This is a genomic window from Acidimangrovimonas pyrenivorans (genome assembly GCF_042643245.1).
In the GTDB taxonomy this organism is placed as follows: domain Bacteria; phylum Pseudomonadota; class Alphaproteobacteria; order Rhodobacterales; family Rhodobacteraceae; genus Acidimangrovimonas; species Acidimangrovimonas pyrenivorans.
Genome location: NZ_JBHRSK010000008.1, coordinates 1 through 53,629, shown reverse-complemented (window position 1 = coordinate 53,629; position 53,629 = coordinate 1). Strand labels below are relative to the sequence as shown.

Below are 53,629 nucleotides of genomic sequence, written 5' to 3'. Positions count from 1 at the left end.
CGTCCAGCGTGTCGGCCCCGCCGCCGCCGCTCAGCCGGTCATTGCCGAGGCGGCCCAGCAGCCGGTCGGCCCCGGTCATGCCGTTGAAATCGTCGTCACCGCCGCCGCCGTTGACGGTGTCGTCGCCATCCCCGGCCCAGACCGTGTCGCGCCCCAGCACGCCGGCCTGGCTGTTGTCGCGGAACAGGTCGTCGCCGTCGCCGAGATAGGCCAGGTCGCGCCCGTCGCCGCCCAGCACCGTGTCCCGGCCGTCTCCGGCGACGATGGTGTCGAAGCCACCCGCGCCGAGCAGCGAGTCGTCTCCCTCCCCGCCGATCAGCCGGTCGGCCCCGGCGCGGCCCAACAGCTGGTCGTCGCCGCGCGCACCGTCGAGCCGGTTGGCCGTGTCATTGCCGAACAGGATGTCGTCGGATTCGCCGCCGATCGCGTTCTCGATCACCGTGCCCGCCGCCAGCGCCAGCGGCCGGGCGCCGATCATGCTGTCCAGCGTGCCCGAAAGGTCGAGCAGCACCGGCAGCGACAGCGCCGCGGCATTGATCTCGTCGGTGCCGACAGCGTCGGACAGGGTGAAGCGGCCCGGCGCCTCCTGCGGCCCGAAATCGGAGAAGGCGTCGGTATAGACATAGGTATCGTTGTCGACCGCGCCGCGCCCGGTCAGGGTCAGGGTCCAGTCGGCGTCATAGGCGGTGCCGTAGAAACCGGTTTCGTAATTGCGCAGCACCAGCGTCCAGTCGCCCGCCGCCCGTTCGCCGCGGAAGCCGGTGGCGGTGAAGACCCAGTCGTCGGGGATGAATCTGGCCTCGGTCAGGCTGGCCCGGCTGGTCAGCGGCACCAGCGTGCCGGCCGGCGAGCGCAGGAAGAATTCCTGCGTGTAGGTGCTGGTCAGCCCGTCGGGATGGATCGAGTGGTCGAACCAGCGTTCGGTGACGCCGTGCAGCGTCACCTCGGCATGATCGACCACGATGTCGCCGCCATCGGGATGGGTGGCCGGATCGAAGGTCCGGCTGTCCTCGGCCGTGCTGTCCGGCTCGGCGAAGACCATCGCCCCGTCATCGGCCAGCACCCGGGTCTGCAGGTTCGCCGCCGTCTGCTGCCTGTGCCAGGTCTCGGCCAGCCGCACCGCCGCCATCGCGTCGATCCGGCCGAATCCGTATTGCTCGTTCCAATGCAGCCCGCCGCCGTTCCAGTCATCGGCGCCGTTGACCTGCCAGCCGGGATCGAGAGCGTCGGTCATCCGCGCGCTGTAGGCGAGGATCTGCTGGACGTCGCGATAACCGAGATTCGGATTGGCCTCGAGCATCAGCGCCACCACGCCCGATACCACCGGCGTCGCCAGCGACGACCCGGTCAGGATCGCGTGGTCGGCATCGGTCGCGCCGCTGCCGTCGGAATAGCCGGCCGGGCCGGGCAGGTCGGCGGTGGGCATGTCGGCGCCCGAGGCCGAGATCAGCAGCGACGCCCCCGGCGCGCCATAGGCCGTCTGGCCGTACTGGTCGAGCGGGTTGACCGCGATCCCCTGCCGGGCCGAACCGACATATTGGTACTCCATCCGGTCGGTCGAGCCGGGCGCGTTGTTGTAGGTGGCGAAGACGCTGATGCCGCCCAGGCCGCCGCGCGCGTCCTCGGCGTATGTCTCCAGCCCGGCCCGCATCGGCCGGTAATCCTCGAACAGCCCGCCCTTCGAGAAGGCCGGCGTGGTCCAACTGTTGTTGACGATATCGGCATCGCCCGCCGGATCGGTCTGCCACAGCGCGAAGAACTCGTGGTCGAAGCTGATATTGTCGCTGAAGAACCACTTCGAGAACTCGGCCCCGGGCGCGACGCCGACAACGCCGCCGTCATCATGCCCGGCCAGCAGCACCGAGGCGACGGCGACGCCATGCGCCTCGGTCCCCGCCGCGGCGATGTTGTTCAGGTAGGCGCCGGCGATCTCGGGATTGGTGGCATCGAAATTCCCTACCTCGTTGAGCGCGACATGGACACCCGAGCCGGTGTAATCGGGCCAGACGCCGCGGATCTGGTCGCGCATCACGTGCCAGGAGCTGTCGAAGAAATCGTCCGTCAGCGGTTGGCGGAAGGTGACATAGGCGGTCCCGGCGCTGACCCGGTCGCTGGCATCGGCGGTGCGGTAGTGCAGCGCGATCGTCTGGTCGCCCGGCCCGGCCGGGAGCAGCGTCCAGCTCAGATCGGCATTGCGCACCAGCTGTCCGGCCGAGGCGGTGATGCCCTTCATGAACAGCGGCCCGCCCTCGGGATCGGAATCGTTCGCCAGCAGGCTGCCGGACGAGAAGGTGAAGGAGTTCTTGGTGGTCAGGAAGGTGTCGTCGGTGGTCACCGGCGCCAGCCCGTTCGGCCCGTCGCCCTCGACATAGGTCGTCGGCAGGCCGGTGGCATCGTAGTTCAGGCTGTAGACCTTGTCGCGGAAGCGCAGCACCTCGACGCCGCGCAGCAGGTCGAAGCCCTCGTCGCCGAATTCCCAGTCGTCGCGCCAGTCGGTATCGGCCACCTGCCAGCCGGTCGGCGTGGCGGTGATGGTGAAGCCCGACGCGCTCTGGCGGTAGATCGCGACATCGCGCCCGGCGCCGCCGACGATGGTGTCCGAGCCGGGCCCGCCGGTCAGCACGTCAGCGCCGGGGCCGCCGCGCAACACGTCCTCGCCCGCCTCGCCGTCCAGCGCCACCGGATCGGTGCCGCTGGTGGTCAGCAGGTCGTTGCCCGAGCCGGAGGTGACGAATTCCACCCCCGCCGCACCGGCATCGAAGACCACCCGGTCGGCGGTGGCGAAGCGCGCGCTGTCCAGCCCGGCGCCGCCCTGGATCACGGTATCGGCGAAGGCGGTGACGAAAGTGTCGGCCCGGCCCCAGCCGCGCAGGGTGACGCCGGCATGCAGCGCCAGCAGCAGGTCGTTGCCGCCGCCGCCAACGATTGTCTGGCCGGCGGCACTGCTGGACTGCATCCTGTCATAGCCCTCGGACAGGTGGGTCTGGTTCACCTCGCCCACCGTGGCGTCGATCCCCTCGACGCCCATCACCCGGTCGGTGCTGGGCTTCATGATGCCGATATCGGTGGCGATCGGCAGGCCGAGATCACCCAGCACGAAGGCGGTGATGCCGCTGGCCGAGACCGGCGCCATGGTCAGCGCCCCGGCCTCGTCATAGCCGCCGACCAGCATCAGCTTGCCGAAATCCGCGTCCGCCGCGTCGACCCGGCCGTCGCCGTTGCTGTCGAAACCGGCCAGCGCGTCGAAGGCGTTCCAGTATTCCAGCCCGCCGAAATGGCGCGACAGGAACTCGCTGCCCGGGTCGATGGCGCCGTCGCCGTCCAGATCGGCGGCCAGGACATATTCGTTGGCGCTCAGCCCCGAGGTGATGTCGATCCGGCCGTCGCCATCGGCATCCCAGCTTTTCGCCCCGTCCATCTGCAGCGGGTCGCTCGTGGTGCTGATCACCGCCGCCAGGGCCCCGCTGCCGCCGCCGGTATCGACGACGATCCCCTCCTGCTTGTGCGACGAGATCGCGCCACCGCCGCCGGCGAGGCTGCGGTCGATGCTGTCATTGACCTGCTTCAGCGCGTTGCCGACCGAATCGTAATACTTGACCGCGTCGAAGCCGGCGAGGCCGGACAGATCCGAGGTCAGCCGCACCCAGAAGGCCATCTTGGGCCCCATGATCCAGGGCACGGCCGACAACGCGTCGCCGCTCAGCTTGCGCATCGTCTCGGTCATCTTCGTCGACTGCTCGACGATGTCACGGATCACCTTTTCGACCTTGGGATCGCGATAGCCGCCGATCCGCTGATCGTCGTCCTCGCCGTCGTGTACCCGGTCCTCGGTGTAGTCGTTGACGTGATCGACCGGTTCGCCCGTTCCCTCGACCGCCGGCGCGGCCCAGGATTCGCTCAGAACCCAACGCAGGTCATCCATGGCCCTTCCCCCCAATGCCTTGTCCCCGCGGCCCCGGGGGGCGACGGGGGAAATAATGGACAGCTGACCACAGAAGCCCCGGCGGCGCCTTGATGGGGGTCAAGCGGGGCCGGAGCACATGGTCGCGGGGCTGCGGCGGCGTGGAACGGATCATGCCGGGCCGTCGGGGCAGGGCCGCAAGAGCGCGCCGCGCACCGCGCCCCGTTCGGCGTCGTTGAGGATGACGATCGGGGCGGGCAGCTCCAGCGCCTCGGCGACGACGGAACCGGATGCCGGCTCCTGCCTCGGCATTGCCGCCACGCGGCCGGAGAGGCGCGATCCGTCCTCTATCTTGTCCCCGACCAAAGCGGCTATACGGCGGGGGTGATGCTCATGGTCGGCGGCGGCATGAACACCTGACGAGCGAGGACCCGATGGCAAAGAATGATGCAAAAGGCAGGACGGGGCGCGAGATCGATCTCGGGCCGCTCGACGGCTTCATCGGCTTCAACCTGCGCAACGCCCAGGAATCCGCGTTCCGGGCCTTCGCCCGCCATGTCGGCGCCGAGGGGCTAAAGCCCGGCCGCTTCGCCGCGCTGATGGTGATCCAGCACAATCCCGGCCTGACCCAGATGGACCTGGCCCGCGCCATCGCCCGCGACAAGTCGACGGTGACGCCGCTGATCCAGGACCTGCAGCGCCGCGGCCTGATCGAGCGCAAGCCCTCGACCGTCGACCGCCGCAGCATGACCCTGCGGCTGACCGCGGCGGGCGAGGCGACGCTGGCCCAGATGCTGGGCCACGCGCAGGAACATGACCGCAAGCTGGACGAGATCGTCGGCGACCACAAGGCGCTGTTCCTCGACCTGCTCAAGCGGGTGGCGACCGAGATCTCCTGACCTCGATCGCCCAGGCTCCGCGCTCCGGGCAGGCCCGAGGCCATCCGTTGTCGCCGCGCGACGCCGGCCGGGGATTTTGACGGGCCCTCTTGCGTGCTTCGCTTCCAAAGAGTAGCCCCACCACATATGGTCATGGCGCGCCGGGATCGGCGCGTCTTTGGTATCGGGCAGGGGCAGGACCGTGGCGCATATCATCGTTGTCGGCAATGAAAAGGGCGGTTCGGGCAAATCGACCACCTGCATGCACGTGGCCTCGGCGCTGGTCCGGATGGGGCATCGCGTCGGCGGGCTCGATCTCGACCTGCGCCAGCGCAGCTTCGGCCGCTATGTCGAGAACCGCCGCGCCTATTGCGAAAACAACGGCATCGCGCTGCCGATCCCTGACTACCGCGAGCTGCCCGAGATCGACCGCAACCAGATCGGCCCGGACGAGAATATCTACGACCACCGGCTGTCGGCCGCGGTCGCCGCGCTGGAGCCGGAATCCGATTTCATCATCATCGATTGCCCCGGGTCGCATACCCGCCTGAGCCAAGTGGCGCATTCTCTGGCCGACACGCTGATCACGCCGCTGAACGACAGTTTCGTCGATTTCGACCTGCTGGCGCGGATCGACCCGCAGACCAACAAGGTGATGGGCCCGTCGATCTATGCCGAGATGGTGTGGAACGCGCGCCAGTTGCGGGCGCAGGCGGGGCTGAAGCCGATCGACTGGATCGTGCTGCGCAACCGTCTGGGCGCGCAGCAGATGCACAACAAGAAGAAGGTCGGCAAGGCGCTCGAAGACCTGTCGCGGCGGATCGGCTTCCGCGTCGCGCCGGGTTTTTCCGAGCGCGTCATCTTCCGCGAGCTGTTCCCGCGCGGGCTGACCCTGCTCGACCTGCGCGACGTCGGGGTCGAGAACCTCAACCTGTCCAACATCGCCGCCCGTCAGGAAGTCCGCGACCTGCTCAACGAGCTGCGCCTGCCCGGCGTGACCGTCGATTTCTGAACAGCGCGAAGGTCCGGCAGACCCGGCACGAGCCAGCCTCTGTCAGTTGCTGCAACCGCTGCTCGAACGGGTCGTCCTTGGGCGCCTGTCCCAGCCCGAAGCGGCTCAGCAGATAGCGTCCGATATTCATGTATCCTGCCCTTTCCCGGCGTGTTTCCTGCCTTGGGAACAACCTGCGTGTGCAAGCGGGCCGAAATGCGGCGCAACGATGTGGCTATTCCGGCAATGCCGGGTCGCCCGTCAACAATCCGTTTCCGATTTGACGCCAATCTGCCAGCGGCTCACCCGGCGGTCCGCTCGCGCTCGAGCGCGCTGCGCAAGGCCTCGGGCCAGGGCCGCGGCCGGCCATCGGCCAGCGCGACGAAGACCAGGGTCGAGCGCATCTCGAGCCGCCGCTCGGCGCCGCAGTCGGCGGTGAAGCACAGCCCGACGCTGCTCCGCCCCAGGCGCTCGGGCCACAGCGTGAAGAGCAGGTCATCGCCCAGCCGGCTAGGCGCGGAGAAGGTGATCTCCAGCCCCGCCGTCGGCACCCCCGCCGCCACCTCGCCATGCAGCCGGGCGAAGGAATGCCCCAGGCGCTGCTCGAACCAGGCCTCGACGGTGGCGTTCAGCATCTCGAAATAGCGCGGGTAGAAGACGATCCCGGCCGGGTCGCAATGCTGGAACAGCACCTTCTGCGGATAGGCGAAGCCCGTCACAGCCCGGTCCGGACGTGCCACAGCTCGGGGAACAGCTCGGTTTCCAGCATCCGCTTGAGATAGCTGACGCCGATCGTCCCGCCGGTGCCGCGCTTGAAGCCGATGACGCGCTCGACCGTGGTGACGTGGTTGAAACGCCAGCGGCGGAAATAGTCCTCGAAATCGACCAGCTTCTCGGCCAGGTCGTAGAGCGCCCAATGCGCCTGCGGATCACGATAGACCTGCGCCCAGGCGGCCTCGACCGCCGCGTTGTTCTGCCAGGGCTGCGCCGGATCGCGCTCCAGCACCTCCTGCGGCACCGCCAGCCCGGCCCGCGCCGCCGCCGCCAGCGCGACATCGTAAAGCGAGGGGCGGTGTAGTTCCTCTTCCAGCAGCACCTTGATCTCGGGCCGGTGGGCATGGGGCCGGATCATCGCCGGGTTGCGGTTGCCGACCATGAACTCGATCAGCCGGTACTGCCAGGACTGGAAGCCCGAGGATTGCCCCAGCGCCTCGCGGAAGGTGGTGTAGTCGGACGGCGTCATCGTCCGCAGCACGTCCCAGGCGCTGTTGAGCTGCTCGAAGATCCGGGCGACGCGGGCCAGTGTCTTGAAGGCGGGGGCGAAATCATCCCGCCCGATGGCGTCGCGGGCGGCGTTGAGCTCGTGGATCGCCAGCCGCATCCACAGTTCCGAGGTCTGGTGCTGGACGATGAACAGCATCTCGTCATGGGCGTCCGACAGCGGCGTCTGCGCCGTCAGGATGCTGTCGAGCTGCAGGTAGTCGCCATAGGACATGCGGCCGTCGAAGGTCATCTGGGCGCCTTCGGCGGCGGGATCGTAGGGAGTGTTGGTCATGCGCTCTCTCTCAGACGGAAACGCTGGATCTTGCCCGACTCGGTTTTCGGCAGGGCCTTGGTGAAGACGATCCGGCGCGGATACTTGTAGGGCGCGATAACCGCCTTGACGTGATCCTGCAACGTCTTGACCGTCAGCGCCTCCGCCGCGACGCCCTCGGCCAGCACGACATGCGCCTCGACGATCTCGCCCCGCGCTTCGTCCGGCGCCCCGATCACCGCGCATTCCAGCACGTGCTCATGGGCCAGCAGCGCCGCCTCGACCTCGGGCCCGGCGATGTTGTAGCCGGCGCTGACGATCATGTCGTCGCTGCGGGCGGCGAAGTGGAAATAGCCCGCCGCGTCCTGGAAGAAGCTGTCGCCGGTCAGGTTCCAGCCGTGCTTGACATAGACCCGCTGGCGCGCGTCGGCGAGGTAGCGGCAGCCGGTCGGCCCGCGCACCGCCAGCCGCCCGACCTCGCCGCGCGGCATCTCGTTGCCGTCGTCATCGACGATCTTGGCCTCGTAGCCGGCGACCGGCCGGCCGGTGCAGGCCGGGTGGCTGTCGCCGAAGCGGTTGGTGATGAAGATGTGCAGCATCTCGGTGGCGCCGATCCCGTCTAGCATCGGCTTGCCGGTCTTCGCCATCCACTCCTCGTAGACCGGCGCCGGCAGGGTCTCGCCGGCCGAGACCGCGGCGCGCAGGCTGGACAGGTCGGCGCCCTCGTCCATCGCCTTGAGCATGACGCGATAGGCGGTGGGCGCGGTGAAGCAGACCGTGGCGCGATATTTCTGGATGATCTCGATCATGTTCGGCGGCGTCGCGGCTTCGAGCAGCGCCGCCGAGGCGCCGAAGCGCAGCGGGAAGACGGCCAGCCCGCCCAGCCCGAAGGTGAAGGCAAGCGGCGGCGAGCCGACGAAGACGTCCTCGGGCGTGACGTTCAGCACCTCCTTGGCGTAGCCGTCGGCGATGATCAGGATGTCGCGGTGGAAATGCATCGTCGCCTTGGGTTCGCCGGTCGTGCCCGAGGTGAAGCCCAGCAGAGCCACGTCGTCGCGCCCGGTCTCGACCGCGTCGAAGGCGACCGGCTTGTCCAGCGCCGCCCGGTCGAGCTCGGCATCGTGATTGGCGGTGCCGTCGAAGCCGACCACGGTTTCCAGGAACGCCGAGCCCTTGGCGCAGGCGATCATCTCGTCCATCAGCCGCGTGTCGCAAAGGGCGTGGCTGACCTCGGCCTTGTCGACGATCTTCGACAGCTCGCCGGCGCGCAGCAGCGGCATGGTGTTGACCGCCACCGCCCCCGCCTTCATCACCGCCAGCCAGCAGGCCACCATCGCCGGGTTGTTGGCCGAGCGGATCAGCACCCGGTTGCCCGGCTCGAGCCCGTAATCCTCGACCAGCGCATGGGCGATGCGGTTCGACCAGTCGGCCAGCTCCTTGTAGGTCCGCCGCCGGCCGTTGCCGATCAGCGCGGTGCGGTCGCCGAAGCCGCGTGCCACCATGGCGTCGGTCAGCTCGACCCCGGCATTGAGCCGCTCGGGGTATTCGAACCCGTCCAGCAGCAGGTCGGGCCATTCCGCCGCCGGCGGCAGCCGGTCGCGGGTGAAGCTGTCGACATGCGCCGAGGCTCCCAGATTGATCATCGCGTCTCCTCCCCTTGCGCGTGAAAACCGGCGCCTAGCCGTGTGGCACCACCGCCGTCGCCTCGATCTCGACCTTGGCCCGGTCCTCGACCAGGGCGGCCACCTGGATCAGCGCCATGGCCGGGAAATGCCGGCCGATCACCGCGCGGTAGACCGCGCCCAGCTCGCGCAGCCGGCCAAGGTATTCGTGCTTGTCGGTGACGTACCAGGTCAGCCGCACCAGATGCTCGGGCCCGGCGCCGCCCTCGGCCAGCACGGCGACGATGTTGCGCAGGGTCTGCTCGGTCTGGCCGATGAAATCGTCGGTCTCGAATTCCTGCTGGCCGTTCCAGCCGATCAGCCCGCCGCAGAAGATCATCCGCCCCTCGGCGGCGATGCCGTTGGCGTAGCCGACGGCCGGCTTCCAGTTCCTCGGATGCAGCATCTCGTGCACGGTGGTCATGCCTTCGCCCCTTCTGCCAGCGCCGCCCGGGCGATGATGACTTTCTGCACGTCGCTCGCGCCCTCGTAGATCCGCAGCGCGCGGATCTCGCGATAGAGGCTCTCGACGATGAATCCCTTGCGCACGCCGTCACCGCCATGCAGCTGGACGGCGGCGTCGATCACCCGCTGCGCCGCCTCGGTGGCGTGCAGCTTGGCCATCGCCGCCTCGCGGCTGACCCGCGCCGCGCCCCTGTCCTTGGTCCAGGCGGCGCGGTAGATCAGCAGCGCCGAGGCGTCGACATCCAGCGCCATGTCGGCCAGGTGGCCCTGCACCATCTGCAGCTCGCTCAGCGGCGCACCGCCGACCTGGCGCGCCTGCACCCGCTCCAGCGCCTCGTCCAGCGCCCGGCGGGCAAAGCCCAGCGCCGCCGCGCCGACGGTCGAGCGGAAGACATCGAGCACCGACATCGCGATCTTGAAGCCTTCGCCCGGCGCGCCGATCATCGCGCTGGCCGGCAGTTCGACATCATTGAAGCGCAGATGGGCCAGCGGGTGCGGCGCCACCACGTCGATGCGCTCGACCACCGCGAGGCCGGGCGTGTCGGCGGGCATCAGGAAGGCCGAGAGCCCCTTGGCCCCCGGTGCCTCGCCGGTGCGGGCGAAGACGACGTAGAGATCGGCGATGCCGCCGTTCGAGATATAGGTCTTCTCGCCATTGAGGACGTAGCCGTCACCGCGCCGCGCGGCCGTGGTCGCGGTATTGGCGACATCCGAGCCCGAATCCGGCTCGGTCAGGGCGAAGGCCGAAACCGCCTTGCCGGCCCGCGTCTGCGCCAGCCATTCCCGCTGCTCCGGCGTGCCGAACAGGCTGACGGCGCCCATGCCCAGGCCCTGCATGGCGAAGGCGAAATCGGCCAGCCCGTCATGCCGCGCCAACGTCTCGCGGATCAGGCACAGGCTGCGCACGTCGAGTTTCTCGCCTTCGCCGGCGCCCGAATGCGTCAGCCAGCCATCCGCGCCCAGCGCCGCCACCAGCCCGCGGCAGGCGGCATCGACATCGCCGTGATCCGCCGGCAGATGCGCCGCGCACCACGCGTCCAGCGCCGAAGCCAGCTCCCGGTGCCGGTCCTCGAAAAACGGCCAGTCGAGGAAACTCCGATCCGCCATGCCTTTGCCTTTCATCTTCACTGAAATATCCCGGGGGTCCGGGGGCAGCGCCCCCGGCCGTCAGTCCCCTTCGAACACCGGCTTCTCCTTCGCCACGAAGGCGCGGTAGGCGCGTTCGAAATCCCGGGTCTGCATGCAGATCGCCTGGGCCTGGGCCTCGGCTTCGATCGCCTGGTCCAGCCCCATGTTCCATTCCTGGTCGAGCTGGGTCTTGGTGATGCCATGGGCGAAGGTCGGCCCGGCCGCGATCCGCGCCGCCAGCTTGTGCGCCGCCGCCTCGAGCTCCTCGGCCGGGTGCAGCGCGTTGTGGAAGCCCCAGGCCAGGCCCTCCTCGGCGCTCATCGCCCGGCCGGTATAGAGCAGCTCCGCCGCCCGGCCCTGGCCGATGATCCGCGGCAGCATCGCGCAGGCGCCCATGTCGCAGCCTGCCAGCCCGACGCGGGTGAACAGGAAGGCGGTCTTCGCCTCGGGCGTCGCCAGCCGCAGGTCCGAGGCCATGGCGATGATCGCCCCGGCGCCGACGCAGACCCCGTCGATGGCCGAGATCACCGGCTTGCCGCAATGGATCATCGCCTTGACCAGGTCGCCGGTCATCCGGGTGAAGGCCAGCAGCTCGGTCATTTCCATGCCGACCAGCGGCCCGATGATCTCGTGCACGTCCCCGCCCGAGCAGAAGTTGCCGCCGTTCGAGGCGAAGACCACGACGTCGACGTCCGTCGCATAGGCCAGCGCGCGGAAGGTGTCGCGCAGCTCGGCATAGCTGTCGAAGGTCAGCGGGTTCTTGCGTTCGGGACGGTTGAGCCGGATCGTCGCGATCCGGTCGGTCACGTGCCACAGGAAATGGGTGGGCGTCAGCCCGGCCATCTGGGTCATGCGCTGTCTTTCCCCATGCGTTTGAGAATGTCGGTCAGGGTGTCGAGATCGGCCTCGCCGAGCCCGGCGAAGAGGGTGTTGACCTCGCGCTCGTGCTCTTCCGCCAGGGCTTCGAAGCTGTGCAGCCCGGCCTCGGTCAGCGCCACGATCACGGTGCGGCGGTCGTTCTCGGAGGGCCGGCGCTTGACCAGGCCGTCCTTTTCCAGCCGGTCGACCACCGCCGTCGCGTTGCCGTTCGAGACCAGCAGCATGCGCGACAGTTCCGACATCGTCGCGCCGTCGCGCCGACGGTAGAGCGCGGCCATGACGTCGAAGCGCGGCAGGGTGGTGTCGTGGTTGCGGCGCAGGAAGTCGCGCAGATGCGCCTCGGCACCGCGGGTGACGCCCAGCAGCCGGATCCAGGTCTTCAGCCGGCGCTTGGACAGCGGGTCGTTGGGCATGTCTCTCATATCTCTCCTCCCGAGACCGACAGGGCGTGACCGTTGACCATCGCCGCGCCTTCCGAGGCGAGGAACAGCACCGATGCCGCCACTTCCTCGGGCGTGATCAGCCGGCCCACCGGGTTGTCGGCGTAGAGCAACGCCATGGCCTCCTCGCGGGCGATGCCGCGACGCGCCATCAGCCCCTCGGCGGCGCGGTCGGCCATCGCGGTCGCGACGAAGCCGGGGCAGACCGCGTTGCAGGTGATGCCCTTCTTCGCCACCTCCTGCGCCACCGAGCGCACCAGCCCCAGCACGCCGTGCTTGGCGGCGGCATAGGCGGCGATATTGGCGCCGCCCTGCAGGCTGGCGGTCGAGCCGATGGCGATCAGGCGCCCGCCCTTGCCCATGCCGGGCAGGGCCGCGCGCAGGGTCAGGAAGACGCCGGTCAGGGTGACGGCCAGGGTGTCGTTCCACATCTCGAGCGTGGTATCGCCCAGCTTGCCCGCCTTGCCGCCGCCGGCATTGGCGACGACGACGTCGTAAGGCGCGTCGAACAGGGCGTTCACCTGTGCCTCGTCGGTCACGTCGCAGGCAAGACAGGTCATGCCGCGGCCGCCGTCGGTTTCCGCCAGCGCCTCGACGTTGCGGCCGCAGATCGTCACCGCCTCGCCCGCCTCGGCGAAGGCGCGGGCCACCGCCCGCCCGATCCCCGATCCGCCGCCCGTTACCAGCACCCGTCGCGCCATCATACCGCTCCTGTTTCCTTTGCCCGCTCTGCCAGCCGCCGCGCCTGATCGCGCCCGGCGAGGTAGGGCAGCGGCCATTCCGGCGCCTCATCGCCCAACTCAACCGCCGCGTGCAAGGCCCAGTAGGGATCGGCCAGATGCGGTCGGGCGAGGCAGACCAGGTCGGCCCGCCCGGCCATCAGGATCGAGTTGACGTGGTCGGGCTCGTAGATATTGCCCACCGCCATCGTCGCGATGCCGGCCTCGTTGCGGATCCGGTCCGAGAACGGGGTCTGGAACATCCGGCCGTAGACCGGCCTGGCGTCGGTCGAGGTCTGGCCGGCCGAGACGTCGATGATGTCGGCCCCGGCCTCGGTGAAGGCACGGGCGATCTCGACCGCCTCTTCCGGCGTCACGCCGTCGTCGCCGACCCAGTCATTGGCCGAGATCCGCACCGACATCGGCTTCTCTTCGGGCCACACCGCCCGCATCGCCCGGAACACCTCGAGCGGGTAGCGCAGCCGGTTCTCCAGGCTGCCGCCGTATTCGTCCGAACGGATGTTCGATTTCGGCGAGATGAAGGAAGACAGCAGGTAGCCATGGGCGGCATGGAGTTCGATCATGTCAAAGCCAGCGCGCTGCGCCATCTCGGCGGCGGCGGCAAATTGCCCCGTCACCCTGTCCATGTCGGCCCGGCCCATCGCCCTCGGCGCTGGGTTGGCGTCCGACCACGGGATCGCCGAGGCCGAGAGCGTCGGCCAGTTGCCCGCCTCGAGCGGCGCGTCCATCTTTTCCCAGCCCAGCTGGGTCGAGCCCTTGCGGCCGGAATGGCCGATCTGGCAGCAGATCCTGGCGCTGGTCTCGGCATGGACGAAACCGACCAGCCGGGCCCAGGCCGCCTCGTGCTCGGGCGCGTAGAGGCCAGGGCAGCCCGGGGTGATCCGGCCCTCGGGGCTGACGCAGGTCATCTCGGTATAGACCAGCCCGGCGCCGCCCTTGGCCCGCTCGGCATAGTGGACGAAATGCCAGTCGGTCGGGCAGCCGTCGACCGCCTTGTATTGCGCCATCGGCGAGACGACGACGCGGTTGGCCAGCGTCAGCGCGCGCAGCCGGAACGGCGCGAACATCGGCACATGGCCGGCATTGCCGCCGGCCTGGGCCTGGAACCAGTCCTCGGCGCTGCGCAGCCAGCCGGCATCGCGCAGGCGCAGGTTCTCGTGGCTGATCCGCTGGCTGCGGGTCAGCAGGGAGTAGGTGAACTGGATCGGCGACAGGTCGAGGTAACGCTCGACATCCTCGAACCACTCGGTCGAGTTGCGCGCCGCCGATTGCAGCCGCAGGACATCGACACGCCGTTCCTCCTGGTAGCGGGCGAAGGCGCTTTCCATATCGGAACCATCGTTCAGGTAATCCGCCAGCGCGATGGCGCTCTCCATCCCCAGCTTGGACCCCGAGCCGATCGAGAAATGCGCCGTCGCCGAGGCGTCCCCCAGCAGCACCACGTTCTTGTAATACCACTTTTCGCACAGCACCCGCGGGAAGGAGAGCCAGGCCGAGCCGCGGATGTGGTTGGCGTTCGACATCAGTTCGTGACCGCCAAGGTGGTCGGCGAAGAGGCGCTCGCAGGTGGCGATGCTCTCCTCCTTGGTCATCTGCTCGAAGCCGAAGGCGTCGTAGGTCTGCTGCGAGCATTCGACGATGAAGGTCGCGGTATCGGCGTCGAACTGGTAGGCATGGGCCCAGACCCAGCCATGCTCGGTCTGTTCGAAGATGAAGGTGAAGGCGTCGTCGAATTTCTGATGCGTGCCGAGCCAGACGAACTTGTTCTTGCGGACGTCGATCTCGGGCTTGAAATGCGCCGCCAGCTCGGTCCGCACGCGCGAATTCAGACCGTCGGCAGCGACCACGAGGTCATATTCCGCCATCGCCTCTTCGATCGCCCCCGCCTCGGTCTCGAACTGCAGGTCGACGCCAAGGTCGCGGGCGCGGGATTGCAGGTCGAGCAGCATCTGCTTGCGGCCGATGCCGCAGAAACCGTGGCCCGAGGAAACCGTGCGCTGGCCGCGATGGATCACCGCGACGTCGTCCCAATAGGCGAAATGCGAGCGGATCAGCGCCTCGCTCTCGGCGTCGTTGGCCGCCATGTTCGACAGCGTCTCGTCCGACAGCACCACGCCCCAGCCGAAGGTGTCATCGGCACGGTTGCGCTCGATCACCGTGACCTGATGTGCCGGATCGCGGCGCTTCATGCTGATCGCGAAATACAGCCCCGAGGGCCCGCCGCCGATCACCAGAACCTTCATTCCGAGTTCTCCCTTTTCAGGCACGTTCCGAGCACAGGTTGGCACTGCCGCAATTTTTCTTCAAGCTTAAAATTTCTAACTTGAAATGAAACCGTCCCCGCTGTCCGACGCGGCGGAGCCGGGCCGGGCCATGGCCTCGCTTCGAGCAGCGGGGCTTGCAGGGCGGCGAACCGACGGCGCGACGAAACAGGGCGGCGCCACTGGCACCGCCCCCATGCGTCAGCGTCCGTCGCCGCGGCTCGGCCGCTCACTCGGCGGCGATCATCTCCAGCAGCGCCCGCGACAGGGCGGTTTCGGCATCGGCGAGGTCGAGGATGACGTCGAAATGGTTGCGCGCCGGCACTTCCAGCCAGCGCGTCGGGATGCCGGCGGCGGTCAGCGCCCCGGCATAGGCCCGGCTCTGGCGGGTGAAGCCTGCCGCCTCCCCTGCCGCCAGCGCCACCGTCACCCGGCCGGCACGCGGCAGGTGGCGGATCGGGCTGTATTCGGCCACCTCTTCGGCGGTGAACCCCATCCAGTCCTGGACATGGCTGGCCGCGATCGGCGCCAGGTCGTAGAGGCCGCTGACCGGCAGCGCCCCGCACACCACGTCCTCGGGCAGGCCGTGATGCGCCTGCCAGCCGGGCGCCAGCAGGGTGCCGGCAAGATGCCCGCCGGCGGAGCTGCCGCCGACGAAGATGCGGTCGCGGTCGATCCCCTGCGCCGCCGCGTTGTGCCACAGCCAGGCCAGCGCGGCCCGCATCTCGCGCACGATCTCGGTGATCCCGACCGTCGGGGCGAGGCGATAGTCGGGCACGGCGCAGGCGATACCCTGCGCCGCCAGCATCGGCGCCATGAAGCCCGACTCGGCCTTCGATAGCGCGCGCCAGTAACCGCCATGGATGAACAGGAAGACGGGCCGCAACTCGCCCGGCACGGCGCCGTAGAGGTCGAGCGTCCGGTCGCCTTCGACGTCGTAGGGCAGATCGAGCCGCGTCCCCGGCAGCGCCCGCGCCGCCTCGGTCCCGCGGCGATACTCGGCCATGATGGCCTCGAACACCTCCGGCGTCACCGTCGCCCGCGCCGAGTAATCGGCGTCGAGCCGGGCGCGCGGCAGCGCCGCCTCCGTGGCCAACGCGGAGGTCATTGTTCCTCGGGCGGGGCGAACTCGGCCTCGAGCCGGTCGAAGAACTGCCCGGTGAGCTTCCTCGCCGTCGAATCGATCAGGCGCGAGCCGAGCTGGGCGATCTTGCCGCTGATCTGCACCCGCACCTCGTAGGCCAGCTCGGTGCCCTCCTCGACCTCGGTCAGGGTGACGTCGGCCGAGCCCTTGGCCTGCCCCGCGACCCCGGCCGAGCCCGAGCCCGACAGGGTGATGCTTTCCGGCTCGACCACGTTCTCGTAATGCACCGCGCCCTTGAACGAGGCTTTCACCGGCCCGATCTTGAGCACGATCTTGGCCGCCATCTCCTCATCCGACACCCGCTCGATCTCTTCGCAGCCGGGAATGCAGCGCTTGAGCACCTCGGGATCGTTGATGGCGTCCCACACCGCCTGGCGCGGGGCTGAGATCACCTGGCTGTTCTGCATGTCCATCGGGCGTTTCCTTTCCGGGTCAGATCCGCAGCGTGGCGGATTGGGTCTCGATCAGCCGCACGAGGCTCAGCGCCGTCATCGCGGACGACTTGGGATTGCCCTCAAGGGGCTGGTTTTCGATCCGCATGTCAAGCTTGCCGAAGGCCCCGCGCGCGACAATGCGATGGGCGTTGAGCACCGCCCCGGGATCGGCGGTCATCGCCACGCGGGTGCGGTCGAGCCCGAGACCGGCCAGCGCGGTGATGACGGTGACATTGGCATTCTGCGGGAAGGCCGCCCCGGCCTCGCGCGCCGATCCCTCGAAGAAGGTGACCGGGGCGGACAGGGTGTCGAGGTCGCAGAGCCGTTCCGCCGGGCTGCCGATCCAGGCCCGCGGCGGCTTGATGATCTCGTGGCGCACCGCATCAAGCGGCAGCAGCGCGGCAGCGGCCAGCGCGTCGATCCCGCCCAGCGCGCCCGGCGGCACGATCAGCTGGCCGCCCCGCGCCTCGGCCAGCGCCGTCAGCGCATCGAGCAGCCCCTCCTCGGTGAAAGCCGAGGTCGAGGAGACGGCGAAGCGGGCGCCGAGTTCCAGCGCGGCCCGGCCCCAGGGGCCGACACTGGCCCGGCCCGCCGCCTCGACCACCATGTCGGGCGCCAGCGCCGCCAGCTCTGACGGATCGCCGATCAGCCCCGCGCCAGCAGGCAGCCCTTCGCGTGGCGCCGAGGGATCGCGCACCGCGACGCCGGCCAGCGCCACGCCCGGCCGCCCGGCCAGCCGCCGCGCCACCTCCTGACCGATGGCGCCGAAGCCGACCAGCACCAGCCGCAGCTCAGAGCCCGACATAGCCATGCACCCGCGCCGCGTCGCGTTCCAGGTCGGCGGCATTGCCCGACCAGACCGTGCGCCCCTTCTCGATGATGTAGTGCCGGTCGGCCAGCCGCTTGAGCACGGCGAGGTTCTTGTCGATCAGCAGGATCGACTGGCCGGCCTGCTTGAGATGGGCGATGCAATGCCAGATCTCGGTGCGGATCACCGGCGCCAGCCCCTCGGTCGCCTCGTCGAGGATCAGCAGCCGCGGGTTGGTCATCAGCGCCCGGCCGACCGCCAGCATCTGCTGCTCGCCGCCCGACAGGGTGCCGGCGCTCTGCCCGGCGCGCTCCTTCAGCCGGGGAAACAGCTCGTAGACCGTTTCCAGCACCCACGGGTCGGGGCGGTGCAGCCGGTTGGCCGCCGTCGCCACCAGGTTCTCGCGCACGGTCAGCGAGGGGAAGACCTGCCGCCCCTCGGGCACCAGGCCGATGCCCAGCCGGGCGATGCGCTCGGGCGGCCGCCCCTGCACCTCCTGGCCGGAAAACGACACCCGCCCGGCGCGCGGGCTCACCAGCCCCATGATGCTGCGCACCGTCGTCGTCTTGCCCATGCCGTTGCGGCCCAGCAAGGTCACGACCTCGCCATCCTTCACCTGCAGCTCGACGTCATGCAGCACCTGGCTCGCCCCGTAGGCGGCCTGCAGGCCGGTCACGCTCAGCACAGCTCGTCCTCCCCGCCCAGATAGGCTTCGCGCACCTCTGCGTTGTCGCGGATTTCCTCGACGCTGCCGGTGGCGATGATCCGGCCATAGACCAGCACCGAGATCCGGTCGGCCAGCGCGAAGACGGCCTCCATGTCGTGCTCGACCAGCAGGATCGCGGTCTGGTCGCGCAGGCCGCGCAGCACCGTCACCATCTGCTGGCTTTCCACCGGCCCCAGCCCCGCCATCGGCTCGTCGAGCAGCATCAGCGCCGGCTCCAGCGCCAGCGCCATCACCAGTTCGAGCTGCTTGCGTTCGCCATGGCTGAGATCGGCCGAGGGCACCCCGGCGCGGTCCTCGAGCCCGGTCCCCGCCAGCAGCGCCTCGGCGCGGGCCTGCACGACGCGCCGGCCTTTCGCCCGGTCCCACAGCCGCAGGTTGCCGCCGGCATGGGCCTGCACCGCCAGCGCCACGCTTTCGCCGACGGTGCAATCGTCGAGCAGCGAAGTCACCTGGAAGGTCCGGCCCAGCCCCAGCGCCACCCTTGCATGGGTCGGCAGGTGGGTGACGTCGCGCCCCATCAGCCGGATCGTGCCGGCATCGGGCGCCAGCTCGCCGCAGAGCTGGTTGATCAGGGTCGACTTGCCGGCACCGTTCGGCCCGATCAGCGCGTGGATCTCGCCCGGCCGCAGATCCAGCGTCACCCCGTCGGTGGCCGTCAGCCCGCCGAAACGCTTCTCCAGCCCCTCGATCTGCAGGATCGGTCCGTTCGCGTTCATTTCCGCCTCCGCAGCAACGCGCTCACCCCGCCGCGGCTGAACATGACCACCGCCAGCAGCACGATGCCGACGCCGAGGTTCCAGTTCTCGGTCCAGCCCGCCAGCCAGGTCTCCAGCACCAGTAGCACGGCAGCGCCGATCAGCGGCCCGAACAGGGTGCCGGTGCCGCCGAGGATGACCATGATCATCAGCTCGCCCGAGCGGCTCCAATGCATCATGTCGGGGCTGACATAGCGCATCGCGTTGGCCATCAGCGCCCCGGCCAGTCCGACGCCCATGCCCGACAGGATGAAGGCGAACAGCTTGTAGCGATAGGTGGCGATGCCGAGCGCCTCCATCCGGCGCTCGTTCTGGCGGATGCCGGCGATCATCGCCCCGAAGGACGAATTCACCAGCCGGTGCAGCCCGGCGAAGAACAGCGCGGCGACGCCCAGCGTCAGGTAATACATCGTCTCGCGGTCGCGCAGGTTGAGACCGAAGAACTCGTTGGGGCGGCGGATCGAGAGCCCGTCCTCGCCGCCATAGGCCTTGAGCGAGACGAAGAGGAAGAACAGCATCTGCGCGAAGGCCAGCGTGATCATGATGAACTGCACCCCGCCGGTGCGCAGCGACAAGGCGCCGATCAGCGCCGCGAAGACGCCCGCGACCAGCACCGCCAGCGGCAGGGTGATCAGCAGCTGGTTGGTGCCGGGGATGACCCCCAGCAGCGGCGCGTCCGCGAACCAGTGCGAATAGAGGATGGCGACGACATAGCCGCCGATGCCAAAGAAGGCGGCGTGGCCGAAGGACACCATGCCGCCATAGCCGAGCGCGAAGTTCAGGCTGGCGGCGGCAATGCCGTAGATCAGGACCCGGGTGGCGATCTGGGTCGTCGCGGGCGCACCCAGCGCCCCGGCCATCTGCGGCAGCACGGCCAGCAGCGCCAGCGTCACCAGCGCGCCGATCAGGGGAAACGGACGCATGGTCAGAACCCTCCCTGCCCGGTGACCGGGAACAGCCCGCGCGGCCGCACCAGCAGCACCACGGCCATCAGCAGGTAGATGCCCATCGACGAGATGCCGAGGCCGAGCGCGTCGGCCTGGCTGATCGGCATCAGCCCGCGCAGCATCCCCGGCAGGAAGGCGCGCAGGCAGGTGTCGATGACGCCGAGCGAGATGCCGGCGACGAAGGCGCCGCGGATCGAGCCGACGCCGCCGATGACGACGACAACGAAGGCGGGCAGCAGGATGCGCTCGCCCATCCCGACCTGCACCGCAGAGATCGGCCCGGTCATGTAGCCCGCCAGCCCGGCCAGCAGCGCGCCCAGCCCGAAGACCAGCGTGTAGAGCCGGCGGATATCGACGCCCAGCGCCCGCACCATCTCGCGATTGGTGGCGCCGGCGCGCACCAGCATGCCGACCCGGGTGCGGTTGATCAGCAGGTAGAGCCCGCCGGCGACGATCAGCCCGGCGGCGATGATCAGCAGCCGGTACGTCGGGTAGAACAGGCCCGGCAGCAGCCCGACCGAGCCGGAGAAGGCCGCCGGCAGCGGGGTGAAGACCGGCTGGCGGCCGAACATCAGGGTGATGGCCTCGTTCGCCATCAGGATCAGCGCGAAGGTCGCCAGCACCTGGTCGAGGTGACTTCGAGTGTAGAGCCGGCGCACCACCGTCGCCTCGACGATGACGCCGGCAAGACCCGCGACCGCCAGCGCCGCCGGCAGCCCGAGCCAGAACGAGCCGGTCTCGGCCGCCACCCATGTCCCGGCATAGGCGCCGATCATGTAGAGCGAGCCATGGGCGAGGTTGATCACCCCCATGATGCCGAAGATCAGCGTCAACCCGGCGGCCAGCAGGAACAGCATCACGCCATACTGCAGCCCGTTCAGAATCTGTTCGAGAACGAGAATCATGCCCCTGCCCGATCGTTTCCGGCTTGTTTCTTCTTGGCTGCGGGCCGGTGCGTCACCGGCCCGCCTGCCGCGTCAGATCACATCTTGCACTGGCTGGCGTAGGGATCGCCGTAGTCGCTGAGGATCTTCTTCTGGGTCACCGCCGTCGGGGTGCCGTCGACATCCTCGATCTTGAGCAGATACCAGTCCTGCACCGGGTGCTGGTTCTGGCCGAAGGCGAACTTGCCGCGGACCGAGGCGAAATCGGCCTTGCGCAGCGCATCGCGGAAGGCGTCGGCATTGTCGGGGCTGCCGGCCTCCTTCAGCGCCGAGGCGATCAGCATCGCGGTGTCGTAGCCCTGGCTGGCATAGGTGGTGATGGGACGGTTGTATTTCTTGTCCCAGGCGGCGACGAAGGCCTTGTTGGCCGCGTTGTCGAAATCGCGGTTCCAGTGCGAGGTCACCTCGATCCCGACCGCGGCCTGGCCGACGGCCTTGAGGATCACCGCGTCCAGCGACGGTTCCGAAAGCACCATCGGGATCTTCCCGGTAAAGCCGGCCTGGCTGTATTGCTTGAGGAAGGCAATGCCCATGCCGCCCGGGTAGAACTCATAGACGACATCCGGGTTGGCGGCGCGGATCTGCGCCATGCCCGAGGCGAAATCGGTCTGGCCGAGCGGAGTATAGACCTCGCCGACGATCTCGCCCTTGAAGGTGCGCTTGAAGCCGGCGATGGCGTCCTTGCCGGCCTGGTAATTCGGCGCCATCACGAAGGCCGACTTGTAGCCCGCCGCAGTGGCAGCAACGCCCGCCGGCTCGTGCAGCGCGTCGTTCTGCCACGAGACAACGAAGTAGTTTTCCGAGCAGCCCTTGCCGGCCAGGGTCGAGGGCGCGGCGTTGGGGCTGATATAGAAGGCGCCGTTGTCGACGACCTCGGGCACCACGGCGTTGGCCACGTTCGAGAAGACGATGCCGGTCAGCAGCTTGATACCGTCGTTCTGCATGAACTTGTCGGCGATCTCGCGGCCCTTGCCGGGCTTGAGCCCGTCATCCTCGACCACCAGGTCGACCGGCACGCCGCCGAGCTTGCCGCCGCCCATCTCGATCGCCAGCTGCATCGCGTCGCGGATGTCCTGGCCAAGATAGCCGGCCGGGCCGGACAGCGTGGTGATCATGCCGATCTTCACCGCGTCCTGCGCGGCCGCCGGTTGGGCGAATGCAGCGGCCAGGGCGGCCGCGGCCAGAAATGTCCTTCTTTTCATAATATCTTCCTCTCCCGTGTTGGTTGCCGGTCTCCGGCTTTGTTCTTGTCCTCAGCATGAAATGACGGATTCGTTATTTCAAGCCTAAAATATTACAATTTCACCCAGCCCTCCGGCGGCTCCTTGCCCGGGTGCAGCGCACCGCATTCGGGGCAGGTGCGGGCCTTTTCGTCGGCATAGAAGGCGGCGTAGATCGGCGGCAGGTCGTCGACGATCGACTCGAGATCGATCTCGGCCCGGTGGACGCGGGCGTTGCATTCGAAGCAGTACCACTCGATCGCGTCCAGCGCGCCCTCGGGCCGCTCCGGTTCGATCACCAGCCCGATCGAGCCCTCCTGCGGCCGCTGCGGCGAGTGCCGTACATGGGGCGGCAGCAGGAAGATGTCGCCCTCGCGGATCGGCACGTCGTAGAACTCGCCGGTCTCGGTATCGTGGATCTTCAGCACCATGTCGCCCTTGAGCTGGTAGAAGAATTCCTCGACCGGGTCGTCGTGGTAGTCGGTGCGCTTGTTCGGCCCGCCAACCACGGTGACCATCAGCCCGGCGTCCTTCCAGATCTGCTGGTTGCCCACCGGCGGCTTGAGCAGGTGCCTGTGCTCGTCGATCCATTTCTGGAAGTTGAAGGCGGCCAGTCTCGACATCTTTCCCTCCTTTCGCCCTCAGGCGGTTTTGAGCCCGCAGGCCGCGAAGGCGGCGCGGGTCGCGCGTTTCTCGTCTTCGGTCAGTTCCAGCATCGGCGGCCGCACCCGGCCGCCCGCCTGCCCCAGCAGTTCCTGCCAGTATTTCTGGTGCGCATGGGGCTTCTCGGCCGGCCGCGTCTCGCGCAGGGCGCGGCGCACCGGTTCGAGGCTGTCGCGCAGCGCCCGCGCCTCTTCCACCTTCCCGGCGAAAGCCAGGTCGGTGTAGTCCCGCATCCGCCGGTCGGCCGCTGTCTGCAGCAGGAAGGGCGGCGACGAGCAGAGATAGAGCTGCCAGTTCAGCTCGAGGATATTGTCGAGCCACTCCTCCTCGGAGGCGGTCGAGACCAGGATCTTGTCGCCCGCCAGCTCTGTCAGCCGGACATACATCTCGCGCGGGACGGAATACTTGATCGCGACCACGGTCTCGATCTCGGCCAGCCGGGTGCAAAGCTCGGGGCTCATCAGGTAGCCGCTGTCGGGATGCGACCACAGCGCGATGCCGATATCGACCTTTTCGGCGATGGTCTCGTAATAGCGCAACAGGGTCTCGTCCTGCCGCTTGAGGAAGTGCAGCACCGGGGCGTGGACGACGATGTAATCGGCGCCGCAATCCTGGGCATGGCGGGCGAGGTCGATCACCACGTCCATGTTCTGGTCGGAGCAGGACATGATCGTCTGGGCCCGGCCGTCGCAGGCGGCGACGGCAAGCTCGAAGCTGCGCTTGCGCTCGTCCAGCGACATCGAGAAGAACTCGCCCTGCTTGCCGGTGATGAAGAAGCCATCGATGCCGAGATCCTCGATCCAGTGCTCGATATTGGCGCGGAACCCGTCTTCGTCGATCGAGAGGTCGTCGCGGAACGGCATCAGGGCAGCGGCCCAGATGCCCTTCATCGTCGCCCTCGAATGGGCCTTGGCGTCCTTGCGGGAATACTTCATGTCCTGTCCTTCGTCATCGCGCGCCACAGCTTTTCGCTGGTCAGCGGCAGGGAGAGATCGGGGGCGCCGAAGGGGATCAGCGCGTCCTGAATGGCGTTGACGAGGGCCGCCGGCACGCCGATGCTGCCGGCCTCGCCCACGCCCTTGACGCCGAGCGGATTGGCGGCCGAGGGCACCGGGCGGCTGTCGATCCGCACCGGCGGCATGTCGCTGGCGCGCGGCACGGCGTAATCCATCAGGCTGCCGGTCAGCACCTGGCCGTCCTCGTGCACCATGCGCTCCATCAGCGCCGCGCCCAGCCCCTGCGCCAGCCCGCCGATGAGCTGGCCCTCGGCCAGCAGCGGGTTCACCACCCGGCCGGCATCGTCGACCCAGGTGATCCGCTCGACTGTCGGCACCCCGGTGTCGGGGTCGAGCGCGACCTCGGCCAGGCAGGCGCCGCTGGCCCAGGCCTCGGCCTCGGCAGTGTGGGTGTGGGAGGCGGACAGCACCGGGCCGTCGCCCGTGGCCAGCAGCCGGGCGATCTCGGCCCAGCCGTAACGCCGCCCGCCCGCGGCGAAACCCGCATCGGTCTCTGCCACCTCGTCGGCCCCCAGCGCGGCGGCCAGCGCCTGCCGCGCCTGCGCCTTCAGTGCGGCGCAGGCCGCCCACATCGCCGAGCCGCCGATCGCGGTCGAGCGGCTGGCCAGCGCGCCGATGCCGCGGTCGATCCGGTCGGTGTCGCCCTCGACGACCTCGACCGCCTGCGGCGCCGTGCCCAGCGCCTCGGCGACGATCTGGGCGAAGGCGGTCTCGCGCCCCTGACCCTGTGCCGAGGCGCCGGTGAGCGCCCGCAGCCGTCCGTCGGGCAGAAGCTGGATTTCCGCCGTTTCCCAGCCCTGGCCGCAGGGCTCGACATAGAGCGCGAGGCCGAGGCCGCAGACCGCGCCCGCCGCCCGCCGCCGCGCCTGCGCCCGGCGCAGGGCGTCATAGCCCGAAACCTCGGCCAGCCGGTCGAGCAGCCCGGCATAATCGCCGCGGTCGAGGGTCTCGCCGGTCGGCGTCCGCCCCGGCAGCGTCTCGGCCGCGATCAGCTGCCGCCGCCGCATCTCCAGCGGGTCGATCCCCAGCGCCTCGGCCGCCCGGTCGATCAGCCGCTCCATCAGCAGCGTCGCCTCGGGCCGCCCGGCGCCGCGATAGATGTTGACCGCTGCCATCGGCATCAGCCGTGCCGTCAGGGCGATATCGACCGCCGCCACCCGGTAGGGGCCGGGCAGGATGCGCCCGGCATTGCGCGCCGGCGCCAGCGCCGAATGCGGCATCCAGTGGCCGAGCGGAAAGCGCAGCTCGGCCCGCAGCGCGGTCATCCGGCCGGCGCCGTCCAGCGCCAGCGCGGCCCGCGTCTCGGCACCCCGGCCCTGGGTCGCGGCCAGGAACTCGTCGCTGCGGCTGGCGCGCCATTTCACCGGCGCATCCAGCAGCCGCGCGGCATGGGCGACCAGCACGTCCTCGGGCATCAGCGATGCCTTGCCGCCGAAGGCGCCGCCGACATCCGGCGCGATCACCCGGATTTCCGCCCGGTCGATGCCGAGGATGCTGGCGAGGTCCTCGCGGCAGCGGTTCGGCGTCTGGGTCGAAAGCCAGACCGTCAGCCGCCCCTCCGCCATCTCGGCCAGCGCCGCCCGCGGTTCCAGCGCCATCGGCGCGACCAGGGCGTGATCGGCGGTGACGCGGACGACCCGCGCGGCGCGGGCGAAGGCTTCCTCGACCTGCCCCGCCAGCCAGCCATGGCGGGCGACCTCGGGATCGGCGATTTCCGCCTCCTCCTCGATCTCGAAATCGATCAGTTCCAGCGCCGCCTGCGCCGCTTCCGGGCTGCGGGCAACCACCGCCGCAAGGGGCTGGCCCGCCGCCCCGACCCGCTCCGCCGCGAGCGGCTGCATCGGCACCGCGCGCGCCTCGGGCAGCAGGGGATTGACCGCCGAGGCGCCGAGCCCGGCAAGATCGGCGCCGGTCAGCACCAGCGCCACGCCCTCGGCCGCGCGCGCCGCCGAGACGTCGAGCGCGGCCAGCCGCCCGGCCGAGAGCGGGTTGCGCAAAAGGGCGAGGTGGAGGCAGCCCGCCGGCGCGATGTCGTCGACATAGCGGCCCCGGCCCGACAGCAGGCGCGGGTCCTCGCGCCGGGGCATCGCCCGGCCGATCCAACCCGCTGTCCTGTCCGACATGCCATCCATCCGCATCCTCCGTTCCCGGAACTACAGCAAAGGCGGACATATACGTTAAGGCTGATTTGTTTTATTAATTGATAAATAAAATGGATAGACGATGCGATTCACCCTGCGCCAGATCGAGGCCGTCCTCGCCGTTGCCGAGCTTGGCAATTTCTCCCGCGCCGCCGAGCGGCTGGGCTCGACCCAGCCGGCGCTGAGCCAGGCGGTGCGCGACCTCGAGGCCGAGCTCGACGTCCGGCTGTTCGACCGCACCACGCGGCGGGTCGAGCTGACCGAGGCCGGCCGCGCCTTCCGCGACCAGGCGGCCAAGGGGCTGGACGAGATCGACCGCGCCGTCGGCCATGCCCGCGACCTGGCCGCGCTGCGCCGGGGCCGCATCCACATCGCCGCCCCGCCGCTGCTGGCGGCCGCGGTGCTGCCGCAGGCGATCGTGGAATTCCGGGCGGAGCATCCCGGCGTGGACGTGGCGGTCGAGGATGTCGGCACCGACCGCATCGTCGCCGGCGTCGCCTCGGGCCAGGCCGATCTCGGCATCGGCACGTTCCAGAGCCTCGATCCCGGGCTCGAACGGCTGCCGATCATCCGCGACGACCTGATGCTGTTCTGCCCGCCCGATCATCCCCTTGCCGCCTCGCCTGCGCCGGGCTGGCGCGACCTGGCCGGGGAGCCGCTGATCGCCCTGACCCGGGAAAGCGGCATCCGGCTGCTGGTCGAGATCGGCTTCGAGACGGTCGAGCAGCCGCTGCGGCCCGCGCACGAGGTCCACCAGATCGCCACCGCGCTGGCGCTGGTGGCGGCCGGGCTGGGGGTGACGGTGCTGCCGACCTACGCGCTGGCGGCGGCGGAAGGGCGGGCGGTGGTCGGCCGGTCGCTTGCGGACCCGGTGATCGGGCGCGAGGTGGTCGTCATTCACCCGAGCGACCGGGCGCTGTCGCCCGCCGCCCGCGCCTTCACCGACCGCCTGCGCCGGGTGGTCCGGCGGCTGAGCCCGCCGGGGCCGTGACCGCCCGGCAAGGCCCACCCCGGAAATGACGAAAGGCCCCGGAACCCCGGGGCCTTTCCAATTCTGCCGCGCGGGTCAGTGACCGAGGATCTGGCTGAGGAACAGCTTGGTCCGGTCGCTCTGCGGGTTGTTGAAGAACTCCTCGGGCTCGTTCTGTTCGACGATCTGGCCCTGATCCATGAAGATCACCCGGTTGGCGACCTGGCGGGCAAAACCCATCTCGTGGGTGACGCAAAGCATGGTCATCCCCTCCTCGGCGAGGCTGATCATGGTGTCGAGCACCTCCTTGATCATCTCGGGGTCGAGGGCCGAGGTCGGTTCGTCGAACAGCATGATCCGCGGCTTCATGCAGAGGCTGCGGGCAATCGCCACCCGCTGCTGCTGGCCGCCCGAGAGCTGGCCGGGATACTTGTGCGCCTGCTCGGGGATCTTCACCTTCTCGAGGAAATGCATCGCGGTTTCCTCGGCTTCCTTTCTCGGCACCTTGCGCACCCAGATCGGTGCCAGGGTACAGTTCTCGAGGATCGTCAGGTGCGGGAACAGGTTGAAGTGCTGGAACACCATCCCGACCTCGGAGCGCACCTTGTCGATGTTCTTGAGGTCGCTCGTCAGTTCGGTGCCGTCGACGATGATCTGCCCCGCCTGGTGTTCCTCCAGCCGGTTGATGCAGCGGATCAGCGTCGACTTGCCCGAGCCCGAGGGCCCGGCAATGACGATGCGTTCACCCTTGTTGACGGTCAGGTTGATGTCGCGCAGCACGTGGAAGGTGCCGTACCACTTGTTCATGTTGGTGATCTGGACCGCCACTTCCGACGACACCTGCATATGGCTGCGGTCGATCTGGCGCTCGGTCATGAGTTCGGACATTGGACGGCTCCTTACCGATGATCCGTTTTCAGCTTGCGCTCGAGATACATCGAGTAGCGCGACATGCTGTAGCAGAAGATGAAGAACAGGGCCCCGACGAAGATGAACAGCTCCCAGTAGATGCCGTTCCAGTCGGTCGAGGCGCGGATGGCGCTGACGAGGCCGATCGGGTCGAGAAGGCCGATGAAGACCACCAGCGTCGTATCCTTGAACAGGCCGATGAAGGTGTTGACGATGCCGGGGATCGAGATTTTCAGCGCCTGCGGCATGATGATCAGCCGCTGCGCCTTCCAGTAATCGAGCCCGAGCGCGTCGGCGGCCTCGAACTGGCCCCGCGGCAGGGCGGCCAGGCCGCCCCGGATCACCTCGGCGATATAGGCCGAGGCGAACAGCGTCACCATGATGACGACGCGCAGGATCAGGTCGAAATTGGTGCCCGGCGGCAGGAAGTAGTTCAGCAGCAGCGAGGCGGTGAACAGCAGCGTGATCAGCGGCACGCCGCGGATGAACTCGATGAACCAGATCGAGGAATACTTGACCAGCGGCATATCCGACATCCGGCCCAGCGCCAGCAGGATACCCAAAGGCAGCGACAGCGAGATGCCGGTGATGCCGATGATGATCGACAGCAGGAAGCCGCCGAAATCGCTCGACTTCACGAAGGGCAGGCCGACGGGCACGACGCTTTGCAGGAATTCATCCACCGGACCGGCGATGAAGAACCACCAGATCAGGGCCGCGGCGATGCCGGAGACGGCGCCCAGCACGGTCGAGCGGTCGATGGTCAGCCGCACCGCCACGCCGCCGACGGCAAAGCCGGCCATGGCGACGAAGGGGAACCAGAACGACCCGCCCCAGAGCAGGAAGAAGGCGAGGCCCGGATAGATCGCCGAGAACCACAGCAGCTTGCGCGGCAGGTGGCTGAACAGGATCGGCGCGAAGGCCACCAGCATCAGCACCAGGGTCAGGACCGGGCGCCAATAGGCGTCGTCGGGATAGAAGCCGAACAGCAGCTGGTGCCAGCGGTCGCGGATCACCGCGAAGCAGGCGCCGCCGACATCGGGGCCGTAATCCGTCTTGAGAACCTCGCGGCACTGGTTGAGCGAGTCGGCGCTCCAGACGGTGTGCAGGAACCACGGCCCGACATCGGCCACGAAGCGGGCGATGAAGAACAGCGAGATCAGGGTCAGGGCCGAGTTGGCCCAGCCCGAGAACAGGTTCTCGCGCGCCCAGCGGATGGCGCCGACCTGAGAGCTGGGCGGCGCCTGCGGCGGCAGCATCTCGGTGCGGACGAATTGGAGCGAATCCTGGGTCATCTCAGCGCTCCTTCAGCTTGACGCTGCGGTTGTAGAGGTTCATCGCCGAGGAGATCAGCAGGCTGATCACCAGGTAGATCCCCATCATCAGCAGCATCGCCTCGAGCTCGCGCCCGGTCTGGTTCAGGGTGATTCCGCCCAGCGTCGCGCGCAGGTCCATGTAGCCCACGGCGATGGCCAGCGAGGTGTTCTTGGTGATGTTGAGATATTCCGAGATCATCGGCGGGATGATGACGCGCAGCGCCTGCGGCAGCACGACGAGGTTCATCGTCTGCCCCGGCCGCAGCCCCAGCGCCAGCGCCGCCTCGCTCTGCCCGTGCGAGATCGCCTGGATGCCAGCGCGGACGATCTCGGCGATGAAGGCGCCGGTATAGATCGACAGCGCCAGCCAGAGCGCGATCAGCGAGTTGCGGGCCTGGATACCGCCGCGGAAGTTGAAACCCTTGAGCTCGGGATAGCCAAGGTGGAAGCCCAGCGCGAACAGGACGACCAGCACCGGCCCGAAGATCAGCAGCAGGCTTTTCCACCAGGTCACCGGGCGCACGCCGGTGGCGTTCTGGATCCGCTCGGCCCGGCGCTGCAGCGCCTTGTAGCCCCAGATGCCGCCGACGATGGCGGCAAGGATGGCGATCAGGTCGAGGCTGATCAGGAAGATGCCGATGTCGATATTGCCGAGGCTGCGCGTGAACAGCGGCTCGGGGATGTAGACGCCGCGATTGGTGACCGCGATCGAGTCGAACAGCATCATCGATGCGCTCGGGTTGGCGCCGCGGAAGGCCGAGGGCGCCGGCATCGCTTCGGTCATGATCGCGAAGATGATCAGGATCCAGATCAGCAGCGGGATGTTGCGAAACGCCTCGACATAGATCGACATCAGCTTGGCGACGATCCAGTTCTTCGACAGCCGCAGCACCCCGGCGACGACGCCCAGAACGGTGGCGGCGACGCAGGAGATGAAGGCGATGAACAGCGTGTTGAGCAGCCCGACCAGCATGGCGCGGGCATGGGTGCTGTCATTGGAATACTGAATGAAATGCTGGTTGATATCGTACCCGGAGCGCATCTCCAGGAAGCCGAAATTGAAATCCTTGCCCAGCGTGTGCAGGTTCTGGATCGTGTTGTTGACCAGCCAGGTCGCTCCCGCCATCAGCAGGAACATGAAGATCACCTGGATCGTCAGCGACCGATACCGGGTGTCGTAGATGAGCATGCTCAGCCGAAAGCTGGCTTTCGGCGTCTCATTCATTGTTGTCATTGGTGTCTACCCCCAGGGGCCCGCCGCGGGCTTTTTCTTAGATCCGGCGGTCTCGGTCCCGGCGGATCGGTGCGGCTGGGTTGCGCTTCAAGAACGAAAAGGGCGCGCTGGTCGCGCGCCCTTCCCGGTCGCCGTTTAGCGGAACGGCGGCGAATACTGAAGACCACCCTGGGTCCACAGGGCGTTCAGGCCGCGGGCCAGGCCGATCGGGGTCGACTCGCCCAGGTTGGCGGCGAAGATCTCGCCATAGTTGCCGTTGGCGGCAATGGCGCGCTTGGCCCAATCCTTGTCGAGACCCAGCATCTCGCCGAAGTTGCCCTCGGTGCCGAGCATGCGGTTGATCTCGGGGTTGTTGGTGCCTTTCGACAGTTCCTCGAGATTGGCCGAGGTGATGCCGAGGTCTTCGGCCTCGACCAGCGCGTTGGTCACCCAGCGCACGATGTCGGCCCACTGGTCGTCGCCCTGGCGGACGAGCGGACCGAGCGGCTCTTTCGAGATCGTCTCGGGCAGGATCACGTAATCGCCCGGGTTGGCGAAGGTCGCGCGGGTGGCGGCCAGGCCCGAACGGTCGGTGGTGTAGACGTCGCAGGCGCCGGCCAGGAACTGCTGCTGCGCTTCCGCGTTGGTCTCGATCGGGACCGGCTCGTACTGCATGTTGTTGGCCTTGAAGTAGTCGGCCAGGTTCAGCTCGGTCGTGGTGCCGGTCTGGATGCAGACGGTGGCGCCGTCGAGTTCTTTCGCCGAGGACACGCCAAGCGACTTCGGAACCATGAAGCCCTGGCCGTCATAGTAGTTGATGCCGACGAAGGTGAACTTCAGGTCGACGTCGCGGCTGAAGGTCCAGGTCGTGTTCCGGGCCAGCATGTCGACTTCGCCCGAGGCCAGCGCGGTAAAGCGGGTCTGGCCGGTGGTCGGCACGAACTTGACCTTGGTCGGGTCCTTCAGGACAGCGGCGGCGACGGCACGGCAGTAACTGACGTCGAAGCCCTGCCAGACACCATTCGAATCCGGCGCAGCAAAGCCGGCAAGGCCGGTGGTCACGCCGCAGTTCAGCACACCGCGCGCCTGGACGTCTTCCAGCGTCCCGGCCGCGGCGATGCCGGCCGTCAGCCCGGCAACTGCCAGCGTGCCAAGAAATACGGATTTTTTCATACTTACCTCTTCCTGATTTTCCGCCATGTCTCGGGCGGTTCATACGACCCGAAGGGTCGAGGGCGATTACTCAAGAGCATGTTACCCTTTAGTGACCGGCAGTTTGGGCGGAATCGAGAGAACACGTCAAGACCGACTCCGCGGCTGCGAACCAATCCGGCCCAGCGCCTAAGGCACGGCCCGCCACGCCTGCGGATTGGGCAAATCGAAAATTGCAGGGCTGGCAGTCAGTCCGCCCGCCGGGTCAGATCGAAGAATCGCCCGGCATGTTCAAAGGCTTCGCGGCGCAGCTCGGCATGTTCCGCGGCCTCGTCGTCACGGCCCCATTGCTCTGCCTGCCAGTCCTCGTCGATCCGCGACAGCGGCCAGAGCACATCCGTGCCAGCCCGGCCCTCGACCGCCGCCAGACCGATCACCAGGGAGCCCGAGATGGTGACCAGGTCGTGAAACGCGGTCATCTCGAAGGGCGTCAGCGCCCGCACCCGGGCCTCGAGCGCCTTCAGGCTCTGCTCCGGCTGGGCGGCGTGCATCACCCCCGAGACCGGGGTCAGCGGCGCGCCGAAGGCCTCGGCGACCCAGTCCAGCAGCGGATCCCAGGCCTCGGCCTGACGGGCGACCAGGCCCTCGGGGCCCTCGGCGCGGTAGCACAGCAGGTCGCTGTCGCCATAGCTTGCCAGCATCGCCGCGACCTCGTCGAACTGGACCGTCACCTTGTCGATCGCGGCATTGGCCGCCCGGGTGAAGGGCATTGTCGCCGGGTCGACCTTGTCTTCCTGCGCCTGCCATTCGGCGGCGATCGCCTCGGCCAGCGCCCGTGTCGGCACCACCAGCGGCGCCTTGGCCGGCGTCTTGACCGCGCGGCCATCGAGCTGCACCGTCCAGCCGCCCTCGGCCGGCACCACCTGCGTCTCTTTCCAGAACCGTTTCGGCGCCCATTCCGCCATCTAGCTCTCCCAAATCCGGTCCAGCGCCGCCGGCAGCGCCGCGAAGTCGTCGATCACCACATCCGCCCCGGCCGCCTGCAGCCGGTCGACCGGCTGGTAGCCCCAGCTGACGCCGACGGTGGCGAAGCCCGCCGCCCGGCCCATGGCGATGTCGTATTCCGTGTCGCCCACCATCGCGGCGTTGCAGGCCTCGGCCCCGGTCTCGCGCAGCGCCGCCAGCAGCATCGAGGGGTTCGGCTTGGACGGGTGGTCGTCGGCGACCTGGGTCGACAGGAACACCCCCTCCAGATCGTGCGCGACGAGGATGTGATCAAGCCCGCGGCGCGACTTTCCCGTCGCCACCCCCAGCAGCAGCTCGGGCCGCGCCCGAAGCGCCGCCAGCGTGTCGCGAACGCCGGGGTAGAGCGGCGGCTCGACATGCCGCGCCGAGGTCAGGAAACCGTCGCGATAGGCCGAGACCAGTCCGCTGCGGGCGGCGGCGTCGAGATCGGGCGCCAGCTGCGCCATCGCCTCGGGCAGCGACAGGCCGACGCTGGCCAGGACGGCCGCATCGTCGGGAACGGCGTAGCCCTCGGCCTCGAAGGCCCGCGCCATGGCGTCGAGAATGTCTTTCTGGCTGTCGACGAGCGTGCCGTCGACATCGAAGACCACCAGCCGGATCGGTCCTTTCATTCTTCCTCCGCGAAGGGATCGGCGGGGACGTCGCCCTCGTGCCAGCCCAGTGTCTTCCAAGTTTTCTTCATATGCGGCGGCAGCGGCGCGGTGAAGGTCATGGCCTGCTTGGTGATCGGGTGGACGAAGCTGAGCGAGCGGGCATGGAGATGCAGCTTGCGGCTGATCTCGCCGCCCAGCTGCGCGCCCCAGCCGTCGCCCAGATTCTCCTGCCCCGAACCGCCGTATTTGCCGTCGCCGACGATCGGGTGGCCGATCTCGGCCATGTGGGCGCGAAGCTGGTGGGTGCGGCCGGTGATCGGCACCAGCGCGACCCAGGCCGCCCGCGTCCCCAGCGCGTCGAGCACCGCGTAATCGGTGGTCGCCCGCTTGGCGCCCTCGGTGGTGGCAACCTCATTGGGCAGGACGCAGCGCATCTTCTCGCCCTCGCCGCCGCGGCCCCGGCCCGGTGCCTTGACCAGACCGTAGCGGATGGTGCCCATCCGCGGGCTGGGCACGCCGGCGACGGCGGCCCAGTAGATCTTGCGCGTGCTGCGGTGGCGGAACGCCTCGGACAGCGCCCGCGCTACCCTTGTCGAGCGCGCCAGCAGCAGGACGCCCGAGGTGTCCTTGTCGAGCCGGTGGACGAGGTTGGGCTTGTCCGCCCGGCCGAATTTCAGCGCCTCGGCCAGGCCGTCGACGTGGCGCCCGCCCTGGCCGCTGCCGCCCTGGCTGGGCAGGCCGGCGGGCTTGTTCAGCACGATGATATGGTCGTCCTTGTAGAGAACGCAGCCCTGGATCATCTTGGCGTCGGCTTCTGGGATCCCGGCCACGGCCGGTTTCGCCGGCGCCTCGGCCTTGGGCAGCGGCGGCACCCGGACGACGTTGCCCGGCACCACCCGCGTCGCCGCCTTGACCCGGCCGCCATCGACCCGGATCTGGCCCTTGCGGCACAGTTTCTCGACCGCGCCCTGGGTGAGCTGCGGGAAGCGGCGCTTGAGCCAGCGGTCGAGCCGCTGCTCGCCCTCCTCCGCCGACACCGTCAGGGTGCGCACGCTGCTCATGCCGGGAAGGCCGCCAGCACGGTGCGCATCACATGCACCCCGCCGATCAGGGCGATGATCGAAACGACGACCGAGAGGCCGACATAGGTGATCGCCAGGTCGTAGCGCCCGGTATCCATCAGCCGCCAGGTTTCCAGCGAGAAGGACGAGAAGGTGGTGAAGCCGCCCAGCATGCCGGTGGCCAGTAGGGCGTTCCAATGGGTCAGCCCACGCTGGCCGAGGAACACCACCAGCGCGCCCATGATGAACGAGCCGAGGATGTTCACCGCGATCACGCCCAGCGGGAACTGGTGACTGGGGAAGTTGTGGCCGATCCACACCCCGGCGAGATAGCGGCCCGAAGCCCCGATGGCGCCGCCGAGGGCGACCTGCAATACCGTTGACAACATCTGATCCGTCCTGTCCGCGCGGCCCCGTTCAGCCGCCCTGCCGTTTCGCCCGAAGCCGGGCGAAATACTCGACTCGCTTCTTCAGCTCGCGTTCATAGCCTCTTTCGGGCGGGGCGTAAAATAGCGGACGTTTCATCGTCTCGGGGAAGTAGTTCTGGCCCGAGAACCCGTCCTCGGCATCGTGGTCATAGGCATAGCCGGCGCCGTAACCCTGCTCCTGCATCATCTTGGTCGGCGCGTTCAGGATGTGCTTCGGCGGCGGCTCGGAGCCGGTGCGCCGCGCCTCGGCCCGCGCCGCCTTGTAGGCGACGTAGGCCGCGTTCGATTTCGGCGCCAGCGCCAGGTAGGTGACGGCCTGCGCGAGCGCCAGCTCGCCCTCCGGGCTGCCCAGCCGTTCGTAGGTCTGCCAGGCGTCGAGGCACTGCGCCTGCGCCTGCGGATCGGCGAGGCCGATGTCTTCCACCGCCATCCGCGTGATCCGGCGGGCCAGGTAGCGCGGGTCCTCGCCGCCCTCCAGCATCCGGGCGAACCAGTAGAGCGCGGCGTCGGGGTCCGAGCCGCGCACCGATTTGTGCAGCGCCGAGATCAGGTTGTAATGCTCGTCGCCCGACTTGTCGTATTTCGCCGCCCGCCGCATCAGCCTTGCGGCCAGCGCCTGCGGGTCGAGATTGGCCGAGACCTTCCACGCCATCACCTGCTCGATCAGGTTGAGCAGGGCGCGGCCGTCGCCATCGGCCATTTCCAGCAGCTGTTCCCGTGCCGGACCGGTCAGCGGCATCGCCCGGCCGACCTCCTTCTCGGCCCGCTGCGCGAGCCGTTCGAGATCGGCGAGGCCGAGCCGCTCCAGCACGATCACCTGCGAGCGGGACAAGAGCGCGGCGTTGAGCTCGAAACTCGGGTTCTCGGTGGTGGCGCCGACCAAGAGGATGGTGCCGTCTTCCATATGCGGCAGAAAGCCGTCCTGCTGGGCCTTGTTGAAGCGGTGGATCTCGTCGACGAACAGCAGCGTCCCCTTGCCGTTGGCGCGCCGCATCTTGGCCGCCTCGAAGACCTTGCGCAGTTCCGGCACCCCGGTGAAGATCGCGCTGATCTGGACGAAGGCGAGGTCGGTTTCCGCCGCCAGCAGCCGGGCGATGGTGGTCTTGCCGACACCGGGCGGGCCCCAGAGGATCAGCGACGACAGGCTGTGCCCGGCCAGCATCGCGCCCAGCGGGCCGTCGGGGGCCAGCACCTTCTCCTGGCCGATGACCTCGGACAGGGTCTTCGGCCGCAGCCGGTCGGCCAGCGGCCGCGGCGCCTCGGCCTCCGGGGCGGCGGGGCGGTCGGAACCCGAGGGGGCGGTATCGAACAGATCGCTCATGCCCTGCAATCTAAGCCGCGGGAGCGGCCGGGGAAAGCGGGAACGGCGGCGCAGGGCGGCCAGCATGCGAGAAGGGCGGCACCCGGCCAAGGCCGGGCGAGACAGATGTTTCTCAGAGCCGGAACCGCAGCCGCAGGGTCCGGCCGCCGCGCTGGATATCGACGGCCCAATAGCTGGTCCGGTCCTGCGCCGCGCGGGTGACGTCGCGCGGCCGCTCGATCGGCTGGCCGTTCACCGCCAGCAGGATGTCGCCGCGCTCGAGCCCGATCTGCGCCGCCAGATCGCGCGCCCCGGTCACCACCACGCCCGTCGCCGTCTGCGGCAGCCCCATCTCGGCGATCACCGCCGGGTTGATCCGCGCCAGGCTGAGGCCGCGGAAGACCAGGTTCGAGGTGATGGTCAGCGCCTCGCGCGGCGGCGTCTCGGGCGGGGCGATCATCCTGATCGCCGCCGTCCGGGGCTGGCCGCGATGCAGGTAATCGACCCGCGCCGTGGCGCCGACACCGATGGTGGTCATCCGGAACAGCATCTCCTGCGGACTGTTCACCGGCTCGCCGCCGATCTTCAGCACCACGTCGCCATGGCGCAGCCCCGCCTTGGCGAAGGGGCTGGCCGGGTTGATCTCGGAGATCAGGACGCCATGCGGCCGGTTCAGCCCGAGGCTCTCGGCCACGCCGGCGCTCACGCTCTGGGCGCTGATCCCGGCCCAGGGCCGCCGGAAGCTCTTGGCGCCCGACCGCGCCTGCGCGACGAAGCTTTTCACCAGGTTGGCCGGGATCGCGAAGCCGATCCCGTTCGACCCGCCCGAGCGCGACAGGATCGACGAGTTTATGCCGACCAGCCGCCCGGCCATATCGACCAGCGCCCCGCCCGAATTGCCCGGGTTGATCGCCGCGTCGGTCTGGATGTAGGACCCCGCGCCGCCGATCGACAGCCCGGATCGCGCCAGCCCCGAGATGATCCCGCTCGACACGGTCTGGCCGATGCCGAACGGGTTGCCGATGGCCAGCACCAGCTCGCCGACCTCGACCTTGTCGGAATCGCGCAGCGGCAGCGCCGGCAGGTCATGGGCGCCCTCCAGCTTGAGCACCGCCAGGTCGACCTTTCTGTCGGCCAGCACCACCCTGGCCTTGAACTCGCGCCGGTCGTTCAGCGCCACCCGGATCTGGGTCGCCTGGCCGACGACGTGGTAATTCGAGACCACCAGCCCGTCCGGGGACAGGATCACCCCGGAGCCGAGCGAGTTCTGCACCCGCGGCTGGCTGTCGCCGAACTGGCGAAAGAGCTCACCGAAATAGGGATCGTTGGCGAAGGGGCTTTGCTGCTGGATGACGCGGCGGGCGTAGATGTTGACCACCGCCGGCGCCGCCTCGCGCACGATCGGGGCGAAGCTGAGGTCGATCTGGGCCCGGCTGGTCGGCACGGTTTCCGCCACGGCGGCGCCGGCAAGCAGCACGGCCATCAGGACGAGGAGAACACGTTTCATCTTGCCCCCGATGTTGCGACACCTCCGATTAGTGCCACCGAACAGGCAAGGTCAAAAGGGCCGAAATTCACAATCGACGGAGATCGGGGCGAGCCCGGGCCGTGCGCTCCGCTCATGGCAACGACCAATTGGACCAGCGCGATCGGCGGAGCCGCCAATGAAAAAGCCCGCCGGACAGGCGGGCTCTGACGTCTCGAGTGGCGCGAGGATCAGTCCTCGGCGGCCTCTTCGGCCTCGACGCGGGCCTTGTCGGCGGCGCCCTTGGCGGCCGGGTCGCGGTCGACGAATTCGATGATCGCCATCGGCGCCATGTCGCCATAGCGGAAGCCGGCCTTCAGCACGCGGACATAACCGCCCTGACGCTCCTTGTAGCGCGGGCCGAGCACGTCGAACAGCTTGGCGACGTAGGCGTCCTGCTTGAGCTGCGAGCCGGCCTGACGGCGGGCGTGCAGATCGCCGCGCTTGGCGAGCGTGATCAGCTTCTCGATGATCGGGCGCAGTTCCTTGGCCTTGGGCAGGGTGGTCTTGATCTGCTCGTGCTCGATGAGCGAGCCGGCCATGTTGGCGAACAGCGCCTTGCGGTGTTCGTGGGTACGGTTGAGACGGCGGTAACCGCGAGCGTGACGCATTGTTTCTCTCCTACTTGCGTTTTGCTTTGTCCGGCAGCACCTGGTCCTGGCGCCGCTCTCCTTGGGGCTTTCGCCCGGGTCTTCCCCGCCTCAAGCGGGCATTTGCGGGGGCCGTCTAGGCCACGGCCCCCGAAAGGTCAATCAGAACTGGTCTTCGAAACGCTTGGCCAGGTCTTCGATGTTCTCCGGCGGCCAGTCCTCGACATCCATGCCGAGGTGCAGGCCCATGCCCGAGAGCACTTCCTTGATCTCGTTGAGCGACTTGCGGCCGAAGTTCGGGGTCCGCAGCATCTCGGCCTCGGTCTTCTGGATCAGGTCGCCGATATAGACGATGTTGTCGTTCTTCAGGCAGTTCGCCGAACGCACCGACAGTTCGAGCTCGTCGACCTTCTTGAGCAGGAGCGGGTTGAATTCCAGCCCTTCCTCCTCGGTGCCGCGGCCGGCGGCCTCGGGCTCTTCGAAGTTGACGAAGATCGACAGCTGGTCCTGCAGGATGCGGGCGGCGAAGGCCACCGCGTCATCGGGCGAGATCGAGCCGTCGGTTTCCACCTTCAGCGTCAGCTTGTCGTAGTCCAGCACCTGGCCCTCGCGGGTCGGCTGGACCTCGTAGGACACCTTCTTGACCGGCGAGTAGATCGCGTCGATCGGGATCAGGCCGATGGGGGCGTCTTCCGGGCGGTTCTTGTCGGCGGCGACATAGCCCTTGCCGGTGTTCACGGTCAGTTCCATGAACAGGTCGGCGCCCTCGTCGAGGTGGCAGATCACGTGATCCTTGTTCAGCACCTCGATGCCGGCGGTTTCCGCGATGTCGCCGGCGGTGACGACGCCCGGCCCCTTGGCCGAGATCGACAGCCGCTTCGGGCCCTCGATATCCATCCGCAGCGCGACGCCCTTGAGGTTCAGCACCACGTCGGTGACGTCCTCGCGCACGCCCGGGATCGACGAGAATTCGTGCAGCACGTTGTCGATCTGGACCGAGGTGATGGCGGCGCCTTGCAGCGACGACAGCAGGACCCGGCGCAGCGCGTTGCCCAGGGTCAGGCCGAAACCGCGCTCCAGCGGCTCGGCAACCACCGTCGCCTGGCGCGTCGGATCGGCGCCCGGCTTGACGTCAAGCTGCGTCGGTTTGATGAGTTCCTGCCAGTTTTTGTGGATCATGCGTATCGCCTCCATACCTGTCCGCTGCCCATGTCCTAAGCGGCGGACGCCCGAGGTTCAAAAATGGCACACTCGGGCCGTGCGAAAGGACACGGCCCGAGTGAAAAAAGCAGTCTCAGACGCGGCGACGCTTGGGCGGGCGGCAGCCGTTATGGGCCAGCGGGGTCACGTCGCGGATCGAGGTGATGTTGAGGCCGACGGCGGCCAGCGCGCGCAGCGCCGATTCCCGGCCCGAACCGGGGCCCTGGACCTCGACCTCAAGGGTCTTCACACCGTGTTCCTGCGCCTTGCGGCCGGCGTCTTCGGCGGCCATCTGGGCGGCGTAGGGGGTGGATTTCCGCGACCCCTTGAAGCCCATGGTGCCGGCCGACGACCACGAGATCGCGTTGCCCTGCACGTCCGAGATCAGGATCTTGGTGTTGTTGAACGAGCTGTTCACATGCGCCACGCCGGCGGCGATGTTCTTGCGTTCCTTGCGCTTCGGTGCGCGCTTGTCACGAGCCATGATACACCCCTCCCCTTACTTCTTCTTGCCGGCAATGGCCTTCGCGGGGCCCTTGCGCGTGCGTGCGTTGGTATGGGTGCGCTGACCGCGAACCGGCAGGTTGCGGCGGTGACGCAGGCCGCGGTAGCAGCCGAGGTCCATCAGGCGCTTGACGTTGGTCGCCACTTCGCGGCGCAGGTCGCCTTCAACCGTCAGGTTGGCGTCGATGAATTCGCGGATCGACAGCACTTCGGCATCCGAAAGCTCGTTCACCCGGCGGGTGAGCTCGATATTCGTCGCTTCGCAGATCTTCCGGGCGGTGTCGTCGCCGATCCCATGGATGTAGGTCAGGGCGATGGGGACGCGTTTCCCCGTCGGGATGTTGACGCCAGCAATACGTGCCACGCGTAATGTCCTTTCGTCGCGGTTCCGTAACCCCGGAACCTTTTTTCACGAACGAGGCCCGAAACCTGCGGCTTCGGGCCGGCTAACTCACCTTGTCGGGTTCAGGGACCCCGATATGTCAAGATGATTCTCATGCGAGACGCCGTGACCTAAGGGGTTTTGCCCCGGTCGTCAAGGGGCGGCACCGCCGCCCCGCTCACGCGACGCTCACGCTTTGTCGAGCACCTTGGCGATGGCCGCCGCGACGCTGTCGATCTCGGCCAGGCCGTCGATCACGTGCAGGGCGCCCTTGGCGTGGTAATAGCCGATCAGCGGCGAGGTTTTCTTGTAATATTCCATCAGCCGCTGCTTCAGCGCGTCTTCGGTATCGTCGGCCCGGCGGCGCATGTCGGTCGAGCCGCAGACATCGCAGACACCTTCGACCTTCGTCGGCCGGGTGGTGTCGTGATAGACGGCGCCACAATTTCCGCAGGTGTAGCGGCCGGTGATTCGCGCCACCAGCGCCGCGTCGTCGACCCGCATCTCGATCACCGCGTCCAGGCTCTCGCCCATCTTGGCCATCAGCGCCTCGAGCGCATCGGCCTGGCCCAGCGTGCGTGGGAAACCGTCGAAGATGAAGCCGCCGCCATGCGGGCCGGCCAGCTTTTCCTCGATCAGGCCGATGACGATCTCGTCGGTGACGAGGTCGCCGCGATCCATCACCTCGGCGACCTTGCGGCCCATCTCGGTCCCGCTCGCCTTGGCCTCGCGCAGCATGTCGCCGGTCGAGAGCTGGATCATCCCGCGCTCGTCGACCAGCCGCTTCGCCTGGGTGCCCTTGCCGGCGCCCGGCGGTCCGAGAAGGATGATGTTGGTCATCGGCGGGTCGGCGCCTTCTTCGCCCCCGAGCGTTTCTTGCCGCGCAGCTGCGAGCGTTCGAGCAGCCCCTCGTACTGGTGCGCCAGCAGGTGCGACTGGATCTGGTTGACCGTGTCCATCGACACCGAGACCACGATCAGCACCGAGGTGCCGCCGAAGTAGAACGGCACCGCCAGCTTCGAGCGCAGGATCTCGGGCAGCAGGCAGACGAAGGCGAGGTAGGCCGCGCCCAGCACCAGCACACGGTTGACGACGAATTCGAGGTATTCCTCGGTCTTCTTGCCCGGACGGATGCCGGGGACGAAACCGTTCTGGTTCTTCAGGTTGTCGGCCACGTCGCTGACCTGGAAGGCGACGTTATGGGTGTAGAAGAACGAGAAGAACACGATCATCGCGGCGTAGAAGGCCAGGTAGAGCGGCTGGCCGGGGCCGAAATAGGCCAGGATCGTCGACATGATCGGGCCGGTCTGGCTACCCGAGAAGGTCGAGATCGTGGTCGGCAGCAGCAGCAGCGACGAGGCGAAGATCGCCGGGATCACGCCGGCCGGGTTGACCTTGATCGGCAGGTGCGAAGAACCGCCGTCATAGATCTTCATGCCGACCTGGCGGCGCGGGTACTGGATATGGACCTTGCGCAGCGCGCGTTCCATGAACACGACGAAGGCGATCGTCGCCACCACCATGACGAAGACGCCGATGATGACGGCGGGCGAGATCGCGCCCGAGCGGCCCTGGCTGAGGAAGCGGGCCAGCGCGGCCGGGATCTCGGCGACGATGCCGACGAAGATGATCAGCGAGATGCCGTTGCCGATGCCGCGGCTGGTGATCTGCTCGCCCAGCCACATCAGGAACATGGTGCCGCCGACCAGGGTGATGACCACCGCCATCTCGAAATAGAGGCCCGGGTCCTGGGCCAGCGAGCCGGCCTCGAGGCTCTTGGCGATGCCGAAGGCCTGGAAGGTGGCCAGCAGCACCGTGCCGTAGCGGGTGTACTGGTTCATCTTCTTGCGGCCGGCCTCGCCTTCCTTCTTCATCTGGCTCCAGGACGGCACCATGGTCGTCAGCAGCTGGATGATGATCGAGGCCGAGATGTAGGGCATGATGCCGAGCGCGAAGACCCCCATCCGCCGGATGGCGCCGCCGGTGAACATCGACAGCACGCCGCCGAGGCCGGTCTGGGCCTTGTCCATGAACTCGCGCAGCGCGGTGCCGTCGATGCCCGGCACCGGGATGTAGGTGCCCAGGCGGAAGACGATCAGAAGCCCGACAGTGAAGAGGATTCGTTGGCGAAGGTCGGTGGCCTTGCCCAGGGCGCCCCAGCTCAGGTTCGCCGCCATTTGCTCTGCAGCAGATGCCATACCGTCTCTCTTTCATGGCAGCGCCGCCGAGCCGGTTCCCCGGTCGGCGGCGCAGGAAAACTAGGGATGATGTAAGCGGCTTTGGCGCCGCTCACAACCCGTTATTCGGCCGAGGCCTCGGCCGGCGCCGCCGCGACGGTCAGGGTGACCTTGCCGCCGGCTTTCTCGACGGCTTCGACGGCCGATTTCGAGGCGCCCGAGACCGCCAGGTCGATCTTGGCGGTCAGCTCGCCCTTGCCCAGCACGCGGATGCCGTCGCGCTTGCGGCCGGTGACGCCGGCGGCGACGATCGCGTCCTCGGTGATCGGGGCTTTCGCATCCAGCTTGCCGGCGTCGATGAATTTCTGGATCAGGCCGAGGTTGACCACGGCCCAGGTCTTGCGGTTCGGCTTCGAGAAGCCGCGCTTCGGCAGCCGGCGGTAGAGCGGCATCTGGCCGCCTTCATAGCCGTTCAGGGCGACACCCGAGCGGGATTTCTGGCCCTTGATACCACGGCCACCCATCTTGCCCTTGCCCGAGCCCGGGCCGCGCGCGATGCGCTTCTTGCGGGTGACGGCGCCTTCGTTGTCGCGCAGTTCGTGCAGTTTCATGTCGCTTCTCCTTGCCGGATGCGACCCCCAGCGACGGGAGCGGCCGACCACGGCATTTCTTGGTTGCTGAGTCGGGTCCACGCGGGACCACCGGGGGCGTATAGACGGAAGGGGAGCGCGATGCAAGCGGGGTGGCGAAGGGTCCACGCCGACGGGAGGTTCGCGCCCGGCACCGAGGGTGGGCGCACTTCGCGCCCGCCCTGGGGGGCGGGGTCGGGCGCGAACCGGATCGCAAGCGATCCACTATCTACTCACCCGCGTTTCCAACCATCAGCCGACTTGAACTAGACTAGACGCTCACCATATGTAGGCCTCGTCCGCCCGAGCAATTCCGTTGCTCGGGCTTTTCATTTTGTTAGTGAGTACAGCACATGAACTATCTTTTTCCCAATACCAATCTCGAGAAATCCAAGTTTCATCAAAATGGGTGCTCTGAGCAGGTTTGGAAGCACTTCCTCAACTTTGTCGCATTCTGTCATGATGCGGCGACATATCGCGAAGGAATTCTCGAAGCCCGAAAATGCGCGAGGGGCCAGAAAGGGAAGATTTTACGAGACTGGCAACAAGAAGAGGCCAAACTAGAAAGTCGCGAGGGTAGAGCGCGGTTTCGCGCCGCAGAATGCGTGTGGGATATAGAAGAAGCGCTTGTAACTGACTCAGATCGCCTATTGCTGCAACGAATTCTTGAACAGACTGGTCTGGACAAATCACTTCGGTCACACGAGGCGGCAAATTTCTGGTTCTTTGCGGTGAGCGAATTTTCCGCTCCATAGACAAACAAAACGCCCCGGTCCATCCAGACCGGGGCGCTTCAATCTCTCACATCCGAGCCGGGCTCAGCCGCGCTCTTCGATGATCTCCACCAGGTGCGGGATCTTCGCGACCATGCCGCGCACCGCCGGGGTGTCTTCCAGCTCGCGCGTGCGGTTCATCTTGTTCAGGCCCAGGCCCTTCAGCGTCTCGCGCTGGACGGCCGGGCGGCGGATGGGCGAGCCCACCTGCTTGACGACGATGGTTTTAGCCATGCTCCGGGCTCCTTACGCTTCGGCCGGGGCCGCTTCGGCCTCGGCATTGGCTTCGGCCGGCGCCTCGTCCTTCTTGAGGATGTCGGCCACCTTCTTGCCGCGGCGCTGCGCGACCATCCGGGGGCTCGATTCCTTCTTCAGGCCGTCGAGCGTGGCGCGGATCATGTTATAGGGGTTCTGCGAGCCGAGCGATTTCGCCACGACGTCCTGCAGGCCCAGCATCTCGAACACGGCGCGCATCGGACCACCGGCGATGATCCCGGTCCCGGGAACGGCCGTCCGCATCACCACGCGGCCCGCCCCGTGGCGGCCCTCGATGTCGTGATGCAGGGTCCGGCCCTCGCGCAGCGGCACGCGGATCATCGACCGCTTGGCCTGCTCGGTGGCCTTGCGGATCGCTTCCGGCACCTCCTTGGCCTTGCCCTTGCCGAAGCCGACGCGGCCGCGCTGGTCACCGACCACCACGAGCGCGGCGAAGCCAAAGCGCTTGCCGCCCTTCACCGTCTTCGACACACGGTTGATCGCCACCAGGCGATCGGCGAATTCCGGGGTTTCGTCGCGGTCGCGACGGTCCCGGCGGTTGTCTTCTCTTGCCATTCGGCATTCCTTGCTTGGTGGCGCGCTGCGCGCCGTTAGTTCCAATCCTGGTGGGCCACGGCCCAGGCCGCGGGCCCCCGGATCATCGGGGTGGCGCGAACGCCACCCACCGTCTTCAGAACTTCAGGCCGCCTTCGCGGGCCGCGTCGGCCAGGGCCTTGATCTTGCCGTGGTAGAGGAAACCGCCACGATCGAAGTAGCATTCCTCGACACCGGCCTTCTTGGCCCGCTCGGCCAGCGCCGCGCCGACCTTGGCGGCCGCCTCGACGTTGTTCTTGCCGACAACGCCGAGATCCTTCTCGAGCGTCGAGGCCGCGGCCAGGGTGCGGCCGTTGACGTCGTCGATCAGCTGGACGCTGAGGTTCTTCGACGAGCGGTGGACCGACAGGCGCGGACGGCCGGCGGCCATCTTGCGCAGTTTGTTCCGGACGCGCAGGCGGCGCTTGAGGAACAGCTCTCTCTTGGTGTTCGCCATTTTCGCGCCCCTTACTTCTTCTTGCCTTCCTTGCGGAAGATGTATTCGTCCTTGTACTTGATCCCCTTGCCCTTGTAGGGCTCGGGCGCCCGCCACTCGCGAATATTCGCGGCGACCTGGCCGACAAGCTGCTGGTCGATACCTTCCACAATGACTTCGGTCGGTTTCGGGGTGGCCACGGTGACGCCCTGCGGCACCTCGAAGTTCACCTCGTGGCTGTAGCCGAGCGACAGTTTCAGGACATTGCCCTGGGCCTGCGCACGGTAGCCGACACCGCTGATCTCGAGCTCTTTCTTGAACCCGTTGGTCACGCCCTCGACGAGGTTGGCGACCATCGTGCGGCTCATGCCCCATTGCGCGCGGGCGCGCTTGGAGTTGCCGCGCGGGGTCACTTTCACCGCGTCGCCGTCCACCGCGAGGCTGACGTCGTCGGTCGCGGTGAAGCTGCGGGTGCCCTTCGGACCCTTCACTTCGACGGTCTGGCCGGAGAGGGTGGCAGTCACCCCCTTGGGCAGCTCGACCGGTCGTTTTCCAATACGAGACATCCCAGACCTCCTTAGAAGACCGTGCAGAGCACTTCGCCGCCGACATTGGCGGACCGCGCTGCTGCATCCGACATCACGCCCTTGGGCGTGGAGACGATGGAAACACCGAGACCGTTGCGGACCGACGGGATTTCCTTGGCGCCGGCATAGACGCGCCGGCCGGGGGTCGACACCCGCTTGAGTTCGCGGATCACCGGGGTGCCCTCGAAATACTTCAGGCTGATGACCAGTTCGCCCTGGCCATTGGCGGTGTCGTTCTTCTCGTAGCCGCGGATGTAGCCTTCGTCCGCCAGCACGTCGAGCACCCAGGCACGCAGCTTCGAGGCCGGGGTCGACACGGTCGACTTGCCACGCATCTGCGCGTTGCGGATGCGGGTCAGCATATCGCCGATAGGATCGTTCACAGACATCGTGCTCTCCTTACCAGCTCGACTTCACCATGCCCGGGATCTGGCCGAACGAGGCCAGGTCGCGCAGCATGATCCGCGAGAGTTTCAGCTTGCGGTAATACGCATGCGGACGGCCCGTCAGCTGGCAGCGGTTGTGCAGCCGGGTGGGCGACGAGTTGCGGGGCAGTTCCGCCAGTTTCAGACGCGCCTTGAAGCGCTCTTCCATCGGCAGGTCCTGATTGTTCGCGATTTCCTTCAGCGCGGCGCGCTTGGCAGCGTATTGCTTGACCAGGCGCTGGCGCTTCAGTTCGCGTTCGACCATGGATTTCTTAGCCATATCTATCTTCCTCCCGCGCTCAGCTGTTGAACGGCATGTTGAAATGCTTCAACAGCGCCTTCGCTTCCGCGTCGGTATTCGCGGTGGTGCAGATGATGATGTCCATGCCCAGGACTTCATCGACCTTGTCGAACTCGATTTCCGGGAACACGATGTGCTCTTTCAGGCCCATCGCATAGTTGCCGCGGCCATCGAACGAAGTGCCTTTCACGCCGCGGAAGTCGCGGACGCGGGGCAGCGCGATGGTGATCAGGCGATCGAGGAATTCGTACATCCGGTCGCCGCGCAGGGTCACCTTGGTGCCCAGCGGCATGTCTTCGCGGACGCGGAAGCCGGCGATCGACTTCTTCGCCTTGGTGACGACCGCCTTCTGGCCGGCGATCAGCGACAGCTCCTCGGCCGCCTGCTTCACCTTCTTGGTGTCCTTGACGGCCTCGCCGACGCCCATGTTCAGCACGATCTTGTCGAGCTTCGGGATCATCATGTCGTTCTTGTAGGAAAACTCTTCCTTCAGAGCGGCACGGATGGTGTCGGCGTAGAGCGTCTTCAGACGCGGGGTGTAGGTCGCAGCGTCAAGCATCAGATCGCCTCCCCGGTGGTCTTGGCGTAGCGCACCTTCTTGCCGTCTTCCTCGCGGAAGCCGACGCGGGTGGCCTTGCCGTTCTTGTCCAGGATCGCCAGGTTGCTGAGATCGATCGGCATCGCTTTCGGGATGCGGCCGCCCTGGCTGCTCTGGCTCTGACGGGTGTGGCGGATGGCGATGTTCACGCCTTCGACCACGGCCTTGTTCTCTTTCGGGAAGACCGAGACGATCTCGCCCTGCTTGCCCTTGTCCTTACCGGCAAGGACGACGACCTTGTCGCCTTTTTTCAGTTTCGCAGCCATCAGAGCACCTCCGGCGCCAGCGAAATGATTTTCATGAAGTTCTTGGCGCGCAGCTCGCGCACGACCGGCCCGAAGATACGGGTGCCGACCGGTTCGCCCTGGTTGTTCAGGATGACGGCGGCGTTGCGGTCGAAGCGGATCGAGGTGCCGTCTTCACGGCGAACTTCCTTGGCGGTGCGGACGACCACGGCCTTGCGCACGTCGCCTTTCTTCACACGGCCGCGCGGAATCGCTTCCTTGACCGACACCACGATGATGTCGCCCACGGAGGCGTAGCGGCGATGCGAACCACCAAGGACCTTGATGCACTGAACCCGGCGGGCGCCGGAGTTGTCAGCGACATCCAGATTGGTCTGCATCTGGATCATGGGGTTTCTCCCGACCTTTGGGAACCTGTCCCAGGGTTTCGTTCACAACTGAATGGGGGTGCGCCTCAGGCCGAGGCGTCGGTCACCACCGTCCAGCGTTTGCTCTTCGAGACCGGGGCGCATTCCATGATACGCACGGTATCCCCGACCTTGAACTGGTTCTCCGCGTCATGGGCGCGGTACTTCTTCGACTTCCGCACGGTCTTGTGCAGCAGCGGATGCTTGAAGCGGCGCTCGACCGAGACGGTGATCGTCTGGTCGTTCTTGTCGCTCGTCACGGTGCCTTGCAGGATACGTTTGGGCATGTCACGGGCTCCTTAGTTCGCCGCCGCTTCAGCGGCTTTTTGGTTGAGAACGGTCTTCACGCGGGCCACGTCGCGGCGGACCTGGCGCATGCGGGCGGTGTTCTCGAGCTGACCCGTGGCCTGCTGGAAACGCAGGTTGAAGGCTTCTTTCTTCAGCGCCACCAGCTGATCGCGCAGCTGGTCGGGCGTCTTGGTGTTCAGTTCCTGGGCGTTCATCGCCTTTATCCTTTCAACATCACCGGAGGGCCCCAAAACGGTCACCCTGATTCCGGTGGAGGTCGTCGTGAAGGCTGCCACATACATGCGGCGGCCCCGCTTGGCAACCCCTGCGCGGGAATCTTCCTTTTTTTGCCGGGGTTCTCCGGCCGGAGGGCCCCGAAAAACGGCAAGGCCCCCGCGGGATGGTCCCGCGGGGGCCTCGATCTCGTCGGCTCGGGGTTGCCCCCTGACCTTACCAGTCCTCGCGGACGACCACGCGGGTCTTGATCGGCAGCTTCATCGCGGCCAGGCGCAGAGCCTCGCGGGCGATACCTTCGGACACGCCGTCGATCTCGAACATGACGCGGCCGGGCTTGACCTTGGCGGCCCAGAAGTCGACCGAGCCCTTACCCTTACCCATCCGGACTTCGGTGGGCTTCGAGGTCACCGGAGTGTCCGGGAAGATCCGGATCCAGACCCGGCCCTGACGCTTCATGTGACGGGTCAGAGCGCGGCGCGCGGCTTCGATCTGACGGGCGGTGATCCGCTCCGGCTCGACCGCCTTCAGGCCGTAGGTACCGAAGTTCAGGTTGAACCCGCCCTTCGCTTCCCCGTGGATCCGGCCTTTGTGCAGCTTGCGGAACTTCGTGCGTTTCGGTTGCAGCATCGTGTGTCTCCTTCAGGCCGGCTCAGCGCCGCGGCGGACGCGAGGCGCCGCCACTTTCCTGGAGCTCCTGGTTACGCCGGTCGCGGGCCTGCGGGTCGTGCTCCATGATCTCGCCTTTGAAGATCCAGACCTTGATCCCGATGATCCCGTAGGGGGTTTCCCCTTCGGCGTGGGCATAGTCGATATCGGCGCGCAGCGTGTGCAGCGGCACCCGACCCTCGCGATACCATTCGGTCCGCGCGATCTCGGCACCGCCGAGACGGCCGGCCACGTTCACCCGGATACCCTGGGCGCCCATGCGCATCGCGTTCTGCACCGAACGCTTCATGGCGCGGCGGAACGACACCCGGCGCTCGAGCTGCTGGGCGATCGAGTCAGCCACCAACTGGGCGTCGAGCTCGGGCTTGCGGACCTCGACGATGTTGAGGTGCAGCTCGCTGTCGGTGAACTGCGCCAGCTTCTTGCGCAGGGTTTCGATATCGGCGCCTTTCTTGCCGATGATCACGCCCGGACGCGCGGTGTGGATCGTCACCCGGCACTTCTTGTGCGGACGCTCGATCACGACGCGGCTGATGCCGGCCTGCTTGACCTCCTTGAAGATGAACTCGCGCATCTTCAGGTCTTCGAGAAGCAGGTCGCCATACTCGTTCTTGTCGGCATACCAGCGGCTGTCCCAGGTGCGGTTCACCTGCAGGCGCATGCCGATCGGATTGACCTTGTGACCCATTACGCTTGCTCCTCGACTTGGCGAACCTTGATGGTCAGCTCGGAAAACGGCTTGATGATCTTGCCGAACCGGCCACGCGCCCGCGGACGGCCGCGCTTCATGATCAGGTTCTTGCCAACATAGGCCTCGGCCACCACCAGCTCGTCAACGTCGAGCCCGTGGTTGTTCTCGGCGTTGGCGATCGCCGATTGCAGGCACTTGCGGACGTCATCCGAAATGCGCTTCTTCGAGAAGGTGAGGTCGGCCAGAGCCTTGTCGACCTTCTTGCCGCGGATCATAGCAGCCACGAGGTTCAGCTTCTGAGGCGAGGTCCGCAACATGCGGGTCTTCGCCATCGCCTCGTTCTCGGCCACGCGGCGCGGATTCTTTTCCTTACCCATGACGCTTACTTCCTCTTGGCTTTCTTGTCGGCCGCGTGACCGTAATAGGTCCGCGTCGGCGAGTATTCACCGAATTTCTGGCCGATCATCTCTTCCGACACCAGCACCGGGATGTGCTTGTGGCCGTTGTAGACGCCGAACGTCAGGCCCACGAACTGGGGCAGGATCGTCGAGCGGCGCGACCAGATCTTGATGACTTCGTTACGCCCGGATTCGCGCGCTTTCTCGGCTTTCTTCAGCACGTAAGCGTCGACGAAGGGGCCTTTCCAAACAGAGCGTGCCATATGTTAGCGACCCTTCCGTGCGTTGCGCGAGCGGACGATGTACTTGTCCGTCGTCTTGTTCTTGCGGGTCTTGCGGCCCTTGGTGTCCTTACCCCACGGCGTGACCGGCGTACGGCCGCCCGAGGTCCGGCCCTCACCACCACCATGCGGGTGATCGATCGGGTTCATCGCGACACCGCGGACAGAGGGGCGGATGCCCTTGTGGCGGTTGCGACCGGCCTTGCCGAAGTTCTGGTTCGAGTGGTCGGGGTTCGACACGGCACCGATGGTCGCCATGCATTCCTGGCGCACCATGCGCAGCTCGCCCGAGGACAGGCGGATCTGGGCGTAGCCGCCATCGCGGCCGACGAACTGGGCGTAGGTGCCGGCCGAACGGGCCAGCTGGCCGCCCTTGCCGGGCTTCAGCTCGACATTGTGGACGATGGTGCCGATCGGCATGCCCGAAAACGGCATCGCGTTGCCCGGCTTGACGTCGGTCTTGGCGCCCGCGATCACCTGGTCGCCAACGCCGAGGCGCTGCGGCGCGAGGATGTAGGCCTGCTCGCCATCGGTGTAGCGCACCAGAGCGATGAAGGCGGTCCGGTTCGGGTCGTATTCGATCCGTTCCACCGTGGCCGGGACGTCAAGCTTCTTCCGCTTGAAGTCGACGACGCGGTAAAGACGCTTCGCCCCGCCGCCCTTGCGGCGCATCGTAACCCGTCCGGTGTTGTTCCGGCCGCCCGACTTGGTCAGACCCTCGGTGAGGGATTTGACCGGACGCCCTTTCCAAAGCTCCGAACGGTCGATCAGAACCAGCCCACGCTGGCCAGGCGTCGTCGGTTTATACGACTTGAGTGCCATGCTTTCTGTCTTCCGTCTAGCTAACGGCGGGAAGGCCCCGCCTATGTGTTCAGCCCCCCGAAGGTGGCCAGTGGTACAGGCCCCCGCAGGTGCCCAGATACAAAAGTCACAGGCCCCGGAACGAATCCGAGGCCATTGGACTGGCGCGATGTAGCAGGGTTGGCCGGGGGTGTCTATAGGCCGTCGCGCCTAATCACCGAGCCTGGCACGGATTGCGTGCGTGAAGTAGAGACCTCCACCTCCCGTACGCCGTCTTCAGAGAAAAGGCGCAGCAGGCTGGTCAGCGCACCGATTGGGGCAGTTCCGAAATCGACCTCCACATGCCCTTTGGTCAATGTCGCGCTGTGAATGATCTCGGAATAGTGCGTGCCTTCGACATAGCCTTGCCCGTCGAGATCCATCCACTTGTCGAACCACGTCTCAAAACCGTCGACCTGGGCCGGAACCGGCTTCAGATCGAAGGCCATCGCGTCCCAGGACACGCGACCGAAACCCACGCTCATTCCCGCATAAGAGAACGATACACCGCCGGCATAGGCCTTCTCGTTCGGAACGACGTCGATCGCGCCGGTCTTGCCTGCTCTCTTTGCCAGGAAATCGACGACATAAAGATGCTTGAAAGCGGTGCCCGAAACCTCAAACGCGATTTCGGGGTGGAGTTCTTCATATTGTGTCTTCTGCTGCTCGTAGGTGCCTTCGAACTGTATCACGTATTCCGTTCGCAGGTGGTTGAGAAAAGCGGCAAACTCCATCCGATCCCCTTAACACTCGGAAAACTCTTCACTTCGGCATCCACCGCACCAATTTAGCGGCCAGAGCGACACAGGCCAAACGAAAAGGCCCCCGCTTGCGCGAGGGCCTTCCCGATGTCTCAATCCAACCGGATCAGAGGCCGGTGGTCACGTCGATGGTGTTGCCCTCTTCGAGCGTGACATAGGCCTTCTTGACGTCGGCGCGGCGGCCGAGCTGGCCGCGAAACCGCTTTTGCTTGCCCTTGGTGACGGTGGTGTTGACCGCCTTCACCTTGACGCCGAAGAGGTTTTCCACCGCTTCCTTGATCTGGGGCTTGTTGGCGTCGATCGCCACTTCGAAGACGACGGCATTGGCCTCCGAGGCCATGGTCGCCTTCTCGGTGATGACCGGCTTGCGGATCACGTCGTAGTGTTCGGGTTTCGTGCTCATTTCAGACGAGCCTCCAGCGCTTCGACACCCGCCTTCGTGAGCACCAGGGTGTCACGCTTGAGGATGTCATAGACGTTCGCCCCCATCGACGGCAGCACATCGATGCCCTCGATGTTGCGCGCGGCGCGGGCGAAGTTCTCGTTGACCTCGGCGCCATCGATCACCAGGACGCGCTTCCAGCCCAGCTCCTTGGCGGCTTTCGCCAGGGTGCCGGTCTTGGCGTCGGCCATCGCGGCCTCGTCCAGGATCACCAGGTTGCCGGTGCCCGCCTTGGCCGACAGCGCGTGCTTCAGACCCAGCGCCCGGAACTTCTTGGGCAGGTCGTGGGCATGGCTGCGCGGGGTCGGGCCCTTGTAGGTGCCGCCGTGACGGAAGGTCGGCGCCTTCTTGGAACCGTGGCGGGCGCCGCCGGTGCCTTTCTGGCGATAGATCTTCTTGGTCGAGTAGGACACGTCCGACTTGCCCAGCACCGAGTGGGTGCCGGCCTGGGCCCGGGCCCGCTGCCACCGCACCACGCGGTGCAGGATGTCGGCGCGCGGCTCGAGGCCGAAGACCTCGTCGGCCAGGTCGATCGTGCCCGCCTTCTTGGCGTCGAGCTTGATCACATCAAGTTTCATTCCTCGCCTCCTTCAGCGGGGGCTTCAGCAGCGGCATCCGCCGCGGCCGCGGCCGAGCGCAGGGCCGCCGGCAGCGCGACACCTTCGGGCGCGGGCTTTTTGACCGCGTCCTTGATCGTGACCCAGCCGCCTTTCGAGCCGGGAACCGCGCCCTTGACCATGATCAGGCCGCGATCGGCATCGGTGCGCACGACCTGCAGGTTCTGCGTGGTCACCCGCGCCGCGCCCATGTGGCCGGCCATCTTCTTGCCCTTGAACACGCGGCCCGGGTCCTGACACTGACCCGTCGAGCCGTGCGAGCGGTGGCTGATCGACACGCCGTGCGAGGCGCGCAGACCGCCGAAGTTGTGCCGCTTCATGGCACCGGCGAAGCCCTTACCGATCGAGGTGCCGGCGATGTCGACATACTGGCCTTCCAGGTAGTGGTCGGCCGTGATCTCTTCACCCACTTCGATCAGGTTCTCGGGGCTGACCCGGAACTCGGTCACCTTGCGCTTGGGCGCCACGTTCGCCTTGGCGAAGTGGCCGCGCATGGCGGCGGTGGTCCGCTTGGCCTTGGCCGAACCCGCGCCGAGCTGAACGGCGGTGTAGCCATCCTTCTCGGCCGTGCGCTGCGCCACGACCTGCAGATTGTCGAGCTGGAGGACGGTCACGGGAATCTGCTTCCCGTCCTCCATGAACAGCCGGGTCATGCCCAGCTTCTTGGCGATAACTCCAGAGCGCATCTCTCTCATGCCCCCTTACACTTTGATCTCGACGTCCACGCCGGCCGCGAGGTCGAGCTTCATCAGCGCGTCCACGGTCTGCGGGGTCGGTTCGACGATGTCGAGAAGCCGCTTGTGGGTCCGGATTTCCCACTGGTCGCGCGACTTCTTGTCGATGTGAGGCCCACGGAGAACCGTGAACTTCTCGATTTTGTTCGGCAGCGGGATCGGCCCGCGCACCTGCGCGCCGGTCCGCTTGGCCGTGTTCACGATTTCCTGCGTGCTGGCGTCCAGCACGCGGTAATCGAAGGCCTTGAGCCGGATGCGAATGGTTTGACCTTGCATGTATCTGCCCTCGGGCTGGTGGTGGGGCGGGGGGCGGTCCCCCGCCCTCCTCCGATTATTCGATGATTTTCGAGACGACGCCGGCGCCAACCGTGCGGCCGCCTTCACGGATGGCGAAGCGGAGC

General features: G+C 67.4%; 65 protein-coding genes (1 of these 65 cut by a window edge). 4 read left to right on the top strand and 61 right to left on the bottom strand.

Going from position 1 to position 53,629, the window contains the following annotated elements; translation table 11 throughout:
• Both ACFOES_RS12530 and ACFOES_RS12525 read right to left on the bottom strand, forming a co-directional pair.
• Positions 1–3,922: the 5' portion of a S8 family serine peptidase gene (locus ACFOES_RS12530; RefSeq protein ID WP_377833631.1), read on the bottom strand. The gene continues 569 nt to the left of window position 1, outside the view; only the first 3,922 of its 4,491 coding nucleotides appear in the window; it begins with the start codon at positions 3,920–3,922; the stop codon falls past the left edge of the window.
• A 150-nt stretch (positions 3,923–4,072) separates the two neighbouring features.
• A complete protein-coding gene (locus ACFOES_RS12525; RefSeq protein WP_377833630.1) occupies positions 4,073–4,213 on the bottom strand; it encodes a hypothetical protein in 141 nt (46 codons plus the stop codon).
• A gap of 122 nt (positions 4,214–4,335) precedes the next feature.
• On the opposite strand from ACFOES_RS12525, the gene ACFOES_RS12520 reads away from it, so the two are divergent.
• Positions 4,336–4,800 carry a MarR family winged helix-turn-helix transcriptional regulator gene (locus ACFOES_RS12520; RefSeq protein ID WP_377833629.1) on the top strand — a complete coding sequence of 155 codons (465 nt, stop codon included), beginning with the start codon at positions 4,336–4,338 and terminating at the stop codon, positions 4,798–4,800.
• A 181-nt stretch (positions 4,801–4,981) separates the two neighbouring features.
• Entirely contained in the window at positions 4,982–5,791 is an 810-nt protein-coding gene (locus ACFOES_RS12515; RefSeq protein WP_377833628.1) for a division plane positioning ATPase MipZ, read from the top strand.
• A 281-nt stretch (positions 5,792–6,072) separates the two neighbouring features.
• On the opposite strand, the gene ACFOES_RS12510 is transcribed toward ACFOES_RS12515, so the two are convergent.
• The 20 genes from ACFOES_RS12510 to ACFOES_RS12415 form a co-directional block, all read right to left on the bottom strand.
• Entirely contained in the window at positions 6,073–6,489 is a 417-nt protein-coding gene (locus tag ACFOES_RS12510) for an acyl-CoA thioesterase (RefSeq protein WP_377833627.1), read from the bottom strand.
• Positions 6,486–7,325, bottom strand: a complete 840-nt coding sequence (kynA, locus tag ACFOES_RS12505) for a tryptophan 2,3-dioxygenase (protein WP_377833626.1) — start codon at positions 7,323–7,325, stop codon at positions 6,486–6,488. Before kynA ends, ACFOES_RS12510 begins: the two co-directional genes overlap by 4 nt.
• Positions 7,322–8,947: an AMP-binding protein gene (locus ACFOES_RS12500; RefSeq protein ID WP_377833625.1), complete on the bottom strand. Its 1,626-nt coding sequence runs from the start codon at positions 8,945–8,947 to the stop codon at positions 7,322–7,324. The genes kynA and ACFOES_RS12500 overlap by 4 nt, the downstream gene beginning before the upstream one ends.
• Before the next feature lie 34 nt (positions 8,948–8,981).
• Positions 8,982–9,389, bottom strand: a complete 408-nt coding sequence (locus tag ACFOES_RS12495; protein WP_377833624.1) for a RidA family protein — start codon at positions 9,387–9,389, stop codon at positions 8,982–8,984.
• The gene (locus ACFOES_RS12490) at positions 9,386–10,537 is read right to left on the bottom strand and encodes an acyl-CoA dehydrogenase family protein (protein WP_377833744.1); all 1,152 of its coding nucleotides are present in this window, start codon (positions 10,535–10,537) and stop codon (positions 9,386–9,388) included. Before ACFOES_RS12490 ends, ACFOES_RS12495 begins: the two co-directional genes overlap by 4 nt.
• Positions 10,538–10,597: 60 nt before the next feature.
• Positions 10,598–11,410: an enoyl-CoA hydratase family protein gene (locus tag ACFOES_RS12485; protein WP_377833623.1), complete on the bottom strand. Its 813-nt coding sequence runs from the start codon at positions 11,408–11,410 to the stop codon at positions 10,598–10,600.
• A complete protein-coding gene (locus tag ACFOES_RS12480) occupies positions 11,407–11,859 on the bottom strand; it encodes a MarR family winged helix-turn-helix transcriptional regulator (protein WP_377833622.1) in 453 nt (150 codons plus the stop codon). Before ACFOES_RS12480 ends, ACFOES_RS12485 begins: the two co-directional genes overlap by 4 nt.
• A complete protein-coding gene (locus tag ACFOES_RS12475; RefSeq protein ID WP_377833621.1) occupies positions 11,856–12,578 on the bottom strand; it encodes an SDR family NAD(P)-dependent oxidoreductase in 723 nt (240 codons plus the stop codon). Before ACFOES_RS12475 ends, ACFOES_RS12480 begins: the two co-directional genes overlap by 4 nt.
• Positions 12,578–14,860, bottom strand: coding sequence for a bifunctional salicylyl-CoA 5-hydroxylase/oxidoreductase (locus ACFOES_RS12470; RefSeq protein ID WP_377833620.1), 2,283 nt, complete (start codon positions 14,858–14,860; stop codon positions 12,578–12,580). Before ACFOES_RS12470 ends, ACFOES_RS12475 begins: the two co-directional genes overlap by 1 nt.
• Before the next feature lie 247 nt (positions 14,861–15,107).
• Positions 15,108–15,986 (bottom strand): alpha/beta hydrolase, encoded by an 879-nt coding sequence (locus ACFOES_RS12465; RefSeq protein WP_377833619.1) that lies wholly within the window; start codon positions 15,984–15,986, stop codon positions 15,108–15,110.
• The gene (locus ACFOES_RS12460) at positions 15,983–16,435 is read right to left on the bottom strand and encodes a CoxG family protein (protein WP_377833618.1); all 453 of its coding nucleotides are present in this window, start codon (positions 16,433–16,435) and stop codon (positions 15,983–15,985) included. Before ACFOES_RS12460 ends, ACFOES_RS12465 begins: the two co-directional genes overlap by 4 nt.
• 19 nt (positions 16,436–16,454) lie before the next feature.
• A complete protein-coding gene (locus ACFOES_RS12455) occupies positions 16,455–17,261 on the bottom strand; it encodes an aspartate dehydrogenase (RefSeq protein ID WP_377833617.1) in 807 nt (268 codons plus the stop codon).
• Positions 17,248–17,949 (bottom strand): ABC transporter ATP-binding protein, encoded by a 702-nt coding sequence (locus ACFOES_RS12450; protein WP_377833616.1) that lies wholly within the window; start codon positions 17,947–17,949, stop codon positions 17,248–17,250. The genes ACFOES_RS12455 and ACFOES_RS12450 overlap by 14 nt, the downstream gene beginning before the upstream one ends.
• Positions 17,943–18,707: an ABC transporter ATP-binding protein gene (locus ACFOES_RS12445; protein WP_377833615.1), complete on the bottom strand. Its 765-nt coding sequence runs from the start codon at positions 18,705–18,707 to the stop codon at positions 17,943–17,945. The genes ACFOES_RS12450 and ACFOES_RS12445 overlap by 7 nt, the downstream gene beginning before the upstream one ends.
• On the bottom strand, positions 18,704–19,669 hold the full coding sequence (locus ACFOES_RS12440; protein WP_377833614.1) for a branched-chain amino acid ABC transporter permease: 966 nt from the start codon (positions 19,667–19,669) through the stop codon (positions 18,704–18,706). The genes ACFOES_RS12445 and ACFOES_RS12440 overlap by 4 nt, the downstream gene beginning before the upstream one ends.
• A 2-nt stretch (positions 19,670–19,671) precedes the next feature.
• Positions 19,672–20,598 (bottom strand): branched-chain amino acid ABC transporter permease, encoded by a 927-nt coding sequence (locus ACFOES_RS12435; protein ID WP_377833613.1) that lies wholly within the window; start codon positions 20,596–20,598, stop codon positions 19,672–19,674.
• A gap of 77 nt (positions 20,599–20,675) precedes the next feature.
• On the bottom strand, positions 20,676–21,839 hold the full coding sequence (locus ACFOES_RS12430; RefSeq protein ID WP_377833612.1) for an ABC transporter substrate-binding protein: 1,164 nt from the start codon (positions 21,837–21,839) through the stop codon (positions 20,676–20,678).
• Between the two features lie 92 nt (positions 21,840–21,931).
• Positions 21,932–22,480 carry a 3-hydroxyanthranilate 3,4-dioxygenase gene (locus ACFOES_RS12425; RefSeq protein ID WP_377833611.1) on the bottom strand — a complete coding sequence of 183 codons (549 nt, stop codon included), beginning with the start codon at positions 22,478–22,480 and terminating at the stop codon, positions 21,932–21,934.
• A gap of 18 nt (positions 22,481–22,498) precedes the next feature.
• Entirely contained in the window at positions 22,499–23,455 is a 957-nt protein-coding gene (locus ACFOES_RS12420) for a dihydrodipicolinate synthase family protein (protein WP_377833610.1), read from the bottom strand.
• Complete coding sequence (locus ACFOES_RS12415) at positions 23,452–25,659, bottom strand: xanthine dehydrogenase family protein molybdopterin-binding subunit (RefSeq protein ID WP_377833609.1); 2,208 nt, start codon at positions 25,657–25,659, stop codon at positions 23,452–23,454. The genes ACFOES_RS12420 and ACFOES_RS12415 overlap by 4 nt, the downstream gene beginning before the upstream one ends.
• A gap of 100 nt (positions 25,660–25,759) precedes the next feature.
• On the opposite strand from ACFOES_RS12415, the gene ACFOES_RS12410 reads away from it, so the two are divergent.
• Positions 25,760–26,668, top strand: a complete 909-nt coding sequence (locus ACFOES_RS12410) for a LysR family transcriptional regulator (RefSeq protein ID WP_377833608.1) — start codon at positions 25,760–25,762, stop codon at positions 26,666–26,668.
• A gap of 75 nt (positions 26,669–26,743) precedes the next feature.
• Here the strand turns inward: ACFOES_RS12410 and ACFOES_RS12405 are convergent, their stop codons facing one another.
• From ACFOES_RS12405 to rplO, 17 genes are all read right to left on the bottom strand, one after another.
• The gene (locus tag ACFOES_RS12405) at positions 26,744–27,535 is read right to left on the bottom strand and encodes an amino acid ABC transporter ATP-binding protein (protein WP_377833607.1); all 792 of its coding nucleotides are present in this window, start codon (positions 27,533–27,535) and stop codon (positions 26,744–26,746) included.
• Positions 27,536–27,546: 11 nt separating this feature from the next.
• Entirely contained in the window at positions 27,547–28,851 is a 1,305-nt protein-coding gene (locus tag ACFOES_RS12400) for an amino acid ABC transporter permease (RefSeq protein ID WP_377833606.1), read from the bottom strand.
• Between the two features lies 1 nt (position 28,852).
• The gene (locus ACFOES_RS12395; RefSeq protein ID WP_377833605.1) at positions 28,853–30,106 is read right to left on the bottom strand and encodes an amino acid ABC transporter permease; all 1,254 of its coding nucleotides are present in this window, start codon (positions 30,104–30,106) and stop codon (positions 28,853–28,855) included.
• A gap of 135 nt (positions 30,107–30,241) precedes the next feature.
• Positions 30,242–31,258 carry an amino acid ABC transporter substrate-binding protein gene (locus tag ACFOES_RS12390; RefSeq protein ID WP_377833604.1) on the bottom strand — a complete coding sequence of 339 codons (1,017 nt, stop codon included), beginning with the start codon at positions 31,256–31,258 and terminating at the stop codon, positions 30,242–30,244.
• A gap of 227 nt (positions 31,259–31,485) precedes the next feature.
• On the bottom strand, positions 31,486–32,202 hold the full coding sequence (locus tag ACFOES_RS12385) for an ATP12 family chaperone protein (protein ID WP_377833603.1): 717 nt from the start codon (positions 32,200–32,202) through the stop codon (positions 31,486–31,488).
• Positions 32,203–32,874: an HAD-IA family hydrolase gene (locus ACFOES_RS12380; RefSeq protein WP_377833602.1), complete on the bottom strand. Its 672-nt coding sequence runs from the start codon at positions 32,872–32,874 to the stop codon at positions 32,203–32,205. It lies immediately after the preceding gene.
• Complete coding sequence (locus ACFOES_RS12375) at positions 32,871–33,917, bottom strand: RluA family pseudouridine synthase (RefSeq protein ID WP_377833601.1); 1,047 nt, start codon at positions 33,915–33,917, stop codon at positions 32,871–32,873. Before ACFOES_RS12375 ends, ACFOES_RS12380 begins: the two co-directional genes overlap by 4 nt.
• Complete coding sequence (gene crcB / locus ACFOES_RS12370; RefSeq protein ID WP_377833600.1) at positions 33,914–34,306, bottom strand: fluoride efflux transporter CrcB; 393 nt, start codon at positions 34,304–34,306, stop codon at positions 33,914–33,916. Before crcB ends, ACFOES_RS12375 begins: the two co-directional genes overlap by 4 nt.
• A gap of 28 nt (positions 34,307–34,334) precedes the next feature.
• A complete protein-coding gene (locus ACFOES_RS12365) occupies positions 34,335–35,666 on the bottom strand; it encodes a replication-associated recombination protein A (protein WP_377833599.1) in 1,332 nt (443 codons plus the stop codon).
• Positions 35,667–35,778: 112 nt separating this feature from the next.
• Positions 35,779–37,152 (bottom strand): Do family serine endopeptidase, encoded by a 1,374-nt coding sequence (locus ACFOES_RS12360; protein ID WP_377833598.1) that lies wholly within the window; start codon positions 37,150–37,152, stop codon positions 35,779–35,781.
• 209 nt (positions 37,153–37,361) lie between these two features.
• On the bottom strand, positions 37,362–37,781 hold the full coding sequence (gene rplQ, locus ACFOES_RS12355) for a 50S ribosomal protein L17 (RefSeq protein WP_377833597.1): 420 nt from the start codon (positions 37,779–37,781) through the stop codon (positions 37,362–37,364).
• 141 nt (positions 37,782–37,922) lie between these two features.
• Positions 37,923–38,939, bottom strand: a complete 1,017-nt coding sequence (locus ACFOES_RS12350) for a DNA-directed RNA polymerase subunit alpha (RefSeq protein WP_377833596.1) — start codon at positions 38,937–38,939, stop codon at positions 37,923–37,925.
• A 115-nt stretch (positions 38,940–39,054) separates the two neighbouring features.
• Positions 39,055–39,444, bottom strand: coding sequence for a 30S ribosomal protein S11 (gene rpsK / locus ACFOES_RS12345; RefSeq protein ID WP_377833595.1), 390 nt, complete (start codon positions 39,442–39,444; stop codon positions 39,055–39,057).
• Between the two features lie 15 nt (positions 39,445–39,459).
• On the bottom strand, positions 39,460–39,828 hold the full coding sequence (gene rpsM, locus ACFOES_RS12340; protein WP_377833594.1) for a 30S ribosomal protein S13: 369 nt from the start codon (positions 39,826–39,828) through the stop codon (positions 39,460–39,462).
• Positions 39,829–40,035: 207 nt separating this feature from the next.
• Positions 40,036–40,686, bottom strand: coding sequence for an adenylate kinase (locus ACFOES_RS12335; protein WP_377833593.1), 651 nt, complete (start codon positions 40,684–40,686; stop codon positions 40,036–40,038).
• Positions 40,683–42,044: a preprotein translocase subunit SecY gene (gene secY, locus ACFOES_RS12330; protein WP_377833592.1), complete on the bottom strand. Its 1,362-nt coding sequence runs from the start codon at positions 42,042–42,044 to the stop codon at positions 40,683–40,685. Before secY ends, ACFOES_RS12335 begins: the two co-directional genes overlap by 4 nt.
• A 101-nt stretch (positions 42,045–42,145) precedes the next feature.
• On the bottom strand, positions 42,146–42,634 hold the full coding sequence (rplO, locus tag ACFOES_RS12325; RefSeq protein WP_377833591.1) for a 50S ribosomal protein L15: 489 nt from the start codon (positions 42,632–42,634) through the stop codon (positions 42,146–42,148).
• 371 nt (positions 42,635–43,005) lie between these two features.
• Here rplO and ACFOES_RS12320 point away from each other — a divergent pair, with 371 nt between their 5' ends.
• Positions 43,006–43,407, top strand: a complete 402-nt coding sequence (locus tag ACFOES_RS12320) for a hypothetical protein (protein WP_377833589.1) — start codon at positions 43,006–43,008, stop codon at positions 43,405–43,407.
• A gap of 63 nt (positions 43,408–43,470) precedes the next feature.
• Here the strand turns inward: ACFOES_RS12320 and rpmD are convergent, their stop codons facing one another.
• From rpmD to ACFOES_RS12210, 22 genes are all read right to left on the bottom strand, one after another.
• Positions 43,471–43,659: a 50S ribosomal protein L30 gene (rpmD, locus tag ACFOES_RS12315; RefSeq protein ID WP_377833587.1), complete on the bottom strand. Its 189-nt coding sequence runs from the start codon at positions 43,657–43,659 to the stop codon at positions 43,471–43,473.
• Between the two features lie 12 nt (positions 43,660–43,671).
• The gene (gene rpsE / locus ACFOES_RS12310) at positions 43,672–44,256 is read right to left on the bottom strand and encodes a 30S ribosomal protein S5 (RefSeq protein WP_377833586.1); all 585 of its coding nucleotides are present in this window, start codon (positions 44,254–44,256) and stop codon (positions 43,672–43,674) included.
• A gap of 115 nt (positions 44,257–44,371) precedes the next feature.
• Positions 44,372–44,731 carry a 50S ribosomal protein L18 gene (gene rplR / locus ACFOES_RS12305; protein WP_377833585.1) on the bottom strand — a complete coding sequence of 120 codons (360 nt, stop codon included), beginning with the start codon at positions 44,729–44,731 and terminating at the stop codon, positions 44,372–44,374.
• A gap of 11 nt (positions 44,732–44,742) precedes the next feature.
• Positions 44,743–45,276: a 50S ribosomal protein L6 gene (gene rplF, locus ACFOES_RS12300; RefSeq protein ID WP_377833583.1), complete on the bottom strand. Its 534-nt coding sequence runs from the start codon at positions 45,274–45,276 to the stop codon at positions 44,743–44,745.
• 11 nt (positions 45,277–45,287) lie between these two features.
• A complete protein-coding gene (gene rpsH / locus ACFOES_RS12295; RefSeq protein ID WP_377833582.1) occupies positions 45,288–45,686 on the bottom strand; it encodes a 30S ribosomal protein S8 in 399 nt (132 codons plus the stop codon).
• A gap of 10 nt (positions 45,687–45,696) precedes the next feature.
• Entirely contained in the window at positions 45,697–46,002 is a 306-nt protein-coding gene (rpsN, locus tag ACFOES_RS12290) for a 30S ribosomal protein S14 (RefSeq protein ID WP_377833581.1), read from the bottom strand.
• Positions 46,003–46,021: 19 nt separating this feature from the next.
• The gene (rplE, locus tag ACFOES_RS12285; RefSeq protein ID WP_377833580.1) at positions 46,022–46,582 is read right to left on the bottom strand and encodes a 50S ribosomal protein L5; all 561 of its coding nucleotides are present in this window, start codon (positions 46,580–46,582) and stop codon (positions 46,022–46,024) included.
• Positions 46,582–46,887 carry a 50S ribosomal protein L24 gene (rplX, locus tag ACFOES_RS12280; RefSeq protein ID WP_377833579.1) on the bottom strand — a complete coding sequence of 102 codons (306 nt, stop codon included), beginning with the start codon at positions 46,885–46,887 and terminating at the stop codon, positions 46,582–46,584. Before rplX ends, rplE begins: the two co-directional genes overlap by 1 nt.
• Positions 46,887–47,255 (bottom strand): 50S ribosomal protein L14, encoded by a 369-nt coding sequence (gene rplN, locus ACFOES_RS12275; protein ID WP_035714274.1) that lies wholly within the window; start codon positions 47,253–47,255, stop codon positions 46,887–46,889. Before rplN ends, rplX begins: the two co-directional genes overlap by 1 nt.
• A gap of 65 nt (positions 47,256–47,320) precedes the next feature.
• On the bottom strand, positions 47,321–47,560 hold the full coding sequence (gene rpsQ, locus ACFOES_RS12270) for a 30S ribosomal protein S17 (protein WP_377833578.1): 240 nt from the start codon (positions 47,558–47,560) through the stop codon (positions 47,321–47,323).
• 12 nt (positions 47,561–47,572) lie between these two features.
• On the bottom strand, positions 47,573–47,776 hold the full coding sequence (rpmC, locus tag ACFOES_RS12265) for a 50S ribosomal protein L29 (RefSeq protein ID WP_377833743.1): 204 nt from the start codon (positions 47,774–47,776) through the stop codon (positions 47,573–47,575).
• Between the two features lie 235 nt (positions 47,777–48,011).
• Positions 48,012–48,425 (bottom strand): 50S ribosomal protein L16, encoded by a 414-nt coding sequence (rplP, locus tag ACFOES_RS12260; RefSeq protein ID WP_377833577.1) that lies wholly within the window; start codon positions 48,423–48,425, stop codon positions 48,012–48,014.
• A 22-nt stretch (positions 48,426–48,447) separates the two neighbouring features.
• Positions 48,448–49,152 (bottom strand): 30S ribosomal protein S3, encoded by a 705-nt coding sequence (gene rpsC / locus ACFOES_RS12255; RefSeq protein ID WP_377833576.1) that lies wholly within the window; start codon positions 49,150–49,152, stop codon positions 48,448–48,450.
• The gene (rplV, locus tag ACFOES_RS12250; protein ID WP_377833575.1) at positions 49,152–49,532 is read right to left on the bottom strand and encodes a 50S ribosomal protein L22; all 381 of its coding nucleotides are present in this window, start codon (positions 49,530–49,532) and stop codon (positions 49,152–49,154) included. Before rplV ends, rpsC begins: the two co-directional genes overlap by 1 nt.
• Positions 49,533–49,537: 5 nt before the next feature.
• Positions 49,538–49,816: a 30S ribosomal protein S19 gene (gene rpsS / locus ACFOES_RS12245; protein ID WP_377833574.1), complete on the bottom strand. Its 279-nt coding sequence runs from the start codon at positions 49,814–49,816 to the stop codon at positions 49,538–49,540.
• A 3-nt stretch (positions 49,817–49,819) separates the two neighbouring features.
• The gene (rplB, locus tag ACFOES_RS12240; RefSeq protein ID WP_377833573.1) at positions 49,820–50,656 is read right to left on the bottom strand and encodes a 50S ribosomal protein L2; all 837 of its coding nucleotides are present in this window, start codon (positions 50,654–50,656) and stop codon (positions 49,820–49,822) included.
• A gap of 173 nt (positions 50,657–50,829) precedes the next feature.
• Positions 50,830–51,408 (bottom strand): hypothetical protein, encoded by a 579-nt coding sequence (locus tag ACFOES_RS12235; protein WP_377833572.1) that lies wholly within the window; start codon positions 51,406–51,408, stop codon positions 50,830–50,832.
• A 133-nt stretch (positions 51,409–51,541) separates the two neighbouring features.
• The gene (locus tag ACFOES_RS12230) at positions 51,542–51,838 is read right to left on the bottom strand and encodes a 50S ribosomal protein L23 (protein ID WP_377833571.1); all 297 of its coding nucleotides are present in this window, start codon (positions 51,836–51,838) and stop codon (positions 51,542–51,544) included.
• On the bottom strand, positions 51,835–52,455 hold the full coding sequence (rplD, locus tag ACFOES_RS12225) for a 50S ribosomal protein L4 (protein ID WP_377833570.1): 621 nt from the start codon (positions 52,453–52,455) through the stop codon (positions 51,835–51,837). The genes ACFOES_RS12230 and rplD overlap by 4 nt, the downstream gene beginning before the upstream one ends.
• On the bottom strand, positions 52,452–53,180 hold the full coding sequence (gene rplC / locus ACFOES_RS12220) for a 50S ribosomal protein L3 (protein WP_377833742.1): 729 nt from the start codon (positions 53,178–53,180) through the stop codon (positions 52,452–52,454). The genes rplD and rplC overlap by 4 nt, the downstream gene beginning before the upstream one ends.
• Before the next feature lie 15 nt (positions 53,181–53,195).
• Positions 53,196–53,504, bottom strand: a complete 309-nt coding sequence (gene rpsJ, locus ACFOES_RS12215; RefSeq protein ID WP_377833568.1) for a 30S ribosomal protein S10 — start codon at positions 53,502–53,504, stop codon at positions 53,196–53,198.
• A gap of 55 nt (positions 53,505–53,559) precedes the next feature.
• The coding region (locus tag ACFOES_RS12210) for an EF-Tu C-terminal domain-related protein (protein WP_209223782.1) at positions 53,560–53,629 on the bottom strand (70 nt) is incomplete at its 5' end.

Coding starts and splice junctions, on each gene's coding strand:
- ACFOES_RS12525 (WP_377833630.1), bottom strand. CDS start 4,213: ATGCCGAGGCAGGAGCCGGCATCCGGTTCCGTCGTCGCCGAGGCGCTG.
- ACFOES_RS12520 (WP_377833629.1), top strand. CDS start 4,336: ATGGCAAAGAATGATGCAAAAGGCAGGACGGGGCGCGAGATCGATCTC.
- kynA (WP_377833626.1), bottom strand. CDS start 7,325: ATGACCAACACTCCCTACGATCCCGCCGCCGAAGGCGCCCAGATGACC.
- ACFOES_RS12500 (WP_377833625.1), bottom strand. CDS start 8,947: ATGATCAATCTGGGAGCCTCGGCGCATGTCGACAGCTTCACCCGCGAC.
- ACFOES_RS12495 (WP_377833624.1), bottom strand. CDS start 9,389: ATGACCACCGTGCACGAGATGCTGCATCCGAGGAACTGGAAGCCGGCC.
- ACFOES_RS12490 (WP_377833744.1), bottom strand. CDS start 10,537: ATGGCGGATCGGAGTTTCCTCGACTGGCCGTTTTTCGAGGACCGGCAC.
- ACFOES_RS12485 (WP_377833623.1), bottom strand. CDS start 11,410: ATGACCCAGATGGCCGGGCTGACGCCCACCCATTTCCTGTGGCACGTG.
- ACFOES_RS12480 (WP_377833622.1), bottom strand. CDS start 11,859: ATGAGAGACATGCCCAACGACCCGCTGTCCAAGCGCCGGCTGAAGACC.
- ACFOES_RS12475 (WP_377833621.1), bottom strand. CDS start 12,578: ATGGCGCGACGGGTGCTGGTAACGGGCGGCGGATCGGGGATCGGGCGG.
- ACFOES_RS12470 (WP_377833620.1), bottom strand. CDS start 14,860: ATGAAGGTTCTGGTGATCGGCGGCGGGCCCTCGGGGCTGTATTTCGCG.
- ACFOES_RS12465 (WP_377833619.1), bottom strand. CDS start 15,986: ATGACCTCCGCGTTGGCCACGGAGGCGGCGCTGCCGCGCGCCCGGCTC.
- ACFOES_RS12460 (WP_377833618.1), bottom strand. CDS start 16,435: ATGGACATGCAGAACAGCCAGGTGATCTCAGCCCCGCGCCAGGCGGTG.
- ACFOES_RS12455 (WP_377833617.1), bottom strand. CDS start 17,261: ATGTCGGGCTCTGAGCTGCGGCTGGTGCTGGTCGGCTTCGGCGCCATC.
- ACFOES_RS12445 (WP_377833615.1), bottom strand. CDS start 18,707: ATGAACGCGAACGGACCGATCCTGCAGATCGAGGGGCTGGAGAAGCGT.
- ACFOES_RS12440 (WP_377833614.1), bottom strand. CDS start 19,669: ATGCGTCCGTTTCCCCTGATCGGCGCGCTGGTGACGCTGGCGCTGCTG.
- ACFOES_RS12435 (WP_377833613.1), bottom strand. CDS start 20,598: ATGATTCTCGTTCTCGAACAGATTCTGAACGGGCTGCAGTATGGCGTG.
- ACFOES_RS12430 (WP_377833612.1), bottom strand. CDS start 21,839: ATGAAAAGAAGGACATTTCTGGCCGCGGCCGCCCTGGCCGCTGCATTC.
- ACFOES_RS12425 (WP_377833611.1), bottom strand. CDS start 22,480: ATGTCGAGACTGGCCGCCTTCAACTTCCAGAAATGGATCGACGAGCAC.
- ACFOES_RS12420 (WP_377833610.1), bottom strand. CDS start 23,455: ATGAAGTATTCCCGCAAGGACGCCAAGGCCCATTCGAGGGCGACGATG.
- ACFOES_RS12415 (WP_377833609.1), bottom strand. CDS start 25,659: ATGTCGGACAGGACAGCGGGTTGGATCGGCCGGGCGATGCCCCGGCGC.
- ACFOES_RS12410 (WP_377833608.1), top strand. CDS start 25,760: ATGCGATTCACCCTGCGCCAGATCGAGGCCGTCCTCGCCGTTGCCGAG.
- ACFOES_RS12405 (WP_377833607.1), bottom strand. CDS start 27,535: ATGTCCGAACTCATGACCGAGCGCCAGATCGACCGCAGCCATATGCAG.
- ACFOES_RS12400 (WP_377833606.1), bottom strand. CDS start 28,851: ATGACCCAGGATTCGCTCCAATTCGTCCGCACCGAGATGCTGCCGCCG.
- ACFOES_RS12395 (WP_377833605.1), bottom strand. CDS start 30,106: ATGACAACAATGAATGAGACGCCGAAAGCCAGCTTTCGGCTGAGCATG.
- ACFOES_RS12390 (WP_377833604.1), bottom strand. CDS start 31,258: ATGAAAAAATCCGTATTTCTTGGCACGCTGGCAGTTGCCGGGCTGACG.
- ACFOES_RS12385 (WP_377833603.1), bottom strand. CDS start 32,202: ATGGCGGAATGGGCGCCGAAACGGTTCTGGAAAGAGACGCAGGTGGTG.
- ACFOES_RS12380 (WP_377833602.1), bottom strand. CDS start 32,874: ATGAAAGGACCGATCCGGCTGGTGGTCTTCGATGTCGACGGCACGCTC.
- ACFOES_RS12375 (WP_377833601.1), bottom strand. CDS start 33,917: ATGAGCAGCGTGCGCACCCTGACGGTGTCGGCGGAGGAGGGCGAGCAG.
- crcB (WP_377833600.1), bottom strand. CDS start 34,306: ATGTTGTCAACGGTATTGCAGGTCGCCCTCGGCGGCGCCATCGGGGCT.
- ACFOES_RS12365 (WP_377833599.1), bottom strand. CDS start 35,666: ATGAGCGATCTGTTCGATACCGCCCCCTCGGGTTCCGACCGCCCCGCC.
- ACFOES_RS12360 (WP_377833598.1), bottom strand. CDS start 37,152: ATGAAACGTGTTCTCCTCGTCCTGATGGCCGTGCTGCTTGCCGGCGCC.
- rplQ (WP_377833597.1), bottom strand. CDS start 37,781: ATGCGTCACGCTCGCGGTTACCGCCGTCTCAACCGTACCCACGAACAC.
- ACFOES_RS12350 (WP_377833596.1), bottom strand. CDS start 38,939: ATGATCCACAAAAACTGGCAGGAACTCATCAAACCGACGCAGCTTGAC.
- rpsK (WP_377833595.1), bottom strand. CDS start 39,444: ATGGCTCGTGACAAGCGCGCACCGAAGCGCAAGGAACGCAAGAACATC.
- ACFOES_RS12335 (WP_377833593.1), bottom strand. CDS start 40,686: ATGACCAACATCATCCTTCTCGGACCGCCGGGCGCCGGCAAGGGCACC.
- secY (WP_377833592.1), bottom strand. CDS start 42,044: ATGGCATCTGCTGCAGAGCAAATGGCGGCGAACCTGAGCTGGGGCGCC.
- rplO (WP_377833591.1), bottom strand. CDS start 42,634: ATGAAACTGCACGAACTGCGCGACAACGAAGGCGCCGTCACCCGCAAG.
- ACFOES_RS12320 (WP_377833589.1), top strand. CDS start 43,006: ATGAACTATCTTTTTCCCAATACCAATCTCGAGAAATCCAAGTTTCAT.
- rpmD (WP_377833587.1), bottom strand. CDS start 43,659: ATGGCTAAAACCATCGTCGTCAAGCAGGTGGGCTCGCCCATCCGCCGC.
- rpsE (WP_377833586.1), bottom strand. CDS start 44,256: ATGGCAAGAGAAGACAACCGCCGGGACCGTCGCGACCGCGACGAAACC.
- rplR (WP_377833585.1), bottom strand. CDS start 44,731: ATGGCGAACACCAAGAGAGAGCTGTTCCTCAAGCGCCGCCTGCGCGTC.
- rplF (WP_377833583.1), bottom strand. CDS start 45,276: ATGTCTCGTATTGGAAAACGACCGGTCGAGCTGCCCAAGGGGGTGACT.
- rpsH (WP_377833582.1), bottom strand. CDS start 45,686: ATGTCTGTGAACGATCCTATCGGCGATATGCTGACCCGCATCCGCAAC.
- rpsN (WP_377833581.1), bottom strand. CDS start 46,002: ATGGCTAAGAAATCCATGGTCGAACGCGAACTGAAGCGCCAGCGCCTG.
- rplE (WP_377833580.1), bottom strand. CDS start 46,582: ATGCTTGACGCTGCGACCTACACCCCGCGTCTGAAGACGCTCTACGCC.
- rplX (WP_377833579.1), bottom strand. CDS start 46,887: ATGGCTGCGAAACTGAAAAAAGGCGACAAGGTCGTCGTCCTTGCCGGT.
- rplN (WP_035714274.1), bottom strand. CDS start 47,255: ATGATCCAGATGCAGACCAATCTGGATGTCGCTGACAACTCCGGCGCC.
- rpsQ (WP_377833578.1), bottom strand. CDS start 47,560: ATGCCCAAACGTATCCTGCAAGGCACCGTGACGAGCGACAAGAACGAC.
- rpmC (WP_377833743.1), bottom strand. CDS start 47,776: ATGAACGCCCAGGAACTGAACACCAAGACGCCCGACCAGCTGCGCGAT.
- rplP (WP_377833577.1), bottom strand. CDS start 48,425: ATGCTGCAACCGAAACGCACGAAGTTCCGCAAGCTGCACAAAGGCCGG.
- rpsC (WP_377833576.1), bottom strand. CDS start 49,152: ATGGGTCACAAGGTCAATCCGATCGGCATGCGCCTGCAGGTGAACCGC.
- rplV (WP_377833575.1), bottom strand. CDS start 49,532: ATGGGTAAGGAAAAGAATCCGCGCCGCGTGGCCGAGAACGAGGCGATG.
- rpsS (WP_377833574.1), bottom strand. CDS start 49,816: ATGGCACGCTCTGTTTGGAAAGGCCCCTTCGTCGACGCTTACGTGCTG.
- rplB (WP_377833573.1), bottom strand. CDS start 50,656: ATGGCACTCAAGTCGTATAAACCGACGACGCCTGGCCAGCGTGGGCTG.
- ACFOES_RS12235 (WP_377833572.1), bottom strand. CDS start 51,408: ATGGAGTTTGCCGCTTTTCTCAACCACCTGCGAACGGAATACGTGATA.
- ACFOES_RS12230 (WP_377833571.1), bottom strand. CDS start 51,838: ATGAGCACGAAACCCGAACACTACGACGTGATCCGCAAGCCGGTCATC.
- rplD (WP_377833570.1), bottom strand. CDS start 52,455: ATGAAACTTGATGTGATCAAGCTCGACGCCAAGAAGGCGGGCACGATC.
- rplC (WP_377833742.1), bottom strand. CDS start 53,180: ATGCGCTCTGGAGTTATCGCCAAGAAGCTGGGCATGACCCGGCTGTTC.
- rpsJ (WP_377833568.1), bottom strand. CDS start 53,504: ATGCAAGGTCAAACCATTCGCATCCGGCTCAAGGCCTTCGATTACCGC.